The organism is Sorangium sp. So ce1153 (assembly GCF_051521595.1).
Classification (GTDB): Bacteria; Myxococcota_A; Polyangia; order Polyangiales; family Polyangiaceae; genus Sorangium.
Genome location: NZ_CP150361.1, coordinates 5,811,786 through 5,869,456, shown reverse-complemented (window position 1 = coordinate 5,869,456; position 57,671 = coordinate 5,811,786). Strand labels below are relative to the sequence as shown.

The following is a 57,671-nucleotide window of genomic DNA, read 5'->3' as shown; positions in this document are numbered from 1 at the left end:
CGAGCGCAAGCCGGCCAGCATCCTCCTGGTCCTCGATCGCTCCGCGTCGATGCTGGACGATCCGAACGGAGACGACGGTACGCCGTCGAAGTGGGACATCGTCGTGCCCGCCCTGCAGGAGGTGATCACGTCGACCAACGAGGCGGCCTCCTGGGGCCTCAAGGTGTTCCCGCAGGGACACAGGGCAGGCAGCTGCAGCGCGGAGAGCTTCCCGAGCGACATCCTGATCCCGATCGCGATGAACAACGCATCCACGGTGAACCAGGCGATCTCCGAAACGGAGGCAGAGGGCGACGGCACGCCGACCGGAGATGCCATCAACAAGGCGGTCGAGTACCTGAAGACGCTGCAGAACGACGATCCCAAGTATATCCTGCTGGCGACGGACGGAGACCCGTCGTGCCCCAAGAGCGCCTCGGACGAGTTCGCGGTGCAGGCGGTGACGAACGCGGCGGCCGCCGGCTTCCACACGTTCGTGGTCGGGATCGCATCGTCGGAGAGCAAGGTCAAGGCGCTCAACGGCCTCGCCGTCGCGGGGCTCGAGCCGCGCCAGGACCCGGATCCGCTCGCGCCCAAGTTCTACCTCGCGTCCACGAAGGACCAGCTCGTGACGTCGCTGCAAACGATCACGGGAGAGGTCTCGACCTGCCTGTTCCCGCTGAGCGCAGCGCCGCCGAACCCGGATCACGTCGGCGTGTTCATCGGGGACCAGGCGGTCATGCAGGACACCACGGGCACGGACGGCTGGGACTACACGGGGCCTGACATGATGACCATCAAGCTGTCCGGCGCCGCGTGCGAGCAGGTGGCGACCAGCGGGGCCGCCTCGGTCAAGGTGATCTTCGGCTGCAAGGACGACCCGATCTACTGAGCTGTCCCGATCGTGCCGGCCGGGCGCCGTGCTCTGCCGGCTCGCGCCTCCGCCGGCTCACGCCTCCGCCGGCTCACGCCTCCGCCGGCTCGCGCATCCAGATCGAGCGCTCTATCGACACGATCGTCGCCGCCAGCGCGGCGCCCCCCCGGGGCGTTCCGCGTCGCGGAGCGCCGCTCGCCGTTTCACCCGGGCCAGCGTGTGGCTACTTGGAGAACCACTTGTTGACCGAGCCGCACTCCCACTGAAAGCCGGCACCGAGATTCCAGCAGACACAGCCGCGGGCGCTGCCCGACTCGTTCCCGATACACGAGAACCCCTCCTCCGCCTCGGCGCAGGCCGTGTTCCGGATCGACGCCGCGCTGCCGTCGCCGCCGATGGTGCTGCAGTCCACCGCGGCCGGGTTGATGGGGTATTGCGCGGCGTCCGGGGGCAGGCACGACTCGCAGTCGGCCACGCCGCCGGTGCAGGCGCAGCTACGTGAGCCCAGCTCCTCGATGCCGCACGCCGAGGGGCACATCCCTGTAAAAGTACACGGGTCGTTGTCGTCGAACTCCAGCGGTCCCGGGCACGTGCCCGAGCCGCCGGCGCCGCTCGTCGCGCTCGTCGTGCTGCTGCCAGCGCCGCTCGTGCTGCTGGACGCGCTCGTGGCGCCGCCGCCGCTCGTGACGCCGCCGCCGCTCGTGACGCCGCCGCCGCTCGTGACGCCGCTGCCGCTGCCGCTCACGGTGCTCGTGCCGCTGCCGGTGGCGCTCGATCCACCGGCGCCGCCGCTGCCTCCGTCGCCGCCGTCATCACCGCACGCGGTCGTCGCCACCGCGATGGCGAGCAGCACGCCTGCGGTATAAAGAGAACTCGGTACGATCGATTTCATGGTTTGATCCTTGTTCATGGCGCGGAGCCCTCGTGCACGAACCCGGCCGATGCGCGCCACCGGCCCGCCTGGCGCAGCGCGATGCTCCCGCGTGGCGGAGCGCCAACTGCTCGCTTCGCGGGGCGCCCGCGCGCCGGCAGCGGCCGTCAACGCGGCCGTCAACCGGTGTCGACCTCGAGTTGACACGTCCGCCGCGGCCGGGGTCCGCGCGGCGGCCCGACGTCCTGCCGCGCGCCCTGGATCGTCCCTTGCACCAGTGCGCCAGCTGAACGGCGTGAGGCGTGGGTTCGTGGTTGCCCCTCGACGGGGTCGAGTCGAGGCTTCGAGGGGCGCTGGCCGGCGTCATCCAGGCGGGCCTGGGGCGCGGGTCGTCCCTCGTGAATCCAGAACAAGAGGTAGCGAGATGAGATTCGGAATGAAGTCAGCTTTCACTTTGTTGCTCGTGATCGGCGCCGCAGGGGTCGCCCAGATCGGCTGTTCAGGCGGCGACGCGACGGACGACGACGGCCAGGGGGGCAGCGCGAGCAGCAGCACGGCCAGCGGCGGCGTCACCAGCGGCGGCGTCACCAGCGGCGTCACCACCAGCAGCGCTACCACCAGCAGCGCTAGCACCAGCAGCGCCACCAGCGGCGGCACGGGCGGCGGCGCCACCAGCAGCACGACGGGCGTCGGCGGCGAGGGCGGCACGACCGCGAGCTCCACGACGAGCGGCGCCGGCGGCGCGGGCGGCGAGGAGCCGCTCGGCAACGAGATCCCGACGGCGATCCCGACCCCGACCAACGGCGACGGCGAGATCAGGACCGAGACGACGGTGCTGAGGAACGCCGCCAACGGCGGGCGGGACGTCTACGACTTCAACAACCAGAAGATCGGCGTGAACAACACCGAGGACTGCGACGACGGCGAGGGCCAGAAGACGGTCTTCGAGGTCGAGGACGGCGTGACGGTGAAGAACCTCATCATCGCGGGCGGCCTCCCCGGCGGCAACGGCATCGTGTGCAAGGGGGACTGCACCCTCGATCACGTCTACTGGGAGGACGTCTGCGAGGACGCGGCCACCAACAGCGCGGACGGGGCGACGATGCGGATCAACAGCTCCATCGCCCTGCACTCCGCCGACAAGATCTTCCAGCACAACGCCAAGGGCGGCTCCACGACCATCGTCACGAACTCGTACATCGCCGACTTCGGGAAGCTCTGGCGCTCCTGCGGCGACTGCACCGCCAACGGCGGCCCGCGCAACCTGGTCCTCGACAACGTCAGGGTGGATGGCGTCAAGACGACGATCGCCGGCGCGAACCAGAACTACGGGGACACGGTCACGATCACCAACCTCTACGTGAAGGGCGGGTACGACGAGGAGGACGACAAGCCGAAGATCTGCCAGGAGTACCGGGCCGTCACCGACCACATGGGCGAGTCGCAGAAGCTCCACGGCGGCGCGAGCCAGTGGAACACCGACACGTGCCACGTGAGCAAGAGCGACATCAAGAGCTGGTAATCGGCTGGTGATCGAGAGCCGCCAGGCGTCACCGCCCCGCTCGCTTGCCTCACGCGCTTTGCTGTACGCCATCCAACGCACGCTCGGCCCCTGGCCTCGACGCGCAGGTGAGCCGCCCTACCCGTGAACAGGAGAATCGCGTAATTGTGGTCGGATGACACGCTCGAGCGCGGTGCATCCCGACGTGCTGATCGTGACGGCGCTCCAGGACGAGCTGGAGGCGCTGCTGGCGGCGGGGGCCGCGCCGCGCGACGAGCAGGGGCCGAGCAGCGGGCTCGCGGGTCAGGGCGTGGAGCCGCGCGCCGGCTGGGAGGAGCGGCGCGACAGGCCCGGGTTCCGCTACCACGTGAGCAGGATCCCGAATGAGCGCGGGGAGGCGCTGATCGTCGCGGCCGCGTGGATCGGAGAGATGGGGCCGACCGCGGCGGCGGCGCGCATCCAGCAGCTCCTCGATGATCTGAAGCCAGAGACGCTGGCCATGTGCGGAATCTGCGCCGGCGACCGGAAGGAGGTGTCCCTGGGCGACGTGATCGTGGCCGATCGCGTGTACATCTACGATCACGGAAAGCTCGTCGCCGGCGCGGGCGGCGAGCGCTTCTGGAACGACATCACCACCTACAACCTCGAGGCCACGTGGCGGCACGACGCGGCGTTCTTCGCGCGCGAGTTCGCCCTGGGCGCGGCGCCGCTCCAGCGCGACCGCCCCGTCCCGAAGGCCGCGCAGCGGCGCTGGCTGCTGCGCGCGCTCGACGCGCACGAGCGGCGGGGCGGCCCCGCGCCGCTCGACCACCCGGAGCGCCAGGCCCGGTGCCCGCGGTGGAGCGAGATCGTGCAGGAGCTCGAGCAGGACGACCTGAACCCGCGCGGCCTCATCCGGCTCGACGAGGCGCGCGGCGCCTACACGCTGACCGACGCCGGGCGCGCCTGGGTGGTGCGCGACCGCAACGTCCACCCGGACGAGGCGCCCGCGGTCGAGCCGTTCCGCGTTCACGTCGGCCCGATCGCGACGGGCCACGCGGTGCAGGAACACCCCGGGCTCTTCGATCGCCTCCGGCGATCGGTGCGAAGGACGCTCGGGGTGGAGATGGAGGCCGCGGCGCTCGGCCTCGTGGCCCAGCGCGAGGGGCTGCGCTCGATCATCGCCAAGGCCGTGTCGGATCACGCCGATCACGAAAAAGACGATATATTTCGGACGTTTGCGTGCCGCGCCTCGGCGGAGCTCCTGCTGGCATTCCTGCGGCGGCAGCTCCGGCCGCGGCCGCAGCCGGTGAAGGCGCGCGAGGACGACGAGGGGAGCTCGGTGCACCGCGCGCCCGTCGACCGGCGCGAGCGGCCGCGGGGCGAGCTCGTCGGGCGGGTGGAGCGGGTCTGCCGGCTGCGCGAGGAGGGGGCGAGCATCGTCGAGCTGCAGCCGCCGCCGCCGCTCGCGGGCCTGCTGGAGGTCTCGCGGCCCAAGGAAGGGAGCCCGTGGCGCTTCCCGCTCGGGATCGCGGACAAGCCGCTCGACGACAAGGCGCTCGAGATCTTCGGCTGCGTCCTCCAGGGCTACCGCGCGGAGAACCCGTGGGTGCAGGGCCGGCTGGTCCACGTGGGCGAGCGCGCCCCGGAGGCGCTCGCCCACGCGGCGCGGTCGCGCGGCATCGAGCTCACGAGCCTCGGCGAGTACCAGCGCCTGCTCGACCTGTCGCGGTACGCCGAGCGGCAGCTCGCCCGCGTCGACGCGGACGAGCGCTACCCGTCGGCGCTCTACGTGGAGCAGCACGCGAAGCACCGGCTCGGCCGCGCGCCCTGGGAGGCGACGGAGGACGTGCTCCAGCAGATCCTGTCCGTGCTCGACTCCGAGCACGGCCGGCTCCTGCTCGTGCTCGGCGATTTCGGGACGGGCAAGACGTTCCTGATGCGGGAGCTGTGCCGCCGGCTGACCGCCGCCGGCGGGCGCACGCCGGTGCTGGTGGAGATGCGGGCGCTCGAGAAGCGGCGGTCGCTCAACGAGCTCCTCGCGCAGCACTTCGCCGCGGCGGGGCTCGGGAAGATCGACCTCGACGGCTTCCGGTACCTGCTCGCCGAGGGGCGCGTCGTCCTCCTTTTCGACGGCTTCGACGAGCTCGCGTTCCGGGTGAGCTACGACCGGGTGCTGGAGCACTTCGGTACGGTGCTGGAGGCCGCGTCGGAGCGGGCCAAGGTGGTGGTCACCAGCCGGACAGGGCACTTCCTGACCGATCGCGAGGCGAACAAGGAGCTGACGACCCGCGCCGAGCAGACCGGGCACGCGCGGCTGGTCAAGCTGGAGCCGTTCGGGGAGCGCCAGATCCGGCGCTTCCTCGTGAAGCGGCTCGGCAAGGAGGACAAGGCCGAGGCGCGCTTCGAGCTGCTGCGGGACGTGGAGGACCTCCTGGGGCTCTCGGCGAACCCGCGGATGCTGAGCTTCATCGCGGAGATCGATGAGCAAGAGCTCAAGGACGCGAGGGCGCAGGCGGGCCGGATCACGTCGGCGGCGCTGTACGAGCTCCTGCTGCGGCGCTGGCTCCTCGGCGAGGTGAAGCTGGCGACGGACACGGCGGAGGACCCGGCGCTGGGCGAGTCGCAGCTCTGGAAGGCGGTCACCGATCTGGCGCTGATGCTCTGGCCGAAGGTGGAGCGGGGCGTGGGCATCGAGGAGATCCCGCGCGAGCTCATCGCGGCGGCGCAGGCGCTGGACCCGAAGCGGAAGCCGGCGCAGGAGGGGGAGGTCGTGCACCAGCTCGGGTCGCGGTCGCTGCTGGTCCGGGACGAGGCGGGCAGCTTCTCGTTCCTGCACCAGTCGGTGATGGAGTGGCTCGTCGCGGACGCGGCGGCCGTGGAGGTGAAGGCGTCCGGCGACGCGCCGGTGCTCGCGCAGCGCGAGATGAGCGACCTGATGGCCGATTTCTTCATCGCGCGGGCCGGGCCCGAGGCGGCGGCGCGGTGGGCCGCGCGGAAGCTGAGGGCGCCCGGGCACGAGGTCTCCGGCAAGAACGCGCTGCGGGTGGAGCAGCGGCTGCACGTGGAGCGGCGGCTGCGGTCGGAGGCGCCGCAGGACGAGGTCTTCCAGGTCGACGCGGTGTGGGACTTCGAGGACGAGGATCTGCGCGGGCAGGACTTCTCCGAGCAGGACCTGCACGAGGTCAACTTCCAGCGGGCGAACCTCTCGGGCGCGACGCTGGTGCGGGCCGACCTGCGGGGCGCGCGGCTCGGCGGGGCGACGCTGCGGCGCGCGGACCTGCGCGGCGCGGTGCTCGCCGGGGCCGACCTGACCGGCGCGGACCTCTCGTGGGCGCGGCTCACGGACGCGGACCTGACGGGCGCGACGCTGACCGGGGCGCGGCTGCTCGGCGCGAAGCTCCTCGGGGCGAAGCTGCCCCCGCTGGCGGAGCGCGAGGCGGGGGGCGCGGCGCGGACGGTCGAGGGGGCGGCGCCCATGTGGATGCTCAGCGCCGGCGTGCTCGCCGTCGCGTTCAGCCCTGACGGCGACCTGCTCGCCTCCGGCCACACCGACGGCACCGTGTGGCTCTGGGACGCGGGCACGGGCGCCGCGCTGCGCGTCTTGCGCGGCCATACCCGGGAGATCAACAGCCTGGCGTGGAGCCCCGACGGGCAGACGCTGGCCTCGGGCTCGGACGACAGGACGGTGCGCCTGTGGCGGTCGACCGCCGGCGAGGTGGCCCGCGTGCTGTCGAGCCTCGACGGCGCGGTCCTCAGCGTCGCGTTTTGCCCTGACGGGAGCGCGATCGCGACCGGGCTGAGCCACGGGGTCGTGGCGGTGTTTCCGCTGGACGTCGCCGACGGGCCGTACCTGCTGCGAGGCCACGCGGGCGCGGTGAGGAGCGTGGCCTTCGGGCCCGATGGCCAGCTGCTCGCCTCGGGCTCGGACGACGGGACGGTGCGGCTGTGGAGCGTGCGCGACGGGACGGAGCTCGACGTGCTGAAGGGCCACAGGAACCGGGTCAGGAGCGTGGCCTGGAGCGCGAGCGGGATCCTCGCCTCGGGCTCGGACGACAGGACGGTGCGGCTCTGGCACGGAAGCGCGGGGGGGAGCGCGGGAGGGAACATGGCCGCGCCGCTGGCCGTGCTGGAGGGCCACGACGCGGGCGTCAGGAGCCTGGCCTGGAGCGCGGGCGGGATCCTCGCCTCGGGCTCGGCGGACAGCTCCGTGCAGCTGTGGCAGGGGAACACGGGCAAGGCGCTGGGCATCTTCGAGGGCCATTACCGCTGCGTCCGGGGCGTGGCGTGGAGCCCGGACGGGACGATCGTGGCCTCGGGCTCCGACGACAGGACCATCCGCCTGTGGCAAGGGAGCGTGGGCAGGACGCTGCGCGTGCTCAAGGGGCACGACCGGGGGTTCAGGAGCGTGGCCTGGAGCGCGGACGGGATGCTCGTGGCCTCGGCCTCGGACGACGAGACGGTGCGGCTCTGGCAAGGCAGGACGGGCAAGGAGCTGACCGTGCTCAAGGGGCACGCCGGGCGGGTCAACACCGTGGCGTGGAGCGTGGACGGGGTCACCGTGGCCTCGGGCTCGGACGACCACACCGTGCGGCTCTGGCAGGGCAAGACGGGCAAGGAGCTGGGCGCCCTCCTGGGGCACGCTGGGCGGGTCTGGAGCGTGGCGTGGAGCCCGGACGGGGTGACCCTCGCGTCGGGCGCCGACGACCTCACGGTGCGGCTCTGGAACGCGAGCACGGGCAGGCCGCTGGGCGTGCTCAAGGGGCACACCGCGGGGGTCGGGGGCGTGACGTGGAGCGCGAACGGCGTGACCGTGGCCTCGGGCTCCGACGACCATACGGTCCGGCTCTGGCACAGCAGGACGTGCGAGGAGATGGATGTGCTCAGGGGGCACGCCGCCGCGGTCAACAGCGTGGCGTGGAGCGCCGACGGGGTGACCGTGGCGTCGGGCTCGGACGACTACACCGTCCGGCTCTGGCACGGGATCACGGGCAAGACGCTGGGCGTGCTCCGGGCACACACAGCGGCCGTCAACAGCGTGACGTGGAGCGCCGACGGGGCGGTCGTCGCCTCGAGCTCGGACGACCACACCGTGCGGCTCTGGCAGGGGAGCACGGGCCATCTCCTGGGCGTGCTCCACGGGCACGTCCGCCGGGTCTGGGGGGTCGCGTTCCACCCCGACAGCCGCACCCTGGCGTCGGCCTCGGACGACGGCACCGTCCGCTTCTGGGACGTGAGCACCCAGCGCTGCCTCGCCATCTTCCTCGTGCTCGCCGAGGGCTGGGTCGCCTTCACGCCCGACGGGCGATACAAGTTCGGGGGCAACCTCGCCGGCAGCTTCTGGCACGCGATCCACCTCTGCCGCTTCGAGCCCGGCGAGCTCGACCCCCATGTGGTCGGCCTCCATCTCTCCGACGATGAGCTCCTCCTGAAGGCCGCGCCGCGCATCCCGCGCCCCCGCCCGAACCGCACCCCGCCGCCCTGAGGCGCCGGGCGGGCCCCCGGGCGGCGGCCGGCCCTGCCGATCTCACCGATCGGCGCGCGCCGCCCCGAGCCTCCGGCGCAGGTTGTCGCGCGCGCGCGCCTCGAGGCGGTCCCGGAAGTACGCGGAGAGGAAGAGGTGTTCGGCGGCGAGCAGCTTCTCGAAGAAGCGCCGCCGGCCCGCGGCGTAGAGCTCGGGCGGCACGGCGCTGTACTCCGCGGCGATCGCGCGGTCGTACGCGTCGAACGCCGCCGGGTCGCTGCCGAGGATCGCCATGTCGCAGTCGAGGAACAGGGCCTCCTCCTCGCCGACGTCCGCCGGCCCGAGCGCGCCGTGGCGCGCGGTGAGCAGGACGAGCCGCGCGACGGCGTCGGCGTCGAGCCCCTCGCCCGGCAGCCACCGCGCGATCGCGTGCCGCGCGAGCTCCGCGCTGCGCGCCTCGTTGTCGTGGCGGCCGGGCACGTACACGGCGTCGTGGAAGAGCGCGGCCAGGAACACCTCGCGCGGCCTCCGCCAGCCGACGTCGCGGCCTACCTCGCCCACCCGGCAGAGCACCTCGCGCACGTGGGCCAGGTCGTGGTAGGCGCGCCCGGGCTCGCCGTACGCGGCGCGCACGGCGCTCCACAGCGGCTCCGGCAGGACGAGCCCGCCCGGCCCCTCCGGCGGCGCGGAGGCGGTCACACGAGCACCAGGTCCTCGGGGCGGAACAGCTCGCCGTCGTACGCGGCGATGCGGCCCTTCTCCGTGGACTTCGCGTGGTTCTTGGCCAGGTTGGCGCGCCCCTGGATCTCGCGATCCGTCAGGAAGCAGTCGACGTCGGCGACGCACAGCCCGACGGAGATCGTCGGCGCCCGCTCGACGCGGCGGTAGCGGCGGCGCGCGAGGCGCTCCTGCAGCGCGCGCAGGAAGTCCACGGCCGACGCGCGGGTCGCGTTGGGCAGCGTGATCATGTACTCGTCGCCACCGAACCGGTACGCGTGCCCGTGCGCGAAGACGTGCGCCTCGATGCTCTCCATGAACGGCGGGAGCACGTGCAGGTCGACCGCCGTCTCGGTGTGCTGGACGTTGAACGCCTTGAAGTCGTCGATGTCGATGAACGCCACCGCGATCGAGGCGCCGCGCAGCGCGCAGCGCGCCCGGTAGTACGCGAGATCGGGGAGGAAGAGCCCCGGCGCCTCGAGGATGTGGAACTTCTCGTCGTACTCGCGCGGGCGGAGCGGCGGCGCCTCCGGGAGCACGGCCTCGGCGTGCCGGATCGACATGTAGTCCGTGAGCCGCGGCACCTGAAGGGCGCGCGTGGCCGCGAACCAGGGCGCGGCCATCAGCTGCTCCAGCCCGTGGACCTCGCGCCTGAGGTGCCGGATCGTGTCGGCGTTCACGGCCTTCTGCAGCGGCTCCTCGATCGCGGTGGCGCTGTCGCGCCGGAGGTCGATGAGGATGCGCTTGAGCAGCGGGCCCTGCGTGTCGTGGATCTGCACGTGCGGCTGGCGCAGCTCCAGCTGCCGCCCGAGGAGGCTCAGCTGCCCGATGAGCTCCGTCACCTCCGGCGGCTCGTAGCCGCGGAACTGCTCGCGGACCACGTCCGCCACGTCGCGGCGGAAGGCGTCCGTGAAGCGGGCGACGCAGTGGGACATGGCCTTGGCCTCCGACGGCGTGAGCTCGGGCATCGTCGCGAAGGATAGCCCGGGCGCGGAGCGATGGCGGAGCGATGGCGGGCGATGGCGGCGCGATGGCGGGCGATGGGGGGCGATCGAGGTGATCGCGCGCCCGGGCCGCGCCGCGCTGGAAATCCGCTCGGAATTCGGAGATGCTGGCCCTTCCTCTCCGCCGGATTCCCCTGCCCTTTCCATGCACGACGCCACCCGGACGATCACGACCCTCGGGAGCGACGCGATCGAGCTCCCGGATCTGCGCGTCATCGTCACGCCGCAGAAGAGCCCCCCGATCGAGGCGACCCTCGGCGTCGCGCCGCTCATCCTCGGCACGAGCGCCGATTGCGACGTCATCATCCCCGACGCGCGCGTGTCGCGCCGCCACGGCCAGCTCAAGCTCACGCCCCGCGGCGTCGTCCTCACCGACCTCGGCAGCAAGAACGGCACGTTCATCAACGACGTCCTCATCCACGAGGCCTTCCTCACGCCGAGCGCCGTCGCCTCGCTGGGCGGCGTCTCGCTCACGGTCCGCGTCGGCGGCGCTCCGGTCGTCGTCCCGCTCTCGACGTCGGCCAGCTTCGGCGAGGCGCTCGGCAGCAGCGTCCCGATGCGCGCGCTCTTCGCCCGCCTCGAGCGCGCCGCCGCCACGTCGGAGACCATCCTCTTGCTCGGCGAGTCCGGCACCGGGAAGGAGGTCCTCGCCCGCGCCATCCACGCGGCGAGCCCGCGCAACGGCGGCCCCTTCGTCGTCTTCGACTGCAGCGCCGTCGCGCCGAACCTCATCGAGGCGGAGCTCTTCGGCTACACGAAGGGCGCCTTCACCGGCGCCCAGGCCGCGCGCGCCGGCCTCCTCGAGGAGGCGAGCGGCGGCACGCTCTTCCTCGACGAGATCGGCGAGCTCCCCATCGACCTCCAGCCGAAGCTCCTGCGCGCCCTCGAGGCCCGCCAGGTCCGCCGCGTCGGCGCCGCGGCGTACACGTCCTTCGACGCCCGCGTCATTGCCGCCACGCACCGCGACCTCCAGGGCCGCATCGCCTCGGGCTCGTTCCGCGAGGATCTCTACTACCGGCTCGCCGTCGTCGAGGCCGTCGTGCCCCCGCTGCGCGAGCGCAAGGAGGACATCCCGCTGCTCGTCGAGCGCTTCCTCGCCGCGCAGGTGCCCCCGCGCTCGCTCGCCGATCTGCCGCCGAACGCGCTGGAGCTGCTCCGCGGGCACCACTGGCCGGGCAACGTGCGCGAGCTGCGCAACACCGTCGCGCGGCTCGTGCTCTTCCCGCACCTCGCCGAGGAGGCGATCGTCAAGGTGGCGCCGCGGCCCGCCGACATGGGCGTCGGCCAGTTCGCCGCGCTGCCGCTGCGCGAGGCGCGCGACATGGTCGTCGAGCAGTTCGAGCGGACCTTCATCGCCATGAAGCTCCGGGACCACGGGGGCAACGTCGCGCGGGCCGCCGCGTCGATGGGGGTGTCGCGGCAGCTCGTCCACCGGCTGATGGAGCGCTACGGCATCCGCAGCAAGGGGTGACGCCCCCTTGCGCCGCGCAGGAGGGCGCCGCGGCTGCGCAGGAGGGGCAAAGAGTTGCGCAGCTCACAGAAGGGGCTGCGCAGGAGGGCACCGCGGCTGCGCAGGAGGGCACCGCGGCTGCGCAGGAGGGGGGCAAGTGTAGCGCAGGACACTAACCGCGCTGCGCAGGAGAGAGGCCGGCGCCGCGCAGGAGGCGCACAAGTGTAGCGCAGGACACTTCGTGAGGTGCGCAGGAGCGGGCTGGTGCTGCGCAAGAGGGCCACCGATGCTGCGCAGGAGCAGGCTGGCGCTGCGCAGGAGCGGGCTGGCGCTGCGCAGGAGGGCCGCCGACGCTGCGCAGGAGCGGGCTGGCGCTGCGCAGGAGGGCCGCCAACGCTGCGCACCAGGACGGCAGGCCCGCGCAGGGACCCGGCGCTGCTCCGCAACAGCTGAGGAGTGGGCCGATGCAGGTGCGACGGGATGCCGCTACCGCGCCCATGCCGTTCGGGTATGGCGCAAGAGCGTGCCTTCCCAGCCGACGAGGAAGGAAGTGCCGTCCTGACCCCAGATGTCGCGAAAATCACTCGTCGTTGTCGAGTTGAGCATCAGCCACGAGTTGCCGTCGAAGTGAAAGAACGCGCCGTTGTGGCCGACCGCGAAGACATCCCGAGGACCGGTGCCCCACACGCCGGTCAGCAGCACCGATGTAACTGAGTCTCTCGCCTGCCAGACCCGGCCGTCGTAATGCATCATGGCGCCTCCCCAGCCGACGGCGAAGACGTCGTCAGGACCGCTCCCCCACACGCTGAACAGTGACACGTCTGCGCCTACAACCATCCGCTGCCAGCCCCGGCCGTCGTAGTGCAAGGTCGCGCCTCCCCAGCCGACGGCGAAGACATCGTGAGGACCGCTCCCCCACACGCCCTCCAGATCGTTCTGTGTACCCGAGTCCTGGCGCTGCCAGGCCCGGCCGTCGTAGTGCAAGATCACGCCTCCACTACCGACGACAAAGATATCGTCAGGACCGCTTCCCCACAGGCACCACAAGCTGACGTCGTCCAAGTCCGGTAGTCTCGGGTCTTGTCTCTGCCAGTCCCGGCCGTCGTAGTGCAAGATCACGCCTCCCTCGCCCACGGCAAAGACATCGTCATGACCGGTGCCCCACACGCCGAGCAACCTTGTCATTGTGGTCGAGTCCTGGCGTTGCCAGGCCCGGCCGTCGTAGTGCGCGACGGTGCCCATGTCGCCGACGGCAAAGACGTCGGCTGGACCGGTGCCCCACACGCCATAGAGCATCGTAGGTGAAAACGAGCTCTCGCTCTCCAAGCGCTGACCCTGGTAGTGCAAGATCGTGCCTCCCCAGCCGACGGCAAAGACGTCGTCAGGACCGCTTCCCCACACGCCATAGAACAATTTATCCGGCGACGCCATGGGCTGCCAGACCCGGCCGTCGTAGCGCAAGATCGTGCCTCCCCAGCCGACGGCAAAGACGTCGTCAGGACCGCTCCCCCACACGCCCTCCAGGTCATTCTGTGTGCCCGAGCTTTGTCTCTGCCAGGCCCGGCCGTCGTAGCGCAAGATCACGCCTCCCACACCTACGGCGAAGACATCGTCCGGACCGCTCCCCCATACGTCAAGCAACGTTGACATCGTGCCCGAGCTCTGGCCACGCCACGCCCGGCCGTCGTAGTGCACGATCACGCCTCCCTCACCCACGGCAAAGACATCGTGCGGCCCGCTGCCCCACACGCCCTTCAACTCTGCGGGTCTGGGCGAAGTCATGGGCTGCCAGCTCTGGCCGTCGTAGTGCACGATCACGCCTCCCTCACCCACGGCAAAGACATCGCCAGGACCGCTGCCCCACACCCCCTCCAGGTTATTCTGTGTGCCCGAGGCCATGCCCTGCCAGGCCCGGCCGTCGTAGCGCAAGATCGCGCCTCCCTCACCCACGGCAAAGACATCGCCAGGACCGCTGCCCCACACCCCCTCCAGGTTATCCTGTACGCCCGAGGTCATGGCCTGCCAGCTCTGGCCATCGTAGCGCGAGATCGTGCCTTCCTCACCTACGACAAAGACATCGCCAAGGCCGTTCAGCCACACATCTTTGATATGCGTGAATGACCTCGAGTCGACCGCGCCCCAGTTCCAGTCCCCGCAGGACTCAAGCAAGAAGCTGTCGCAAGCGCTCGAGCAACCCGCGCGGCCAAAATCATACCGCAGCTCCGCGCAGGACGTGGCGATCAGGCTCTCCGGGTCGCAGAGCTCTTCCTTCACCACCTCTCCATCGCCGCAATGCCTGCGGCAGTCCACGCGGCAGTAGCCGCCGGATGACGCGTTCTGCCGCTGAGCACACAGGCGTTCCTTCGGCGCGACATCGCCTGCGCCGCAATCGCATTCCTCGCCGCTGTCGACGATACCGTTGCCGCAGGCCTCGTTCGATCCGCAATCGGCGCTGCACCCATCGCCGCTCTCGGCGTTCCCGTCGTCGCAGGCCTCGCCGCGTTCGACGACGTCGTTGCCGCACAGGTCAAGCCTGGCGGGGTCCATGCATTGACGCTCGCCCCTGGTCGTCTGGACGCAGCGGTAATCGCCCAGACAGTACCCCTCGCCGCAGGGAGCCCCCACCTCACACGAACCGGCGACGACGACGAGCATGCCCACGAACATCATCGCGGCGGCAAACCTCCTGACGCCCCGCGTCAGGCGTCCGGCCACGCCGCGCCTCCTCGCGCGCCTCGGCGCATTCGTCCTTCTCATGCTCGCGCTCCTCGATTCATGCCCGGAGGCCCTCGCAACGGAGTTGTCGTGCCCGGTCCCGGGGAGCTCTTCAGGGGCCGTCCGGACCAGGAGGACCGACCGCCTTCGTGACCTGATGTCCAGCGTGGCGCTCCCCGTGCGGCCCCGCGCTCACCGGACAGGCGCCCGCCGCGGCGCTCTCCCTCAGAACGAGAGCCGCGCGGAAAGCGCGCCTCGCTCGCGCGACACCAGCGGCGAGAGCTGGAGCTCCAGGCCGCCCCGATCCTCGCTGCGGTAAGCCCTCGGCCTGTTGAGCCAGACCAGCACCAGGCCGGTCGCGACCGTCACCCCGCCTGCGACGAAGGCCCCCGCCGCGACGCGGCCCTCCCATGCACCGGCGTCCTGCGCGCTCGCCGGCGCGCAGGACACGCCGCATTGCTGCTGTAACTCGTCGCGGAGCTCACCGACCCTCCATTGCAGCGCGCCCCCCAGCGCGACCACGGCCGCGCCTGACCCCACCACCGCCCACGGCGCCCATCCAGCGGCCCACCTGCGCTCGGTGACGATGCCATCGACGCTCAGCTTCAAGGTGCCCGAGACACGCCTGCCCGCGAGCGCCGGCGCCGACTTCACCACGGGGAAGTACCCCTTTTTCCGGGCGACGATCACGTGCTCGCCGGGCAGCACCGTCCGGCGCTCATGGCCAGGGCCGACGAACCAGGGCTTGCCGTCGAGCTGCACCGAGGCCCCCGGCTCGTCGCAGCGGATCTCCACGGCCGAGAGCTCCTGCTCCTCCAGCCGTCGCATCAGATCGAGCGCCTGCTTCTCGCCCTCCGCCGCGAGCGCCCCCGGCCCCCACCGGAGCGACAGGCGCAGGTTCTCGTAGGCCGACAGCGGCTGCCCCATGCGCCACAGCGCCCTCGCCAGGTTGAACCGCAGCTCCGGATGCTCCCACGACCGCAGCGCCTCCTCGTAGCGGGCCCTCGCGTCGCCCAGCATCAGCTGCTGATGCAGCTCCCTGCCTTCGTGGAACAGAGCCCGCGCCCGCTGCTTGCGCTCCTCCGAGACGCCCCGATGCCAGGGCGGCAAGGCCTCTCCCGCCTGCGCCAGCGCGGGAACGGCGCGCGAGATCCACAACGCGACGAGCGCCGCGGACAGACACAGCGATCGAACAGAACGACTTCGCATGGCATGGGCCTCCTGCGGCTCGCATAACCTCCCGGCGCTGGCGAAGCTCGGGTGTGATTGTCGTGTGTACCGTCCTTGCCGGCGTCGTGCAATGTGCTTCCGCGATCGCACAAGGTCCGTCGCTTCAGCGGCCATCTGCCAATAACAGGCGCGCAGGCGCATACGCCCTCGACGCCGCCAGGGTGAGAGAGGCCGCAGCGACCGATCGCCATGACCTGATACGACATTGTTTGTACAAAACGGACGGATCATATCGACGTCTTCTGTCCACCTGGTGCATTCGCGCGGCTGGAGCTGGACATCGCTGAAACGTTCGGATTGTCATCGCTGCAAGGGATTCGCCCTGCACGCGGGGCGCCGCCGGTCCGCCGGCGCGCTGCGATCGCTGTACTGCGGGGACGAGGCTCGCTAGGATCGCGCCGGGCGCCGGTGCTCCTTCGATCGCGGCGACCAGCAGGGAACGCCCGCGCCGCGGCCATCATCTCTGATGCGATGCGCTCGGCTCATGGGGGTGGAAGGATGTCACGCGGATGGATCTCCGACACGCGGCTCGCGCCATCACCCCAGGGATCCGAGAACGACCCCGGCGCGCATGAGGTCCTGGGTCGGGGGACGCACGATGAAATGGGCCGGGCCGACACCACCCCTGTCAGCGAGACGCTGGAGGATCCCGCGCGGACCGTGACCGTGCGGGGCGAAGGCGCGCCGCACGAGGAAACGCACGTCGTGCAGGCCGAAGGACCGGTGAGAGCCCCACGAGCCCCGGCGATCCTTCCGCCGTCCCCGTCGCTGGGGAGGGACGGGCAACCGCTCGCCGCCGGGAGCAGCATTGGCCATTACGAGATCCTCCGCGAGCTCGGCCGGGGCGGCATGGGGATGGTCTTCCTGGCCCGCGATACCCGGCTCGCTCGCCTGGTCGCGGTCAAGCTCCTCACGAGGTTGAGCGGCGATGGGATGAAGCGCTTTCTCGTCGAGGCCCGGGCGACGGCGCGCTGCAATCACGAGAACATCGTGACGATCCACGAGGTCAACGAGCACGAGGGACATCCGTACATGGTGCTCGAGTATATCGAGGGGCAGAGTCTCCGCGCCTGGATGGAGCAGCGCCGGCCCCCCGACGGCGGCGACGAGATCTCGACGGCGCCGGCGCTGCCCGACGTGGCCGCCGAGATGATCGTGCCCGCCGTACGTGCGCTCTCGCGCGCGCACCGGGCCGGCATCATCCACCGCGACCTCAAGCCCGAGAACATCATGCTGGACGCGTCAGGCCCGATCAAGGTGGTGGACTTCGGTATCGCCAGGTTCTGCAAAGAGGACATGGACCGCGCGCCTGCTTCCGTGTGTCCCTCCCACGACGGCCACACGAGGCTGACCCGCGAGGGGACGATCCTCGGCACGCCGCCCTACATGTCCCCCGAGCATCTGACAGGCCAGGAGATCGACGCGTGCAGCGATGTCTGGGCCGTGGGCATCATCCTGCACGAGCTCGTGCTCGGCGCTCACCCGCTCGCGCCGCTCACCATGAAGAAGCTCAGGAGCGTGGCGCTCCCGGGGCCGATGACCGAGGTCCAGAAGCGCCACCCGGAGCTCGGCGCGATCGGCGCGATCATCGACCGCTGCCTGCAAAAAAGGAAGGAGGACAGGTTCGCCTCGGCAGAGGATCTCCTGGCCAGGCTCGCGCCCCTCGCGCCCGGGCGCGGGGAGGTGGTCCTCGGCGCTGACGAGAGCCCCTTCGCAGGGCTCTCCTCGTTTCAGGAGGTGGACGCCGCCCGCTTCTTCGGCCGCGACGAGGCGCTCGCGACGGTGATCAGCCGCCTGCGGAGCCAGCCGCTCGTCACGCTCGCCGGGCCGTCGGGCGCCGGCAAGTCATCGCTCGTCAGGGCCGGGGTGATCCCGAGGCTCAAGCGCTCCGGGGAGCCGTGGGAGGCGCTGGTTCTCAGGCCCGGGCGCGAGCCGATGGCCGCGCTCGCGGAGCTGCTCAACCATCCCGCGGTGGCGGCGCTCGCGGGCTCACCGGAGCTCGCGTCGCTCGCGTCGCGCACGTCGAATGAGGACGCTCCGGCGCGCGAGCGGCGGGCCGAGCGGCTCCGGGCCGAGCCAGGGTATCTCGGCGCCCTGCTGCGCGCGGCCGCGACGCGCCTGCAGCGCCGGTGGGTCGTGTTCGTCGACCAGTTCGAGGAGCTCTTCACGCTCGGCAGCCAGGGCCGCGAGCGCGTGGCGTTCCTCGCTTGCCTCGAGGGGCTCGCCGACGACGCCTCGTCGCCCCTCCGGGTCATCCTCGCCGTGCGCTCCGACTTCGTCGAGCGGATGGCCGAGCACACGCACTTCATGGGGAGTGTGCTGCGCGGCCTCCTGTTCCTTCCACCCATGGGGCGCGAGGGGCTGCGCGAGGCGCTGGTGAAGCCGCTCGAGGCGGCCCGGTACCGGATCGAGGAGCCAGCCATGATCGACGGGCTGCTCGACGCGCTCGAGGCCACGCGCGGCGCGCTGCCCCTCTTGCAGTTCACGGCGGCCGAGCTGTGGGACAGGCGCGATCGCGAGCGCCGGCTCGTGTCGCGAGCGAGCTACGACGCGCTCGGCGGCGTCGCCGGCGCGCTCTCCCGCCACGCGGACCGGGTGCTCGCGGGCATGAGCGCGCGCCAGGCGAGGCTCGCCCGCGGCGTCCTCGAGCGCCTGGTGACGCCGGAGCGCACCCGGGCGCTCGCCGGCGTCAGCGAGCTGTGCGAGCCGCCCGAGGACGGACAGGAGATAGCTCACGTCGTGAAGCTCCTCGCCGACGCGCGGCTCCTCTCCGTGATGCAGGCCAACGATGGCGCCGGCGACACGGCGGAGATCGTGCACGAGTCGCTGATCGAGGGCTGGCCGACGCTGCGGCGGTGGCTCGAGGAGAACCAGGACGACGCCGTGTTCCTCGACCGGTTGCGCGGCGCGGCGCGGCTGTGGGCGTCGAGCGATCGCGCCACGGCCACGCTGTGGCAGGGCAAGCTCGCCGAGGAGGCGCGCGCCTTTCGCGAGCGGTATCGGGGCGCGCTGGGCGAGCGCGAGCGGCGCTACCTGGAGGCGGTGCTGCGGCACGCCGGCAACGCGTTGCGCAGGAGACGCCGTATCGTCATCGCGACCATCTCGGCGCTGTCGCTCGTCTCCGTGGCCGCGACGGTGGGGGTCCTCAAGGTGACCGAGCAGAAGCGCACCATCGAGGCGCAGTTCGAGGAGATCCGGAGGAAGGAGGGGACGCTCCTGCATTCGCTCGCGAGCGAGGAGGCAGCACGGAACGCGGCGGAAGTTGCACGGGAGGAGAGCGAGGCGCAGCGGAGGCGGGCCGAGCAGCTGCGGCTGGAAGCAGAGGAGTCGAGGAGCCGCGCCGAGGCCGAGGCCGACAGGGCCCGCGCGGCGGCCGCGGAGGCGCGCTCGGCGCGAGACCAGGCGCAACGCTCCGACGAGAGGTCGCGTGGCGCCGAGGCCCTCGCCAGGCAGGAGGAGCAGACGGCGAAGGAGGCCGCCGCGAAGGAGCGCCAGTCGCGGCAAGAGCTGGGGCGGCTCGTCAAGCGCGCCGTGGGGACGATCCCGGATGAATTGCGCTGAGCCGTGCGCTCGGCAAGCGCGCCGGGGAGAGGGCGCGCTCGGTCGGAGGTCGCGAGCGCCGCTTACCCGGGGCCATCCGGAGCGCGCCGGCGCGCACGTGCCGCGGTGGCGGCGCTCCGTCGCGACGGCGACCCGCGGGGCTCGCGCAAAGGATGCACGGCCGTCAGAACGAGCCGCGCAGCGAGAGCGCGGCGCCGTCCGGGGACAGGGCGACGCCCGCTGCCGGCGCCGCGGGGGCGGCGGGATCGAGCTGGAAGTAGAGCAGCGCGCCCGTGCCGGCCGCGACGAGGCCCAGGCCGGCGGAGATCGCGCCGATCTTCCACGCGAGATCGATCGCCTCGACCTCGTCCACGGGACAGTCGGGCGCGCACCGGCTGCGGAGCTCGCCCCGGTCGACGTGGCCCTTGATGCCGAGGAACGCGCCCACGCCGAGCGCGACGACGCCGGCGCCGGCGAGCACGAGCGGCCAGCGCTGCCGCGCCGGCGCGGCGGAGCTCGCCGGGGCGCGCGGGGCGGCCGCCGGAAAGCGCACCGCGATCGGCAGCGCCTTGTCGCCCGGCGCCAGCGTGACGACGGCGACGACGCGCGTCCCGGCCGCGTCCTCGAAGGTCAGCGTGTGGCGCCCGGGGTCGACCTCGACCGGGCCCTTGGGGAGGGCGTCGACGAGCGGCGCGCCGTCGAGGAGCACCCGCACCCGGCCTGGCGCGCCGCCGCCAGCCGACGTGGCCGACAGCGCGACGCTGGGCATGTCGCGCTCGACCATCTCGCTCCAGCTCTGGCAGTCCTGGGCGAGCGTCGCCGGGCACGAGCTCGCGCAGAGGCGGAGCTCCGCGCGCGCGCGCTGGAGCGCCCGGTCGCGGACGAGCTGCTGCGCCTGCTCGTACGACGCCGCGCACGTCTCCCCGACGCCCTGCGCCCGGGCGCGCGAGCCGGCGAGGAGCGTGAAGGCCGCGCTGCAGGCGACGAGGAGGCCCCGGTTCATCGCGCGTACGCTACACGCTTCCGCCCGCTACAGACACTCGCGCTTGATCCGCCGGATGCCGTTGGCGTCCAGGTAGTAGGGGGGCACGCAGGGCGACCGCGGGCGCGCGCTGCGCGCGGGGGTCGCGGCGCGCACGCCCGCGGCGCGCGCCGCCGCGGTGGTTTGCGCGACCGACCCCGGCTCCGCGGCGGCGCTCGCGGAGGCCGCAGGCGCCGCCGCGGAGGCGCTCGTGGCGGGCGCCGCGAGCGCGGCCTCGGAGGCCCCTGGCGCCGCGAGCGCGGCCTCGGAGGCCCCTGGCGCCGCGAGCGCGGCCTCGGAGGCCCCCGCCGCGGCCTCGGAGGCCCCCGCCGCGGCCTCGGAGGCCCCCGCCGCGGCCTCGGAGGTCCCCGCCGCGGCGGCGCTCGCGACGGGCGCTGGCGCCGAGGGCGCGCCGGCGCTGGCAAGATCGGCCGGCGGCGCGTCGAGCTCCGGGGGCACGCTACAGCTCTTGCCGATGACCAGCGCGAGCACGAGCGCGCTCACCCCGAACGCGAGCGTGGTGGCCCGGACGAGCTGCGCGCTCGCCCGCCGCGACGGCGCCGTCGCGGAGATCGGCGTCGCGAGCGCGGAGGCGGGCCGCGCCATGTCCTCGACTGTCCTCGTCATCGTCGCGACCGTCACCGAGGGCCGCGGAGCGCGCGCGAGGCCGCCGGGGGGCCGCGAGGGGCGCGTGTCGAGCTCCCGCGGCGACGGCGGCGCCTCCACGACGGCGGGGCTCGACGGCGGCGGCGTCGGGACCGCGCTCCGCTGGGACGTCTCGATCTCGGCGAGGCTCCTCGCCCGCGCCTCGAGCAGCGACCCCGCCGTCGCCTCGACCCACGCCCCGACCGCGCGCGGGCTCGACGGCGGCAGCGCCTCCTCGAGCGCCGCCGCCATCTCCAGCGCGGTCGCGTAGCGCCGATCCGGGTCCTTCTCGAGGCCCCGCAGCACCACCGCGTCGAGCGCGGGGGGCACGTCGCCGAACGCGCTCGGCGGCTGGATCACGCCCTCGAGGATGCGCCCGAAGATCTCCGCGTCGCACTCGCCCGTGAACAGCCGGCGCCCGGTGAGCACTTCCCAGAGGACCACGGCGGCCGCGTAGATGTCGGCGCGGCGATCGACGGGCGCGCCGCGCAGCTGCTCTGGCGCCATGTAGCTGAGCTTGCCCTTGAGCTGCCCGACGCGGCTCACCTGGCTCCGCACCGCCGCGCGCGCGATGCCGAAGTCGAGCACGCGCGCGATCCCGTCGTCGCCGACGAGGATGTTCTGCGGCGAGACGTCGCGGTGTACGATCTGGAGCGGGGCGCCGTCCTCGGCGGTCGCCTCGTGCGCCGCGTGCAGCCCCGCGAGGGCGCCCGCGAGGATGGACGCGACGACCGGCTGCGGCACCCGGACCCCTCGCCTGCCCGTCTCGCGCAGCAGGCTCGAGAGCGACTCGCCCGCGATGTACTCCATGACCACGAAGAGCTCGCCGTCGGCCTGGATGCTGTCGAGCGTGGTGACGACGTTCGGGTGGCGGATGCGCACCGCGATCCGCGCCTCGTCGAGCAGCATCGACGAGAACTCGGGATCCCTGGCGAACTGCGGGTGCAGGCGCTTGATCGCGACCGTGCGAGCGAACCCGTGGGCGCCGACGAGCCGCCCGAAGTGGACGGACGCCATCCCCCCGGAGGCGATCACGCCGTGGAGCGTGTATCGGTCGAGGGTCCTCCGCTCGCGCTCCTGAGCAGTTGCCATCGTCGCCCTGTTCTACAACATCTCCGCAGCGTTGCTGGACTGTAACATGCGCTCGCTCGCGGAGGAGGCCGCGGAGGAGGCCGAGCAGAGCCAGCGAATCCGCGCTCGGCGTCATCGCCCCTGCGGGCCACTCGGGAGCTCGGCGCCATCGCGCCGCCATCGCCGCGACGGCCGGGGTCGTTCTCGCCGGCCACCGCGGCGGCTGGCCCGGCGGGGCGCGCCGGCGCGCGGCGAAGAGGCGCACGCCAGCGCGCGTCGAGCGGCGTCGGGCAGCGCGGCGGGCGCGCGGTGGCTACCCGCGGCGCTGCTGGCCGCGCGATGGATGGGCGGTCGAGCGGTCGGCCGTCGAGGAGCAACCGCGGGTGTCCACCGCGTCAACCCGCGGTTGACACACGTCCCGACCGGAAGCGCGCGGCACGTGAACCGGGCTCGCCGCGCCCGGCGCAGGCGCGGCGACATCGGCTCACAGCGGGACCTCGATCACGCTCTCGCAGGTGAAGTCGACGCTCAGCGTCGCCGCCACGTCCGCCTGGACGGTCGAGCACGAGCTCGCGCAGAGCACGATCTGCGTCGGGCTCGCGGGCTCGTCGTAGCGCCAGGCGTCCTCGGTCGCGCAGGTCTGGTCGTAGCGGAGCTCCGTGGTCGCGTTCGCGCCGCTCGAGTAGAGCACGCGGACCTTCTCCTTGTCGAAGCTGCTCCCGTCGGGCGGGAGCGGGATCGCCATCGTGCACGAGACCGAGGCGCTGCGGATCCGGTCGACGGCCGCCTTGAACGCGGCCGTCGTCTGCGAGGGATCGCCTGTGTCGATGAGCACGGCGGCCTCCGTGCCGCCCGCGGCGGCGATCTTGTGCAGGTCGTCGAGGGTGTCCGGCGCGCCGTCAATCGGCGGGTTCTCGACCCCGATCACGTAGGTCGGGGTGTTGCTCGCGAGCGACGCCCGGGCGTCGGCCACGACGGCGTCGATCGTGTCGGACGCCTCGTCACAGCCCTGCGGGTAGCCGTCCGTCACGAGCACGATCGCGTACTTCCCGGGGCTCTGCGGGCGCTGCGCCTCGATGAACGAGCTCGTGCCCCGCATCACCCACGCGGTCGGCGTGCCGCCGCGCCAGTCGCTCGAGGTCGTCGGCTCGATCGCGTCGATCGCCGCGCCGAACGCCGGCGAGGGCAGCGGCGTGAGCGGCACGTCGGGCGTCGCGTAGATCTCGGCCGTGCACTTGTCGTCGTCGGCGGGGAAGAACGTGAGCGACGCCGTGAGCCCCTCGGACCCGGGGTCCGCGAAGAACTGCTTGGTCGCCGCGACGACGGGATCCCACTTGAGCGACTTGTCGTGCCACTCCTTGTCGCCCTTGCCCATGCTGCCCGACACGTCGAAAGCGAACGCGAGGTACACGGGCTGAAGGGAGGCCTCCGCCGTCTGGGTGGCGCACGCGCCGCCCGTCGGGGAGCCGCTGCCCGCCGTGCCGCTCGCTCCGGGCCCGCCGGGTACGCCGCCGATGTCCGGCGAGCCCCCCTGGCCGGAGGAGCCGCCCGACGGGCTGCCGGAGCTCGCCCCTTCACCCTCGCCGCCGTCGCTCGGGCTGCTGCCGCACCCGACGAGCCCGACGACAGCCACGCTCAGCACCGACACGGCAACCGTAAGCAATCTCATGCTTCCACTCCTTGCACCACCGCGTGCCGGCGCCGCGCCGCTGGCGTCGAGTCACCGGGATTGCGCGTGGTCCCAGGCTCCTCAAGCACACGCGGTGCCAGCGCGCGCGCCGTGCGCCGTTGACCACGCGCTCGCGCGACACGGCATGTACGAGGTGCGATGGTCAGCGCGGGCCAGCGCACCGCGTGACGACGTCTTTGAGCGACGCGTCGGCCGCGTCGAGCGCGACGGTGTACGGCGGGGTGAACGCGCTCCCCTGCCCTGCTTCCTTCCGGGTGGTGTCCGACGCGCCGATGTAGGCATTTCCGCTCGCCACGATCTGCGCGGTCGGCTCGCCTTCGTAGAAGACGTGCGGATCCTTCACCCCGTCGAAGTAGTTGTTCTCGACCCGGAGCCTGGCCTGGAGGCCGCCTCCAACGGCGTAGTTGTTGCCGGTCGCAGAATAGTAATTGTTGAAGACGTGGACCTCGCCGAACCGGACGCGCGGCATCCGCTCCGTCACCCCGTCGGCCCACCAGTTATGGTGAAACGAGACGCGGAGCCGGCCCGTGTCCTCGTCGCTGTTGTTGTCGCTGTGGCCGACGAGGTTCGAGAAGCGGTGCGCGGGATCCGGCGCGTTGCTCGTGTAGTGGAACTTGCACCACGAGACGGTCACCAGGTCCGAGCCGTGGACCACGTCGAGGTTGCCGTCCAGCGCGTCCCAGATCTCCACGTGATCGACCCACACGTGGTGGGCGAAGTGGATCTGGATGCCGTCGTCGGTGGTCGAGCTCGCGTCGATCTTGAGGTTCTGGATGATGACGTTCTGGATCGGCGCGTCGATCGACTTCCCCCGGACCTGGAGGCGGCCCCGGAGCGTCGCGCCGGGGTCCGCGCCGACGAGCGTCTTGTTCGACGCGACGTCGATGTCCACGCCGCTGATGTCGATGTCCCCGGAGATCTGGATGATCAGCGGGTCGGGGCTCTCGGCGTACTCGACGAGCTGCTCGGTGGTGGTCGCCGTGACGGTCATCCCGCCGAGGCCGCCCGTCGTCGTCGCCACGCCGTGGCCGCTCTCGCCCGCCCAGCCGCTCGGCGCGCTGGTCGGGCAGCCGCCGGTCCCGCCGCCGGAGCCTGCGCCGGCGCCGGCGCCGCCCGCGCCCTGCTCGCCGCCGCCTCCGGCGCCCGCGCCGCCCGCCCCGGCGCCGCTGCCGGTCGCGCCGGCGCCGCTCGTCGCCGACCCGCTTCCCCCGGCGCCGCTGCCGGTCGTGCCGCTCGCGCCGGTCGTGCCGCTCGCTCCGGTCGTGCCGCTCGCTCCGGTCGTGCCGCTCGCGCCGGTGCTCTCGTTGTCGTCGGCTGCCGCGCCGCAGCCGCCAGCGCAGGCGAGCACGACGAGGGCTGCCATCGATGAATTGAACCGATTCGACTTCCCATGCCGCATGACGGTCTCCTGACTCCGGTGCTGGACGTGGCGCGTCCCCCGCGCGAGGGCGCCTGCGGTGAGCCTCACTCGACCTCGAAGGCGCCGAGGTCGGGCGCGGCGCCGGAATAGGGGAACGCGGGCCCCTCGGTCGATCCCGCGTCGACGAACTGGCTCGTCGGGGCGAGCCTCAGGAAATCGGTGGCGGGGAGGCTGCCGTCGGGGTTGCGCGGGGCCTTTGCCAGCGCGCGATCGAAGCTGAGGAAGTCGGCGTCGGTGGCGCCCTCGAAGGCGTTCGAGGTCAGCGTGCCGACCGGCTCGTCGCCGGACTTCCTCCGGTGCGAGATGTTGTTGATGAACGTGTGGTATCCGCCCTCCCCGAAGGCGAAGTTCATGGACCCGTTCAGCCACCCCGTGCAGTTCTTCACGGTGATGTTGCCGACGTTGTTGTTCTCGTCGAAGCCGCGGACCTTGTTGCCGAACGCGACCGAGCGCGTGATCACGTGGTCGGACGCGAGGCCGTTGCCCCCGCCCATCTTGAAGCCGTTCCCGTTGCCCATGTACGGCACCGGCGGGGGCGTGCTCATGTACCCCCCTTCCTGGTACCCGTTGTCGAAGGCCCAGCACTGGTCGAGGAGGACGGGCTTCAGCGGCTTGCCGTTGCGGTTGAACATGTCCCAGCCGTCATCGGAGTTGTTCCAGGCGCGACAGCCGTGGAACTCGTTCCCGTCGCCTACATTGAGCTTGGGGGCGAAGCCGTCGGCGTCGCCGCCGTCGGGCGGGTCGAAGTTGTTGTACGAGTCGCAGTTGATGATCTTGTTGTACGAGGGCCACTCCTCGACCGGGGTGTCCAGCTCACCCAGCCGGCCGCCGAGCTGCAGGCCCGAGTCCCGGTTGTTGTGAAAGACGCAGCGCTCGACGACGTTGTGGTGTCCGGAGATGAAGAGGCCGTTGTCGCCGGCGTTGGCGATCTCGAGGCCCTTCACGTGCCAGTAGCTGCCGTGCAGCTCGACGCCGCGGGGGCTGGCCGGGTCCCCCTTCTTGTAATACTGGTCCTTGAACTCGAGCACGGGCTTCTCGCCGGGGTAGGCGAACACGCGCTTCATCTGCTCCGGCGTCCCGTCGTTCCCGAAGGCGATCTCCACCGTCGGGACGTAGAGGTACTCGCCCCCTCGCAGGTAGATGGTCTGACCGGGCCGCACCAGGGTGACGGCCTTGTAGAGCGTCGTCGGCGCGTCGAGGGTTCCGGGGTTGTCGTCCGAGCCGTCGGGAGCGACGTAGAGGTCGTCCCCGGACGGCAGCGGATCCATGCCCCCGGCGCCCCCGGTCCCGGCGGCGCCGGACGAGGCGGCCGTCGAGCCGCCCGGCCCGGCGGTGCTGGTCGTCGCGCCGCCCGGCCCTGTGGTGGCCGCGGAGCCGCCCTGTCCTGCGGTGGTGGCCGGCTGGCCGCCCCCTACCCCGAAGCCGGCGCCCGCGCCCCCGGTCCCGCCGGCATGGCCATCGGGTTGGCCGTCGGGACCATCAGCGCCGCCGCAAGCGGCCGATGCGAGCAGGAGGCCGGCGCCGAGCGCGGCAAAGATGAAAGAGCGCATTTTGATGTCTCCGTGGCTGGGGTCAGCGCCGCACCTCCCAGGCTCGTTCCTGTTCCATGAAAAGAGAATGAATCGAACCACAGAGGCACAGAGGACACAGAGGAGAGGGAGGGAAAGAGAGAGAACGTTGATCTTTGCTCTCTCCCCTCTGTGCCCTCTGTGCCTCTGTGGTTCATTCTCTCATCCGATCAGGAACAAACCAGGGCAACACAGCACCAGCGAATTCGGGGCGAAGGCGGCCGTCGTGGGGCGCTCACTGCACGGGCGCGACGTGGGCGATCAGGACGCCCATGTTCTTGATGAAGCTCTCCACGGTGATGCCCGTCGGCGCCTCCTGGGGCGGGTACGTCGCCGGCGCCTTGCTCGGCTCGAAGGGCGAGGTGTCGTTGAAGTCGCCGACGTGCGTCGTGGCGTAGGTGTCCTCGAGATAAGGCTCGGCGGTGCCCGGCTCCGTGTAAGGGTTGGTGATGTACGTGAGCTTGACCGGCCAGTACCCCTCTTCGTTGAGCTCGCTGGCGACCTTCTGCGCGTCGGCCTCGGTCACCGCCGTGGTCGCCATCGTGCTGCCGACGTAGAGATCGTCGAGCGTCACCTCGCGCAGCGAGAAGTACTTCGGCAGCGCCGCCTGCCCGGTGACCGTGAGGGGCGAGCCCGCCGTCAGCTCCTCGGCCGACTTGGCCTTCAGCTCGTCGTAGCGCGCGCGCATGGCGGCGATATCGAGCTTGCGCGCCTGTCCGTAGTGGCCGATGGGCTTCGCGGGGTCCTTGTCGAAGTAATACTCGCCGTTGACGACGTTCGAGCCGCGCCGGTGGACGTAGAGCGGAATGTCGGTCCCGATCTCGATGTACGTGGGGTGCGTGCGATCCGGGAAGAGCTCGATGAGCTCCGGGGTGAACTTGACCTTCTCCAGCCAGTCCAGCGCCTCGGGCACGCGAGCGATGTATTTCTCGTCCCCGGTCAGCTTGTAGAAGTTGAGCAGCTGCTGGATGTTGTTGGCCGTCGTGTGCGTGGTCAGCGCCGTGGGCTCGTACGTGCGCGCGCCCACCGGCTCACCGTCGAGCGTGAACTGCAGGCCCCACGCGGGCTGCGGCGCGGGCTGCTGCAGGGCCACGAAGTTGTCCATGGCGCGCGTGATGTTATCGAGCAGATCGGTCTCGCCCAGCGCCATGCGGCACATGATCAGGAACTTGATGTTCTCCCCGGCCACGTCGTCGTTGAAGGTGATGAGGCTCGTGTAGTCGGGCACGCCCTCCTCCCTGCTCATCAGCGGGAAGCGCTGCGGCCAGCCGCCCCCCTCGTACTGGGCCGTGGTGACAAAGCTGATCGCCTTGTAGAGCGGCTCGCGGAACCGCTCGTCCTTCTTCTCGAGGTACATGCGCAGGAGGAGCTGCGAGGCCACGGCGGTGCCAGCGTCGTCGAACGTCGCGTTGCCGTAGTAGTGGTGGAACTCCTCGAGCCGCCAGCCGTTCTTGCCGATGGTGTCGTACCAGTCCTTGAGCGACTCCTCGCCGTCGAAGTCGTAGATGTAGTTCCAGCCGCCGGCCTCGTGCTGGGCCTTGATCAGGGCCAGGGCGACCTGCTCGGCGGCCTTGTAGAAGAGCTCGTCGCCGGTCGCGTGGTAGGCGTCCAGGTAGGCGTGGCCCATCGACGGCGTGCCGGGCGGCTGCACCCACAGCATCGTGCGCTTCGCCTCCATCTCGCCCCAGCTCCGCGAGAGATCGGGGAGGTAGCTCCACACGTAACCGCCCATGTACGCGACCTTCTCGCTCATGAAGGTGGCCGCGCGCTTCATCGCCTCGTGATACGGCACCATCTCGGGCGGCACGTCCGGGCCGGGGCCGGGACCGGGCCCCGGCTCGCTGTCCCCGCCGCAGGCGGCCAGAACGACGGGCAAGAGAATCGACATCGCGAACGTTCTGCGTTTCATAGGTTCCTCGGTCGCACGGGTCCGCTGCGTCGGTCGCAGGGACCGCCGATAAGAAGTCACATGTGGATGATGAAATGGAGAGGCTGGCGTTGCCCTGCGGTCAGGGCTTGTAGTCCTCGCGCGCCGGCGTGAACACGTCGAGCACGACGGACGGCTCGAACGCCCAGGCCTGGTGCTCGACGCCCCCGCGGACCACGAAGCTGTCCCCGGCGCGCGCCTCGAACTGCTCATCTCCGCACGAGAACTTGAGGTGTCCGGAGATGACGTAGACCAGCTGATCGTGCGGGTGGCTGTGGCGCGCGCCGGCCCAGCCGAGCTCCATGTGGTGCTCGACGAGCATCATGTTCGGGTTGTGGGCGAGGATGCGCCGCTTGAGCCCCGGCTCCGGCGAGAAGAACGCGGCCTCCTGGGGAGACACGCGCACGAGGCTCGGGACATCCTTCTTCTGTTCGTGGATCATGCTTCTTCTGGCTCCTCGGGACGACTACGCCTGTGCGCTCTTCTTGAGCCCTGCCCGCGCGGCCCTGATCACGGACAGGTACTCACGCGCGCGCTCCGTGAGGACCTCGTCCTGGCCTGCCTCGAGCGCGGCGGCGTCGACGAGCTCGCCGCCGACCCCGAGCGCCACGGCGCCGGCCTCGATGAAGTCCCGCGCCGTGGTGAGGTTGACCCCGCCGGTCGGCAGCATCTTCACGTGCGGGAGCGGCCCCCGCAGCGCGCGCAGGTACTTCGCGCCGCCCATCGCGGAGCACGGGAACACCTTCACCGCGTCGGCGCCGGCGTTCCACGCGGTGATCACCTCGGTCGGGGTGAGCGCCCCCGGGAAGACCGCCTTCCCGAGCTCTTGCGCGACGCGGATGACCTCGAGGTTCAGCCCCGGGCTCACGATGAACTGGGCGCCGGCCTCGATGCACCCGCGCGCCGCGTCCGCGGTGAGCACCGTGCCCGCGCCGACGAGGACGTGGCTCCCCATCTTCGAGGCGATCTCGTGCATGACGCCGAGCGCGTCCGGCACCGTCATCGTGATCTCGAGGACCTCGATCCCGCCGGCGCGCAGCGCGCGCCCGGCCCGCACGGCGAGCGCGCCGCTCGACGCGCGCACCACAGGGACGATGCCGATCTCCTCGATCCAGCGGACGACCTGCTCCCTGTTCATCGCTCGATCCTCGCGCTGGCCCCGCTCATCGCCCGCCGCACCTCGCCGAGCGACGCCATCGAGGTGTCGCCCGGCGTCGACATCGCCAGCGCCCCGTGCGCGACGCCGCACTCGAGCGCCCACTGCGGGCCCTGCTCCGAGAGGAGCCCATAGATGATCCCCGAGGCGAACGAGTCGCCCCCTCCGACGCGATCGAGGATCTCGACGTCCCGCTGCGCGACCTCGTAGAACTCGCCCTTGCAGTACAGGATGCCGCCCCAGCCGTTCACGCTCGCGCTCCTCGCCGTCCTGAGGCTCGTGGCCACGACCGAGATGTTGGGGTACGCCGAGACGACGTCGGAGATCATCCGGCGGAACCCGCTCGTGTCGAGCTTGCTGTAGCTGCTGTCCACGCCGGACACCTCGAAGCCGAGCGCCGCGACGAAGTCCTCCTCGTTGCCGAAGAGGCAGTCGACGTACGGCATGAGGGCGCGATTGACCTCGCGCGCCCGCTCTTGCCCGCCGAAGTTCTTCCACAGCGAGGGCCGGTAGTTGAGGTCGTAGGAGATCCGCACGTCGTGCTCGCGCGCGACCTCCATGGCCTCGCGCGCCACGCCGGCGGTGGTCTCCGACAGGGCGCAGAAGATGCCGCCGGTGTGGAACCAGCGCGCGCCCCGCTCGCCGAAGATGGCCTTCCACGGGACGTCGCCGGGCTTCAGCCGCGACGCCGCGCTGTGGCCGCGGTCAGAGCAGCCGACGGCCCCGCGGGGGCCGAAGCCGCGCTCGGTGAAGTTGAGGCCGTTGCGCGCCTCGCGGCCAACGCCGTCGTAATTGACCCAGCGCAGGTACGACGTGTCGACGCCGCCCTGGAGCATGAGGTCCTCGATCAGCCGCCCGACAGGGTTGTCCGCGAGCGCCGTGACGACGGCGGTCCGGAGCCCGAAGCAGCGGCGGAGCCCGCGCGCCACGTTGTACTCACCGCCGCCCTCGCTGGCGTCGAACGTCCGCGTCGTGTGGATGCGGCGCTCACCGGGGTCGAGGCGCAGCATCACCTCGCCGAGGCTCACCTGGTCCCACTGGCAGCCTTTTGCACTACGTATCTGCATGTTCAACTCCTCAACGACTCATCCATCCGCCGTCGACGACCAGCACGTGGCCGTGGATGTACTTGCTCGCGTCCGAGCTCAGGAACAGCGCCGCGCCCGCGATGTCGCTGGCCTCGCCCCAGCGCCCCGCCGGGATACGCTCCAGGATCTGCCGGCTCCGCGTCTCGTCCGCCCTGAGCGCGGCCGTGTTGTCCGTCGCGATGTAGCCTGGGGCGATCGCGTTCACGTTGACGCCCTTCGCCGCCCACTCGTTCGCGAGGGCCTTGGTCAGCTGCGCGATCCCGCCCTTGGACGCCGCGTACGCCGGCACCAGGATCCCGCCCTGGAAGGCGAGCAGCGACGCGATGTTGATGATCCTGCCCGACCCTTGATCGAGCATCTCCTTGCCGGCGAGCCGCGACAGGCGGAACGCTGAAGTCAGGTTGACCTCGATCAGGAGGTCCCAGTCCTCGTCCGAGTACTCGACGGCCGGCGCCCTCCGGATGAGCCCCGCGTTGTTCACCAGGATGTCGATGCGACCGAGCTCGGCCTTCGTCCTCCGGATGAGCTCCGGGTGCGCCGCGCGATCCGAGAGATCCGCGGTGATCCCGATGGCGCGCCGACCGAGCTTCTGGATCTCCGCGATCGTGGTCTCGCCCGGCCCGTCCTTGCCGTGACAGGCGATGTCTGCCCCGGCGGCCGCTAGCGCTGTCGCGATGGCGGCGCCGATGCCCCGCTCCGAGCCAGTGACGAGCGCGACCTTGCCGTCCAGGCGAAACGGATTGCTTGTCATTGTACTGCGCTCCCTCGATTCAACTTCGCGGCCTCGAGCCGCGGCACGAGCAGGTGGATGAAGGTGAGCGCCAGGAGGTAGGCCGACGCCGCCATGATGAACAGGATCGAGTAGCTCCCGGTGTACTGCAGGACGCGGCCGGCGATCTGCGCGATCAGCATGCCTCCGATGGCGCCGGCCATGCCGCCGAAGCCGACGGCCGAGCCCACCGCCTGCGACGGGAACATGTCCGTCGTGAGCGTGAACAGGTTCGCCGAGAAGCCCTGATGCGCGGCGGTGGCGAGGCCCAGGAGGAGCACGGCGACCCACAGCGAGTCGGTGCGCGTCGCGAGGAAGACGGGCGCCACGCCGAGCGCGCACACGAGCATGGCGGTCTTGCGCGCCGCGTTCGCCGTCCAGCCGCGACGCATCAGCATCGAGGAGAACCAGCCACCGGCGATGCTGCCCACGTCGGAGAGCAGGTAAATCGTGACGAGCGGAGGACCGATCTGGAGCAGGTTCAGGCCGTGCTTTCGGTTCAGGAAGTCGGGGACCCAGAACAGGTAGAGCCACCAGAACGGATCGGTCATGAACTTGCCGATCGCGAACGCCCAGGTCTGGCGGTGCGGGATGAGGGTCAGCCAGCCGATCTTGCCGGGCGCCGGCGACGGCTCGCTCGTGATGTAGGCCCGCTCCGCCGGCGTGACGCGCGGGTTCTCCGCGAGGGGGCGATAGAGGATCATCCAGGCGACGATCCACAGCGCGCCGATCGCGCCGGTCAGCGCGAAGGCCGCGCGCCAGCCCCAGGTCACCGCGATCCACGGCACCACGAGCGGGCACACGATCGCGCCGATGTTGGTGCCGGAGTTGAACAGCCCGGTCGCGAGCGCGCGCTCCTTCTTCGGGAACCACTCCGCGATCGTCTTGAGGGCGCCCGGGAACATCCCGGCCTCGCCGATGCCGAGCGCGAACCGCGCCGCGGAGAGCCCGCCGGCGCTGCCCACGAGCGCGTGCGCCGCCGCCGCCAGGCTCCAGAACCCGACGGCGAACGAGAACCCGCGCCGCGTCCCGATGCGATCCATGAGGCGGCCCATCGTCAGCATCCCGATGGCGTAGGCGGCCTGGAACGACGTGACGATGTTGCCGTAGTCGATGTCGTTGTACCCGAGGTCCTTCTGCAGCGTCGTCTTGAGGACGCCGAGAACCTGCCGGTCGACATAGTTGATCGTCGCGGCCGTGAACAAGAGGGCGCAGATCACCCAGCGATAACGCCCGATGCCGGCGGCGATCTGCGCCCCCTGCGGCGCGGCGTCGGCGCCCGCAGCGCGCGGCACCTCCGAGGGCATGTCCCCGATGCCCGTCGTGGACTCCGATTTCATCACCATGAAGCTATCCTCCTCACTTCGACCTGCGTGGAGCTGGCCCGCTCCCGCAATGGCTATCCGAGGCTCGGCGCTGGCCCGGAGCCGCGCTGGCCGAGCCCGGCATGTAGGTTGATCACCCCGAACGCTCGTTCTTCCCGCTCTTCCCGCGCGCGGCGCGCGGCCAGGCGCCAGACGCATCGAGTCGAGCGCCCGGGCGCCGCGACATTCGAGTGATGGCCGGCCGGCGTCAAGGCGCGCCTTCGCCTCCTGTGCGGCGCTGTTGCGCCGATCACGACATGTTGAGGATTGACTGGCTTCATCGCTTCGAGACCTTCTTTCTCCTGCTGGGAATCAACGAGTTTTCTGGAGTCTCACGCGCGTCCGCCGGCGCAGCCCGCCCGCAGCCTGTCCTGCGCGCGCGAGGGTGCCAGTCGCCCGGAGGGGGGCAGCGGCGCGCTCGCGCGGGGCTCGGAGCTGCGGTTCTCCGTCAGAAAGCCGGGCTCGCCTTGATGTTCCACTCGACGTTCAGGCCGATGAAATGCTCCCACGTGCGCTGGCTGAACACGTCGTCCTGCGGATAGAGCGCCCTCGCGCCCTCGTCGCGCCGGCTCACGAGCCAGATGAAGCGGAACTGCGGGCGCTTGAAGTCGCCCTTGCCCGCCGCGTTCAGGAACGGCACGAGCCCGAAGCGCACCATGCTCCCGCTGTGGTGGCTCGCGGCGGGGTGCGCGCCCGGCGCCGCGGGATCGGCCGGCGGCGGGACCCTCCCGCGCCGCTGCGCCTGGTACGAGCCCTCGACGGCGATGCCCCCCCAGTCGGCCAGGTAATAGTGTGGCCGCACGACGAGGATGCCCTCGTCCAGGTCGGCGAAATCGAAGGTCTCGCTGGCGTTGCGGAACGAGCGCACGTACCCCGAGGCCATCAGTCCGAGCGGCCCCGTCTCGTAGTTGGCGCTCATGGTGAACATGAGCTCGTGCGCGCCGGTCGCGGTGCCGTCCGGCGCCGGCTGGGAGGGCGAGCCGAACTCGCCGTGCGCCGCGAGGTCCCCCGCGTAGCGAAGGAAGAGGTGCAGGTGCCCGTTGTTCACGCCGGTGAACGGGCTGACCTGCGCGCCGATCACGTACCCGGAGTCGCGCGGCAGGCGCTCGTACACGCCGGCCTCCGCCGTCTCGCGCGTGCCCGACGGCATCTGGTGCACCTCGCCGTACAGCACGCCCTTCACGCCCCCTTTCTCCCCGACAGGGACGGTGTGGCTCGCCTTGAAGCTCGTGATGAGCCGCTGGCGGTCGAGGAGGTTGACGGTCGTCATGCCGGGCTGGTTGAGCGCCGGCGCGCGATCCACCGACTGCAGGTAATACGGCGTCAGCGGCCGGTTGACGCCGGCGTGCGCCGCGAAGTACGTGCGCTTCGAGGGCAGATCGTAGCGGACTCCGCCGCCCAGCGTGTTCAGCCAGTCGAGCGGCCAGAAGTCGAGCAGCTCGGAGTTGTCACCGCGGTACAGGCGCGAGCCGATCCACACGGACAGCCCCTTCGCGCCGAGATCGCGCTCCTCGACGAAGGCGTTGCGCAGCGACATGTTGATGTTCCACGGCCGCGCGTTGTTGTAATGGAGGACGGGGGCGTCCACGACGAGGCGAACGGCGACGCGCGTGGTGGCGCCGGTGGACTCCCAGTAATCCTGCCGCTCCAGGTCCAGCTGGACGAACGTGGACTCGTCGAGGCGCGAGCCTCTCCAGACGATATCGGCGTCGCGCCCCGGCCCCAGCTCTCCGTCCGTGGCCGCCACGGCGCGGCCGACGCCGCCGAAGAAGAACCCGCTCTCGGCCGGCGGCGGCGGCGTCGAGGGCTCTTCCTTCTGTACCGGCTGCTGGGAGGGGGCGACGGCCGCGGCCGGGATCTCGACGGTCCCCGCGTTCGCGGCGCCGACGTCCTGAGCCGCGTCCTTCGCGGGCTCCGCCGCGGCGGGCGTCGCCGGGGCCGCCGCGTCGGCGGGCGCCGGGCCCGGCGACGGCGTCGCGGGAGCGGGCTGCCCGTTCGCGATCGCTGGAGACGCGCAGAGGGCGGCGCCGAGCAGGGCACAGACCAGGTTGCGCGCGCTCGCCCAGCTTCTCTCGGCCGCGAAGCGGGTGGACGACACGGACGCGCCGCCTGTGGAGCACGCGCCGCGCCGCGGACCGCGGGGAACATCATGCCCAGGGTGGCAACAGGGATTGACGATGGAGTTCAAGGGTGAGCCGATCTCGTGGATGGTTGGAGCTGCGCCGGCGCGAGCAGCGGGGCTGTCGTCGAGGCGAGCGAGACGCGACAGCGCTGCCTGCGGCCCGCCCGGCCGTTCGCGCGCTTGCAGCGTCGACGCTCGACTCGCTGGATTGCGGCTGACTGCAAGCGACGAGCCAGGCACGCACGGAGCCATCGCGGGGCCACGCGCGACGCGGCGTGCCGGCGGCGCTATCTCGATCGTGCGTCGTTCACGGCCGAGATCGCCCTGGATCCGACCCGAGCGCACGACTTCCTCCGAGGGCGACCCGACGACGCCCTGGCGCGCTCACCGTGGACGAGTCGTAGTTTCGCCGGAGACGCCGTAAACCCCGGGTTGACACGGGCGACAACCGAAGTTTACGCGCGGGTGGCCCGGCGCCGTCGCGCGCGGGTGGCGCGGCCTCGATGAGCGGGTGAGCTGAGGAGGCGTGTAAAGGAGCGCCGGAGCGGGGCTCCTCCGGCGGCGCTCGGCGGGAGGCGCCAGCGTCGAGGGCGTCGTTCACGGCCTGACGATGGATGACGCACCTGAATCATCCCCTCAAATTTCTTCGGGAAATTCACAGGGAGGCGGGGAGGCGGGGAGGCGGGGAGAAAAAAATCTCAATACTCCCTGTCTCCCCGCCTCCCTGTTCAATTTCTCCGCTGAAAATGAATGCAAATGAGGGGATTTCTCAGCTGTTGCACGCCAGAAGCAGCGCGGCCGCCGAGATGTTCCCGGCGACCGCGGTATGGCTGATCAAGGAGCTTCTCAGGGGATCAACCGCCGACGATCGCCGACGTCGTGGTCGGGGTCACGCCGAAGCCTCTTCCGGTCCCCGGGCGCGCGCGGGCGGCGAGGGGCCTCGGGGCGCGCGCCGCCTTGTCGAGCAGAGGCCCTCCCCTGCGCGCCTGAAGGTCCGTCACTCGACCTGCTGGATGCGCTGGACGAGCTTGCTCATCTCGGTGCCCACGAGGCGGTCGTACATGGGCTGGACCTGCCTGCGAAATGACCCCTTGTCCGGCGCGTGGACGGCCACCCCGGCCTTCTTCAGCGCTCCGCGCCGGCGCTCGTCGTGCCGGCCGGTTGCCTCGCGCTCGCGCCCTCCGCGGGCGCGGGGCGGTACAGCAGGAAGAGGGCGCCGAAGGTGATGAGGGTCCCCAGCAGGCCAGCGAGCGCGATGAACGAGACGACCTTCCTGTCCATATCGGTCCCCCCTGGACATGTCATCGATGAGCGTGGAACGGCGCGGTGACGCCCCGGAGCGCGGGCGGCAGCCCACGGCGCGAGCACCGACGTCAGCCGCTCGGCCAATGAAGCAAGGTTCTGCAATCCGTGAGCCAGGCCGTGGGTGGTCCACACCCGCTCTCGCGAGGCGCCCTCCGCGGCCTCTCGCCCCGGCCGCTCGGCCTGGCTCGAGGTGTACCTCCAGAATCGGCAGCAGCGTGGCCCCGCGCCGTCGCCTGACGCCGGGGGGGCCCGCGGCGCGGCGGAGATCCCCAGACAGCGTGTGCCGGCGCTCGCGTGGCGCCGTCAACCCGGAGTTGACTGTGTGGACACCCGCTGGTTGCACGCGTGCCCCGGAGCGCGCCGCGGGTCGCGCCGAACTGGCCGAGTCCTCGGACGCGGACGGCCCGGCGCTCGTCGAGGGCGCGCCCGCCCCCGTCGCGCTCCGGACGTCCTGCACGCGCCCGCGCCGCGCGGGAGGTCACCGTCTTGCGTTGGCATGGCCCCTGAGGTAAGGGGGGCGGCAATGAGTGGTCCCGAACTCGGCCGCCTCATCGACGAGGTCGATCGCACGGTGGACGTCCAGTTCGCCGCCGTCGGCGATCTCGATGAGCTGAACCGCCTGTATGCCAGCCTGCTTGGGCGCCGCGGCTCGCTCAATGCGCTGATGAAGCAGCTGCCCGGCGCGGCCCCCGAGGAGCGCAAGCTGCTCGGCCAGCGGCTCAACGCCGTCAAGGGCCGCGTGGAGCGCGCCCGGGAGGTGGCCACCGCGCGGATCAAGCGCACCGCGCGCGACCTCGAGCTCGCGGCGCCGCCGCTCGATATCACCCTGCCCGGCCGCTGGCGCGCGCCCGGGCGCGCGCACCCGATCATGCGGACGCTCGACGAGATCGTCGATATCTTCGTCGGGCTCGGGTTCGACGTGGCCGAGGGGCCGCAGATCGAGCTCGCGCGCTACAACTTCGATCTCCTCGGGTTCCCGGCGGATCACCCGGCGATGGACATGCACGACACGTTCTACGTGGCGGGCGATCCGGGGCAGAACGTGCTGCTCCGCACGCACACGAGCCCGGTGCAGGTGCGCGAGATGCTCTCCCACCCTCCCCCGGTCATGATCGTCGCGCCCGGCGTCGTCTATCGCCGCGACGACGACGCGAGCCACAGCCCCATGTTCGTGCAGATCGAGGGGCTCGTCGTCGATCGCGACGTGTCGCTCGCCGACCTCAAGGGCCTGCTCGAGGTCTACAGCCGCCGGATGTTCGGTGAGAACACGCGGACGCGCTTCCGGCCGAGCTACTTCCCCTTCACCGAGCCGAGCGCCGAGCTCGACGTCTCCTGCCTCGTCTGCTTCGGCGAGAACCGCGCTTGCCCGCAGTGCAAGGGGACTGGCTGGCTGGAGGTGCTCGGGTGCGGCATGGTCCACCCGACGGTGCTCCGGAACGTCGGAATCGACCCGGAGCTCTACACCGGGCTGGCCTTCGGCATCGGCGTGGATCGCACGGCCAACATGAAGTTCGCCGTCGACGATATCCGCGCCTTCTACGAGAACGACGTCCGCTTCCTCGGAAGCCTCTAGGCACATCTCCGCTCGCCGCAGGCCCGACTCCCATGTTGATATCCTACAAGTGGCTTCAAGAGATCCTCGGCTCCGATCCCGGCGTCGACGCGGTGACGTCGGCGCTCGGCCGCGGCGGGCTCGAGGTGGATCGCGTCACGCACGTCGGCGCGGCGCTGCGCTCGGTGGTCCTCGCGAGCGTCGTCGCGACGCGGCCGCACCCGAGCAAGAAGGGCCTCACGCTGGTCCGCGTGGACGCGGCCGGCGCCGGCGAGGGCGTCGAGGTCGTGTGCGGCGCGCAGAACGTCCCGGCCCCCGGCGCCGGCGCGCTCGTCTGTTATGCGCCCGTGGGGGCGCAGGTCCTCGACCGCGCCGGCGCGCTCGTCACGCTGACCGAGAAGGCGGTCGCCGGCGTCACCTCCGCCGGCATGCTCTGCGCCGAGGACGAGCTCGGGCTCGGGTCGAGCCACGAGGGGCTGCTGCTCGTCGAGGGCGGCCGGCCCGGGCAATCGCTGCTCGACTGGGAGCCGCGCCTCGAGGACTGGATCATCGAGCTCAGCGTCACGCCCAACCGGCCCGACGCGCTGGGTCACCTGGGCGTGGCCCGGGACGTGGCCGCGGTGCTCGGCGTCCCCTTCGAGCCGCCGGCCGTCGCCGCGCCGTCGCGCGACATTGCGCGGGCCGCGCAAGCGTCGGTCGAGGTGCGCGACGGGGCGCGCTGCCCGCGGTATGCCGGCCAGGTGATCGAGGGCGTCCGCGTCGGCCCCTCGCCGCTCTGGGCGCGGGTGCGGCTCGGCCGCCTCGGCGTGCGACCGATCACCAACATCGTCGACGCGACCAACCTGGTGATGCTCGAGCGGGGGCAGCCGCTCCACGCCTTCGATCTGGACGCGCTGCGCCTGCCGGTCGAGATCCGGATGGCCCGGCCGGGCGAGGCGTTCGTCGCGCTCGACGGGCAGAAGCTGACCCTGAACGAGGACGACCTGGTGATCGCCGACGCGGAGCGCGTCGTCGCGCTGGCCGGCGTGATCGGCGGCGCGGACAGCGGGGTCACCGCGACGACGCGCCGGGTGTTCCTCGAGTCCGCGTACTTCGAGCCGCGCGGGATCCGCAGGTCCGCGCGCCGGTACGGCTTCCACACCGAGGCGTCGCACCGCTTCGAGCGGGAGGTCGACATCTCGGGGGTGCCGCTGTCGCGCGACCGCGGGAGCGCGCTCATCTGCGAGCTCGCCGGCGGCGGGGCGGCGGGCGAGCCGATCGACGCGTACGTGACCCCGCGCGACCCGCGCCGGCTGACGCTGCGCCTGCCGCGGTATCAGCGCATCATCGGCGCCGAGGCGCCGGCGCGGACGCGCGAGATCCTGGGGACGCTGGGCATCTCGATCGTGGCGCAGCTTTCGGACCAGCTCGTCGTCGAGGTGCCGGCGCACCGGCCGGACATCGTCGAGGAGATCGATCTCATCGAGGAGGTCGCGCGCGTCGCCGGCTACGACAAGATCCCGAGCCGGCTCCCGCACGTCGCGGCGGCGCCCGCGGGCGCGAAGGGCGACTACCGGCTGCGGCGCAGGGTGCGCCAGATCTGCACGGGGATCGGGCTGCACGAGGCGGTGACGTACTCGTTCCTCTCGCCGCAGGAGCTGAAGGCGGCGCGCTACGACAGCGCGTCGCTGCTCCGGCTGCTGAACCCGCTCTCCGAGGAGAAGTCGGTGATGCGGCCGTCGCTCGTGCCGGGGCTGCTCACGGTCGCGCAGCGCTCGCAGCGGTACAACGTGCCGCGGGTGCGCCTTTTCGAGGTGAGCCAGGTGTTCCTGCCGCGCCAGGGCGAGGCGGCGGGGGCTGCGGGTGGCGCGGGCGGTGCAACCACCGCGGACGGCGCGGGCCAGCCGGCGCGGGTCGAGCGGCCGCCGGTGGACGAGCCGACGCGGCTGACGGTCCTGCTCGCGGGGCCGCGCGACAGCTATCTCACGCGGCCCGAGGACGTCGATTTCTACGACGGCAAGGGCGTCGTCGAGGCGGTGCTGGCCGAGCTCGCGGGCAACGTGGCGCCGGCGTTCGATCTGGAGGGCGAGCCGCCGCCGTGGGCGCACCCGCGCAAGGGCGCGCGGGTCACGCTCGACGGCAGGCCGGTCGGGTACGTGGCGGAGCTGCACCCGGACGTGCGCGACGCGCTGGAGATCACGAGCGGGGCCGTGGTGGCGGAGCTCGACCTCGCGGCGGTGGCGGCGGCGTACAGGGCGCCGGTGGCCGCGAAGCCGAGCCGGTTCCCGGCGATGCGGCACGACGTGGCGCTCCTCTTGCCGCTCGACGTGCCGGCGGGCCAGGTGATCGAGGTGCTACGGACCACCGCCGGGGAGCGCTGCGAGAAGGTCGAGCTGTTCGACCGCTACCGCGGCAGCGAGCTCCCGGCGGGGACCCACTCGCTGGGTTTCGCGCTGTGGTTCCGGTCGCCGGAGCGGACGTTGACGGACGACGAGGTCGACAAGTGGACCAAGGCCGCGGTGGACGCGGCCAAGGCGCGGTTCGGGGCGCAGCAGCGCTGAGGCGGGCGGTCCCCGGGCCTTTCAGGAGGCCGAGGGCTCCCGCTCAGGGCTGAGCGCGGGCAAGGCCGAGCTCAACCTGGTCGACCTCCAGGCTGTGCTCACCGGCAGATGTCGATCGACGTCTTGCACTTGCCGTTCTGGCAGTAACCGCCGCTCCCGAGCGCCGGGTCCGGACACTCGACATCCGGGCAGTCGGCGTTCGTCGTGCACGCCTTGCCGGTCGAGGGCGTTGTCGCCATGTCCACGGCCCTCTCATAAAAGAAGGCGCACAGGGCTCCAGCGTCTGGCTCCTGACTCGGGACCCCCACCTCCTGCAAGGCCTTCTTGTAGCGCTCGTTCTCCTCGAAGCACGGGTGTTCTGCCGGGAGCTCGGCGACCTCCGCGGCGACGTCGCCCTCGCAGCCCTGCTGCTGCGCCGCGCAGGCCATGAGGCTCTGGAGCTGCTCGAACACCGGCGTGCAGGCCTTCATCTCGTTGATCGCCTGGAGGTGGAGCAAGCCCATGTTGTCCGCGCACCGATCGGCTGTCACGCCCGCGCTCAGCTTCCCGCACTCGGCCAGCTTACCGCAGAGGATCTCCTCGGACTCTGAATCCGGTGCGGACTCGTCCCAACAACCCGGCAGGGCCATCGCGACGAGGCCGAAGAAGGGCGCGCAGAGGAAGACGGTCTGGAGCGTTTTCATGGCTGTTACCTACCTTTCACGGTGATCGCCGGCGAGCCCGGCTGTCCGGGCGCCATCGCAACCCGCGTGCCCCACTCCGCGCGAAGGACCTTCCGAGCAGGAGCGGGCCGCGCGGCGCGCCCATCCAGCCACGCCGCGCGGGCGCCCCGCGGCCGCTCTCGCGCCCTGGGCCAGCCTGCGCGTGGCAAGCGTTGCCTTCATGGCAAAGATTGCCATCGCTGCGGGGCATGAGCGCGGCAAGAATTGCCATCGCGCCGACGCCGCGCCCCGGAGACGCCGAGGCGACTCTCCCGACGCCGCCGTGCGCCGCCGCGAGGACAGGAGTCGCGCCGCCATCGCACGATACAGGTGCACGCCTGCGTCCGGGTCCGGCGGCGCAACGTGGCACGCCGCTTGCTGCGCGACATGCGGCTTGCCTGGGTGCAGCGGATACTGAGGCTGAGGACATCGCACGATCCCGATTCGTGTCAGTGCCCGAGATCGCCTCGGGTGGTTGGTCCGGTCCGGCTGGACCTGGCCGCTGCTCGAACATCTCGCCCAGCATCGACGCGTCACACACGGTCGGCGGCGCTGCGAGGCCGGGAGCGAGCCGCCGGGCCGCCCGAGAAGAATGGCGAGGCGAAGATGAGGGTACGGCTGCGGATGCGGGGCATGAAGAGGAACGGGAACGTCACGGGCCCTTCGCGGGGCGGCTGGGCGGCTCGTCACCTCGTGGCGCTCGTGTTCGTGACGGCGCTGATCGCCGGCGCGGGTGCATGCCTCCAAGGCGGGAAACCTTGCGGCGGTAGCTTTTGCCCGAGCGGCCATGAGTGCGTCTCGCCCGCCATGGGCCAACACCTGTGTGTTGCCCCCGGCCACTTCCACATGTGCGGCAACGGGCTCGTCGAGGACCGCGAGCGCTGCGACGACGGGAACACGACCGACGGTGACAGGTGCAGCGCCGACTGCACGTCCGACGAGCGCTGCGGCAACGGCACCATCGACGCCGCGCGGCACGAGGTCTGCGACGACGGCAACGAGCGAGACGGTGACGGGTGCAGCGCCGACTGCATGTCCGACGAGCGCTGCGGCAACGGCGTCGTTGACGCGATACGCGGGGAGGAGTGCGACTGCGGCGCTGACGAGCTGGGCGCGGCCGACCCGCTGTGCCGCGGCGTCCCGAACGCGGATCTCCGCGGGTATTGCAGGGGCGATTGCAAAAAACACTGCGGCGACGGGGAGCTGGCAGAGGACGAGATCTGCGATACCAAACTGCAAGTCACGACATCCTGCGTCTCCCTGCGCTACGACTTCGGCCGCCCCGGGTGCGCCAACTCCTGCGATGAGCTGTCCGCCACGCCGTGCGGGATCTGGAACTGGCGCCGGCAGGAGCCCGTCACATCGGAGACGTTGACGGACGTATGGGGAAGCGGGCCGCAGGACGTCTTTGCGGTGGGTCAGAACGGCACGATCTCGCACTACAACGGCCATGACTGGCAGGCCATGACGCCACCCCTACAGGAAACGTATCTCGGCGTGTGGGGAAGCGGGCCGCAGAACGTGATTGCGGTGGGTCAGGGCGGCACGATCGTGCACTACCACGACCAGTACTGGCACCCCATGGACTCGACAACGTCGGCGACTCTGTCCGACGTGTGGGGGAACGGGCTGCAGGATGTCTTCGCCGTGGGCGCCGGCGGCACGATCCTGCACTACGACGGCCAGGACTGGCAGGCCATGACCTCACCCACATCCGAAGGGCTGTCTGGCGTGTGGGGCAGCGGGCCGCAGGACGTCTTCGCCGTGGGCGCCGGCGGCACGATCCTGCACTACGACGGCCAGGACTGGCAGGCCATGACCTCACCCACATCGGAAAGGCTGTCTGGCGTGTGGGGCAGCGGGCCGCAGGACGTCTTCGCCGTGGGTTCCAGCGGCACGATCCTGCACTACGACGGCCAGGACTGGCAGGCCATGACCTCACCCACGTCGGAAGGGCTGTCTGGCGTGTGGGGCAGCGGGCCGCAGAACGTGATTGCGGTGGGTGAGAACGGCACGATCCTGCACTACGACGGCCAGGACTTGCAGGCCATGACCTCACCCACATCGGACAGAGGGTTGAACGGCGTGTGGGGCAGCGGGCCGAGCGACGTCTTTGCCGTGGGTGCGATCGGCGTGACGCTGCACTACGACGGCCAGGACTTGCAGGCCATGACCTCGCCCACATCGAATGAATGGTTGAACGGCGTGTGGGGCAGCGGGCCGAACGACGTCTTTGCCGTGGGTGGGTTCGCCACGATCCTGCACTACGACGGCCGGGACTGGCAGACCACGACCTCGCCCGTGTTGAATGAATTGTCTGACGAATGGTTTTATGACGTGTGGGGCAGCGGGCCGCAGGATGTCTTCGCCGTGGGTTCCAGCGGCACGATCGTGCACTACGACGGCCGGGACTGGCAGGCCATGACCTCGCCCACATCGGAAGCGTTGCTCGGCGTGTGGGGCAGCGGGCCGCGGGATGTCTTCGCCGTGGGTCCCAGCGGCACGATCCTGCACTACGACGGCCAGGACTGGCAGGCCATGACCTCGCCCACGTCGGAACGGTTGTCCGGCGTGTGGGGCAGCGGGCCGAACGACGTCTTTGCCGTCGGTGATTTCGGCACGATGCTGCACTACGACGGCCACGGCTGGCGCGACATGATCTTGCCCGTACCGGTGGAATGGTTGTCCGGCGTGTGGGGCAGCGGGCGGAACGACGTCTTTGCCGTGGGTTCCAGCGGCACGATCCTGCACTACGACGGCCAGGAGTGGCAGGTCAGGAGCTCGACCACGCTGGCCGTGTTGTATGGCGTGTGGGGGAGCGGGCCGCGGGATGTCTTCGCCGTGGGTGAGTTCGGCACCCTCCTGCACTACGACGGGGTCTCCTGGCTCAAGCTCAACTCCACGACAGATCACATCCTCTTCGGAGCGTGGGCCGCCGGGAGATCTTCGTTTTTCGTCGGCGATGGCGGCGCCATCTACCGTCACACCCGGACCCTGTAGCCACGGTAGCCGCGCAACCTCGATCCCAGGCAGCTCTCCAGCGCAGCGCGCCGCACCTCGACGAGGCGCAAGGCGCCCTCTCCTCGCAGCGATGTTCGTCGCACTCTTCGCAAACTTCGCAGGGCCTGCGCCGACCTCGCGGCCGCGAAGCGGCGCGAGCGTCCTGACGAGGTCCGTCCCCCGCCTCCAGGCGCGCGCCCGCCGGCGCCCGCTACTTCAGCTTCTCCCCGATCTTCCCCACCGTCCGCTCGATCAGCTCCTCCTGCTCGCGCTTGCTCCGCAGCGCGGCCTCCGCCGCCGCTTTCGCCTTCCGCTCCTCCTCGGTGGCCTTCACCTCGGCCTCGCGCGCCTCGGCCTCGGACCGCTGCGCAGTATCCCGCGCCGCCTGCGCCACGCCCGCCGCCACGCGGGCGCGCTCTGCCTCGGCCTCGGCGCGCTTCCGGGCCTCCTCCGCCTCGCGCTTCATCTGCTCGGCCCACCGCCGCTCCGCCTCGCTGTCCTGCCGCGCCCGCTCCGCCGCGCTCCGCTGCGCCTCCTCGCTCGCGAGCGCCTCCTTCAGCGTGTCCTCCTTCCTCCGGATCTCGTCGAGCTGCGCCGTGATCACCCGGTTCTGGCGGGTCAGCTTCACGATCCCCGCCCCACCCGCGATCGCCACGAGCGACAGCCCCGCGATGACCCCGGAGACGAGCCGGCGCCGCCTCCGGTACGTCTGGTCGGCCAGCCGGAGCACCGCCTCCAGGAAGAGCCGCTCCCGCTCCGGCAGCGCGCCCCGGTAGCGCTCGCGAAAGCCGCGCGCCTCCCTCGCGACCTTGCCGGTCCAGAGCGTGTCCGCGGCACGGCCGCTCGCGTCCCAGAGCCGGGCCGCGGCGCGCAGCCGGTCCAGGAACACGGCGTCCTCCTGGCTCTCGTCGAGCCAGCGCGTGAGCGTCGGCCACCGCTCGATGAGCGACTCGTGGACCAGCTCCACCGTGCTGCCCGCGCGGTCGTTCCCCTTCTCGATCGCCAGGAGCCGCCCGTCGGCGAGCAGGCCCACCACCCGCTCGATCTCGCCCGGGTCCCCGGGCAGCTCGCAGAGCTCGCCCAGGCTGGCCACCGCCCGCGTCCGCTCCGGCGTCACCAGCCGCTCCAGCACCGCCCGCGACAGCCTCGCCTGTCGCTCGCTCATCCCGGCCAGCAGCGTGTCGGCGTGGCTCGCCAGGGCGCCGGCCACGCCGCCCATCGCCTCGTAGCTCGCCCGCGTGAGCAGCCGGCGCCCCCGGTCCCGCGTCTCCCAGAGCCTCGCCGCCGTGAACTGGAGCAGCGGCAGCGCGCCCCGCGTCGTCGAGAGCGCGTCGAGGATGCCCTCGACCATCGCCGGGTCCTCGATCTCGTGCCGCGCCGCCTCCACCGGCTTCACCAGCGCCTCGCGCAGCCCCTCGCGCCCCATCGGCCGGAGGAACACGAGGCCGCGCGTCATCGCCGCCATGAAGTGCTCGTGGTCGGTCATCCGCTCGAGGAAGTCGGACCGCACCGACAGGACCACCCGGAGCGGCGAGGAGGCGTCGTCGGCGATGCCCTCGATGCACGCGAGGAACGCGGCGCGCTCCTCGGCCGGGGCGCCGAGCGTGATGAGCTCCTCGAACTGATCGACGAACAGCAAGAGGCGCCGCTGCGCGCGGCCCGCCCACCCGCGCAGCGCGGCGCCGAGCAGGCCGGGCTCGGCGCGCAGCCGCTCGACCACGGCCGCGCGCCCCACCGCGCCGCCGTCGGCGGCGAGCGCCTGCGCGTCGGTGCTCAGCGTCATGGCGGGGTGGCTGAACAGGTCCGCGAGCGCCGCCAGCGGCTCGCGCCCGGGCCGCATGACCAGCGCCTCCCAGCCCTCGCCGGAGCGCTTGAGCGCCGGGATCACCCCGGCCCGCACGAGCGACGACTTGCCGACGCCCGACGCGCCCGCGAGCGCGAGCAGCGGCTGGCTGCGGAGGCGCGCGACGACGCCCGCGAGGTCCTGCGCGCGGCCGAAGAAGCGGTCGGCGTCGGCCTCCTGGAACGACGACAGGCCGGCGAACGGGCTCTCGTCCGCGCCGAGGTGGATCTCCCGGCGCCCGGGCAGGAGCGGCGCGAGCGCCGCCAGGAGCTCCTGCGCCGAGGCGAACCGCTCGGCTTTTCGTTTGCGCAGGCAGCGGTCGATGATCGCGCCGAGCGCGCCCAGCTCCGGGTGGCCCGCGCCGACCTCGGGCATCGGCTCGTCGAGGCGCGGCACCGCGACGAGGTCCTGCATCCTGCACGGCGCGAGCGGGTGCGCGCCGAGCACGAGCTCGTGGAGCAGGATGCCCACGGCCCAGACATCGCTGGAGGCGTCGATATCCTTCGCCGCCCACTGCTCGGGGGACATGTAAGGCAGCGTACCAACGAACGCTCCCGTGCGGGTCAGGCGCATGTCCTCGGCGGGGTGCTCGCCCGAGAGGCTCGCCTCGTCGTCGCGCAGCGAGGCGATGCCGAAATCGACCACCTTGATCGCGCCCGACGCGTCCAGCATGACGTTCTCCGGCTTGAGGTCGCGGTGGACGATGCCGGACGCGTGCGCGCTCGCGAGCGCGCGCACGATGGGGACCACCATCTCGACGGCCAGGCCGGGCGGGACCGGCGCCGTCGACACCCGGGCGGGGGCATCGGCGGGCCGGCGCTGCTTCATCCAGCCGCGGAAGCTCTGCCCCTCGATGTACTCGAGCACCATGTACGGGAACCCGTCGTGCTCGTTCACCTCGTGGATCGTCACGATGTGCTCGTGCTTGCAGCGCGCGGTCGCCTGCGCCTCGACGAGGAAGCGCTGGACCCCGATCCGGCTCAGCTTCGTGAGGAGCTTGATCGCGACGAGGCGAGCGAGCCGGAGGTCGCGCGCCAGGAAGACGACGCCCATCCCCCCCCGGCCGAGCTCGCGCAGGAGCTCGTAGTGGCCGACGCGGTCCCCGGCCGAAGGCGGCGGCCTGGTGGTCTGCGACGGCGAGGAAGGCGGCGGGGAGTCCGCCGTGTTCAAGGTTCGGGTCCTCATGTCGCGAGCGCCCGCGGCCAGGCCGCCGGCCCTGCTCGGTACTCTATCGGACAGCCCGGCCCTGGGGGGCGCTGCGCCGTTGCTCGTCATGCTCGCGTCGACCGTGTTCTCGGGCCCTGCGCGGTTCATTGCGGGACGCCTCCCGGGCTCGTGCTCGGCCGCGCCGAAGGGCGACCGCGCGGCCCCCCGGCGGCGAGCGCCGGGGGCCGCTTCGCTCTATCCGTACGCGGCGACGCGATGATCGATGTTTTGTGGAGCACGATGACGACGGCCGTCGCGATGACGGCAGGATATAACCTTTCCAATGAACGCCTGTACATCTCTTCCCATGGCGGATCCAGCCCGCTCCCCTGCTGCCACACCGCTTCTGGATGGCATCCCCGGGCTCCGAGGGTCGCAGGCCTTCAACGACACACCCACACACCAGCTTACTTTGCAGGAAGATATGCGCGTATGTAGCCTTCGCATTGACGTGCGCTCGTCGTGTCGGTCGCGGCACGCGCTCACGCGCCCGGCGAGCCTCGGCGGGTGCGCGGTCGGAAGTCCCGCGGACGCCGCGGTCGCGAGGCGCCCGGCGATCAGGACGGCGATCGGCAGACGACTCGGCCGAGTCGCCCTCTCCACGGCGCGGCTCCTCCTGCCGATCGCTCTCGTGGCCCTGTGCGCCGGGCCCGCGCGAGCCCAGGGCTCGCCGCCTCCATGGCACCAGGGGGTCTCCGAGGAGCGCAAGCAGAGGGCGCAGGCGCTCTTCGAGGAGGCGCGGGAGCTGCACCGGCGCGTGATGCTCGCGGAGGCGCGGACCAAGTATGAAGAAGCGCTGGCTTCCTGGGAGCACCCGGAGCTCCGGATCTACCTGGGACGGGTGCTCGCGAGCATGGGACTGCCGCTCCTCGCCTACGAGAGCCTGAGCCTCTCCTTGCGCTGGGGGCCCGGCCGGCTCGCGCCCGAGATGGAGCAGCAGGCGCGCGCGGCGATGCGATCGCTCGTGGAGCAGGAGCTCGCCGCCGTCGAGATCCATTGTGATGAGCCGGGCGCCGCCGTGCTGCTCGACGGCAAACCCTGGTTCGTCGCGCCCGGCACCGGGCGGCGGATGGTCATGCCCGGAGAGCATGTCGTCGTCGCGAGGAAGAGCGGTTATTTCACGGTCGTCAGGCCCATCGTCGTCTCCGCCGGCAAGGAGGCGTCGGGCCAGCTCGCCCTGGGCGTCGATGCCGTCGTCACCAGGCAGCGGTGGCCCGCCTGGGTCCCCTGGGCCACGATCGGGGCCGGCGCTGTCCTGGGCGCCGTGGGTGGTGGGCTCATGTGGCACTCGGGCAAGAGCCATGCGTCGATAGACGAGCGCCTCCAGAAGGAGTGCGTTCCTTACTGCGCGCCGTCCGACAACGATGAGTACGGTGCCAGCGTCCTCGAGAACCAGCTGGGCCTCGGCGCCCTGATCGCCGGCGGAGCGACGGTGGTCACGGGGACGGTCCTGCTCTTCATGAACAGGCCACAGTCCTACCGCGCCGAGGATCGCGGCGGCGTGAAGATCGAGCTCCGGCCCGCCGCGTCGCTCGGCGGTGCAGGCCTGTCGGGCCGGCTTGTTTTCTGATCCCGCGGCGTCGCCGCGGCCTTCGTCAGGCCGACGACGCGGCGATCGCCGCGTCGGCCGGCGCCGGGTCGGCCGCCTGCGCGGCGTCGTAGGCTTCGAGCGCGCTTGCCGCGCGGCGGAGCAAGAGGGCGTGAGCGAGCGAGACCGCCACGTAGCCGTAGCAGACCTGGAGCAGCACGACGTGCTCGGAGTGCCAGCCAGGATCGAGGAACGGCACGACGGCCAGCCCGGCGCTCAGCGCCAGGTTGTGCGAGATGGCCCAGCGCGCGGCCGAGCGCGTGGACGTGATCGCGCCGGGTTCGCGACGCGCCATGGCCCGGCCGGCGATCAGGAGCTTGACGGCCACGACGAGGCCGGTCGGCGCCGACAGGACGAGCACCCCGAGCAGCATCAGCACCGGCGGCCCTCCCCGTTTATCGAGGCTCTCGAGGAGGAGGAGCAAGCCGAGGGGCGCGGCCAGGCCTCCTGGTACAACCATCTGGCCGAGGAGAAAGCTGCTGAACGACGCGGCGCGGACCACGAAGGGCGGTGAGCCGCGCTTCCACGTCGGCACCGTCACGCTCCGGTAGACGCCCGCGCCCTGCGACACATGGCCGTCGTGCACGACGCCCCACGCCCGGCGCCCGCTGACGCGCAGGGCGATGTAAGCACACAGCGGAGCGAACAATGCGAGGGCGGCCAGAGTCAGGGTCATCAGGAGGGCTCCGGATCCTGAAGCATAGACGAAACTCGCCCTGACGGTGCCCGATCGCTCGTTCCCGACGAGCTCCCGTTACCCGGGCGCACCCGGGTTGATGTCTCCTGAACGCCCTCTCACGCGACCCCGATGCTGGAGGGCCCCCGGGGAGCGGGACGTGCGCCTCACGGGCTCCGCTTCGCCTCCCGCGGCAGGATGCCGTACTGCTTGAGCTTGAAGGTGAAGGTGCGGACAGGCATCCCGAGGAGCGCCGCCGCCCGCTTCTGGACCCCGTCCGCGGCGTCGAGCGCCTGACGCATGCGCGCGCACTCGATCTCCCGGAGCTCCTCGGCGATCGGCTTGAAGCGGGCGGGCTCCGAGGCGGGCGGCGCCGAGGTGTCCGCGGCCAGCCGCGGCGGGACGTCGAGCCCGACGATGCGCTCGGGCAGGCTCCACGGCTCGATCACGGGGCCGTCCGTCGTCGCGGCGGCGTACTCCATGGCGTTCTTGAGCTCGCGCACGTTGCCGGGGAACGGGTGCGCGAAGAGCGCGGCGAGCGCTGCCTCCGAGAGATCGAGCGCGGGCCGCCCGGTCCGCGCGCACGCCTCGGCGAGGAACAGCCGGGCCAGGATCGGCAGCTCACGCCGCCTGTGCCGGAGCGGGGGCAGCTCGACCACCGCGGCGCTCAGGCGGAAGAGCAGGTCCTGACGGAAGCGGCCGGCGAGGACCTCGGCCTCGAGGTCGCGGTTCGTGGCGGCGACGATGCGGATGTCCACCTCGCGATCGCGCACGTCGCCGAGGCGCGTGATCCGCTTCGCCTCGAGCGCGCGGAGCAGCTTGGCCTGCACGCCGAGCGGCAGCTCGCCGATCTCGTCGAGGAAGACGGTGCCGCCGTGCGCCCGCTCCAGCAGGCCGGGCTTCGGCGCCCGCGCCTCCGAGAAGGCGCCCTTCTCGTAGCCGAAGAGCTCGCTCTCCACGAGCGTCTCGGGGAGCGCCGCGCAGTTGAGCGTGATCAGCGGCTTCTGGGCCCGCGCGGACCAGTGGTGCACGGCGGTGGCGGCGTTCTCCTTGCCGGCCCCCGTCTCGCCGAGGACGAGGACAGGCAGATCGCTCGCCGCGAGGCGCCGGATCAGCTCGAAGAGCCGGATCATGGCCGCGTCGGCGACCACGATGGTGCGCTCGCCGATGACGTGCTGGACGGCGGTCTCCGAGGCGGAGGCGATCGACCCGGGAGCGGCGATCGACGCGGCGGTCCGCGCGCCGGCGAGGAGCGTCTCGGTGTCGCCGCCGTCGAACGGGTAGGAGGCCAGGCCGGCGCGCGCCTCGGGGGCCAGCGGCGCGATCGCCTCGAGCAGCTGGAGCACGGCCGCGCGCGCCGCCTCTCCGCCGAGCTCGGGGAACCCGACGGCCAGGTGCGAGCCGCCGTCCCAGGCGACGATGTCCATGAGCCGGAGCGCCGAGAGCGCCCGCTGCGCGAGGGTCGTGCGCATCTGCACGGCGCCGACCGACACCACCGCCAGGCCAAAAGGCCGCGCCGAGTCGGCGGCGCGCTCGATCTCCTCCTCGACGCGCCGGCGCAGCTGGCCCATGTCGATCAGCGCGCTGCCGCTCGACGGCCGCTCGCGCCGGAGCATCAGCGTCGTGTCGCCGATGGCGACGATGTCGCCGGAGCCGAGCGTGCGCGAGCCTTCGATGCGCTCGCCGTTCACGACGGTCCCGTTGTGGCTGCCGAGATCGGTGATCCGGATCTCGCCCCCGGAGACGACGATCTTGGCGTGCCGCCGGGAGACCGCGGCGGTGTCGAGCTTCACGTCGGCGTCGTCGCTGCGGCCCACAATGAGCGCGCCTTCCTCGGGGAGGGCGCGCCTGTACGACGAAGAAGCGCCGATGACGAGCAGGTAGGAGCTGATCCCGCGGCTGTCCAGGGACGCCCGCAGGTCGAAGGTCTGAGTCGTCAACGGCGATGGCGGGGAGCCGCTCATGCATCCGAGGCTAACCCTGAACCGCTCGCGCATGCAAGCTGCGCGCCTCTCGCCTCACGGTAGGGTTACAGCGGTTTCAGCAGCACGGAGGTCGCTTTCCCCTCCCCCGGAACCTTCGACTCGCGCGCCTGTCAAGAGCCCAATCCAAGGAGGTATTTGTCATGGCTGAAGCTTTTCACATGGGCGGCTGGGGCATGTATCCGACGCTCGTCTTCGGGCTCTTGCTCCTCGCTGCGTCCGTCCGTTACGCCATCTCCCCCGAGCGGCGGTTCGTGCCGCTCCAGATCAGCCTCGGGATCCTGACGCTGGTATCCGGCGGTCTCGGCTTCGTCAGCGGCACCATCAAGTCGCTCACGCTCGTCGGCGCGGTGCCGCCCGACGAGCGCTGGCTCTGGATCGTCGGCCTCGGCGAGTCGCTCCACAACGTCGGCCTGGCGCTCGCGCTCCTCGTCCTCTCGTCCCTCGCCGCCACCGTGGGGGCTTATCGCTTCTCGCAGGCGAACCCTGCCTCCTGAAGGCCGCGCCGGCCGCGCGCTCAGGCCACGCGCTTCGACGCGATGATGTGGCGGAGCGCGTCGCGCAGGTTCCTCCGCGTGCTCAGCGCGCTCGGGTCGAAGTCCATCTCCACCAGCGCGTCGGCGACGAGCGGCTTGATCCCGGTGATCACGCACTCGGCGCCGAGGAGCCGGAGGGCGCTCGCCGCGGCGACCAGAGAGCCGAGCGCCTGGCCGTCCATCGCGTGGATCCCGGTGACGTCGATGATGACGTGGTCCGCCGCTCGCTCGGCCACCGCCTGGAGCAGCTCGCTCATCATCTGGGCGCTGCGCTCGCTGTCCATGACGCCGACCACCGGGAAACAGAGCACGCCGCGCCAGACCTCGATGACCGGCGTCGACAGCTCGCGCAGCGCGGCGCGCTGGAGCTCGATGGTGGCGCGCTGGTCCTCGACCCGCTCCACGTAATCGAGGCTCCGCCGCCGCTCCACCGCGAGCGCCTCGATGAGCGCGTTGATGTCCTGCCGGAGCCCCGAGAGCGGGTGTCCCTCCGGAAGCGCCTCGTCCCACCGGACGTCGAGCGCGCCCTCGCGGGCGTCCGCGAGGACCTTGCGGAGATCATCGACGAGGGCGCGGAGCTCGCTCTCGCGAGGATCTCCCGGCGACACCCCGGGACGCTCGCTCATGGCGCTCTGGCCAGGCGGCGCGCGGCCCCGTCAGCCTCTCCCGGCGGCCCGCTCCAGGGGTCTGCCCGGCGATCACGTCGGGCGTCACGTCGGGGGCGGCTCGCGCGCACGCGATCGGGTGTACCTCGTTTGTGGAATGGGTGGCAATAAGGAAATACAACTTACTAATAGGCGAGAAAGCGCGCCGGCAGGGCTAGGGCCGCTGGGCGGCGGCGGCAGCTACGGCGACGCGGCGCTCGATCCCGAAGAACAGGACCGGGAACACGAGCGTGAAGGCGATCGACAGCGCGGCCACCGTCGGCATGCCGTCGAGGCGCCGGTCCGGGAGCTCGTGGAGCATCCGCGCCGACGCGAACGAGGCGAGCGCGGACGAAAGGTGCTGCACGGCCGACTGGATCGAGGTGAAGCGCGCGCGCTCGGCGGGGCGCGGCACCTTCGACGTGAGCGTGTTGTACGAGACGTTCCGGAACGTCATGCCCAGCATGAACACGATGAAGATCCAGAGCACGGGCAGCCCGGGCACGTACGAGAAGAACCCCGCGTAGAGGACGGCCGCGAGCACCGCCGCCCCCACCGTGCCCGTCTGGAACGAGCCGAACCGGTCGACGAGCGGGCCCACGGCGCGCATCGCCGCGAAGCTGACGAGGCCCCCGACGAAGTAGAGCAGCCCGAGCCGCTCGCGCGGGTACCCGAGGTTGTACTGCACGTACGCGGAGATGTTGGGGATCACGAGGAACGACGCGACGGTCACGATCGCGGTCGTCGCGAACGAGAGCATCACGATCGGCCGGGCGACCAGCGCGCTGAGCTCGCGCAGCGCGCCGCCCGACGGCCGCGCGCCGGCGAGGTGGCCTCGCATCGAGGGCAGGAGGAAGATCGCGAGCCCGGCGACGAGCAGCCCGAGCGCCGCGACGGCGAAGAACGGCAGCGGAAAGCCGCCGCGCCGGGCGAGCTCCAGCCCGGCGGGGATGCCGAGCACCGAGGCGACGGAGAACGCGCCCATCACGACGCCCATGGCCTTGCCGCGCCGCTCGGGCGGGATGACGTCGGCGACGATGGAGAACGAGACGGACGTCGCGGGCCCGCCGAACGCCCCGGCGAGCACGCGCGCCGCCATGAGGCTCGGCAGGCCTGTCGCGAGGCCGCCGGCCGCGGTGCCGACGACGAGCCCGAGCATCGACACCGCGAGCGCGCTGCGCCGGTCGAACCTGTCGAGGAAGAACGCGCCCGCGAGGCCCGAGACCGCGGCCGCCGCCGTGTAGCTGCCGCCGATGAGGCCGATCTCGGACATCGAGATGCCGAGGGCGACGGCGAAGTCGGGCCCGAGCGGCATCACCATCACGAAGTCGAGGATGTTGATGAACTGGACCGCGGCGACAAGGAAGATGATGCTGCGTTCGGATCGCTGGCTGGGCACGATCGCCGACTCTACCACCGACCGCCGCGCCTCGATGGTTGCTTCCGGCGCAACACCACGTTGCGCGGTTGCGCGGTTGTCCATCTCGCAATCAAACCTTACGATGGCCGCCATGGATCGCCGCACCGCCCTCGGAATCCTCGCTGCCGCGCCCGCGGCGCCCGTCGTCGCCGCGTGCGCCCGCACCGAGCCCTCGCCCACCAGCACCGAGGAAGCAGCGCTCGCCGCGCAGGATGTCGTCCGCGACGTCGCGCCGCTCGGGTCCCCGTGGGAGACGCTCGACCCGTTCCTCTTCTGCGTCCACCACGACGACGCGTACCCGGCCGGCAACGAGCGAATGGGGCCGGCCGCCTCGCTCGCCGGCCGCGCCATCGGGCGCGATTTCGCGGGCAAGGACGGGTGGCGCATGTACCACGGCGACGTGGTCCCCGGCTTCCCGCAGCACCCGCACCGCGGCTTCGAGACGGTGACCGTGGTGCGGCGCGGGCTCATCGATCACGCGGACTCCCTCGGCGCTGCGGCGCGCTACGGCCGCGGCGACGTCCAGTGGCTCACGGCGGGGAGCGGCATCGTCCACGCGGAGATGTTCCCGCTGGTGGAGCGCGACGCGCCCAATCCGCTCGAGCTCTTCCAGATCTGGCTCAACCTCCCGCGCGCGGACAAGCTCGCCGACCCGCACTTCGTGATGATGTGGGGCGACACGATCCCGCGGCAGGTCGTGCGCGACGCCGCGGGCCGGTCGACCGAGATCACGGTCGTGGCCGGCCGCTTCGGCGAGCTCCGCCCGCCGGCGCCGCCGCCGCGGTCGTGGGCGGCGCGCGCGGACGCCGACGTCGCGATCTGGACGCTCAAGATGGCGCCCGGCGCGCGGTTCGCGCTGCCGGCCGCCTCGCCCGGCACGAACCGCGCGCTCTACTTCTTCCGCGGCAGCGAGCTGCGCGTCGGCGCCCGCCGCGTCCCCGCGGGCCAGCGGATCACGCTGCGCGACGGCGCCGCGGCGCTCCTCGAGAACGGCCCTGACGAGGCCGAGATCCTGCTCCTCCAGGGCCGGCCCATCGGCGAGCCCGTCGCGCAGCACGGCCCGTTCGTCATGACCTCGATGGCGGAGGTCCAGCAGGCCTTCCTCGATTACCGGCGGACCGGCTTCGGCGGGTGGCCGTGGCCGAGCGACGACCCCGTCCACGCTCGCGCGGAGGGCCGCTTCGCGCGCTACCCCGACGGGCGCATCGAGACAGCAGGCTGACGCGCGGCGACAGGCGGCGAGGGACGGCGACGGCGGCGCGCAAGTCGCCGAGACGACCACAGCGGCGCTGACGGGCATACGGCGTGCATTGCTGTCCGCGATGCCGTTCCAGGTCGCCACGTTCAACGCCGGGCTTGCCGTGGGGGTGCTGCCGTATGCGACGGAGCGGGTGCCGCGCGTCATCGAGGCGCTCGCCGGGCTCGACGTGGATCTCCTGTTCGTGCAGGAGTTCTGGCTCGACGCCCACTGGGATCTGCTGCGCCGAGCGCTGGAGTCGCGGCTGCCGCACGCGTTCCGGCCGGAGCCCGCGCACCCGGCGGCGCACGGGGCGTGCAGCGCCTCGCAGGTGAGGCCGCTCGTCGCGTGCGCTGAGGCGAAATGCGACGGGCTCACGGACGAAGCGCTCGCGCGCTGTGTCGTCCAGAGCTGCGCGAGCACCGCGCTCGCCCTCCCCACCCCGTGCCTCAACTGCATCGCGAGCCGCCCTGTCGGCACGATCCACGAGATCGTCGACCGGTGCGTCGGGGAGCCCACCGCGTCGCAGGCGTCGCCGGCGGGCCGGTCGTCGCGCTATGGCGGGCTCATCGCCTACGGGGGCTCGTTCGGCACGGGGATCCTCGCGCGCGCGTCGCTCGAGGCGCGCGACATCCTCGTGTTCGAGTCGACCGTGAACGCCCGCGGCGCCCTGTACGCGCGCGTCGCGGCGCCCGGGCTCGGGGCTCTCCACGTCTTCGCGGCGCACCTGTCGCCGGGCGGCGCGGAGCAGCCGCCCCAGGTCGAGCGCCTGCTCGCCTGGGTCGACGAGAAGGCCGGCGGCGCGCCGGCGCTGCTCCTCGGCGACCTCAACACGACGCCCGGCTCGTCGCTTTTCCGCCGGCTGGAGGGCGCCGGCTTCCGCGACGCGGACGTGCCCGACCGCCGCGGGACCTTCTCGCACGACGGGCTCGGCACGGGCGACGTGGGGGACTCGGGCTGGCGGCTCGACCACGTGCTCCTGCGCGGCCTCGACGCGCGCCTGCGCGTGGGCCGCATTCTCGACGCGCCGGTCACGATCAGCGCCGAGGGGCGTCCGGTCCGGACGACCCTGTCGGATCACTTCGGCGTCCTGGCCACGATCGGCGAGCGCTGACGCCCGGCGCTCGCGAGCGGCCCTCGGCGGCGTCCGCTGAGCTGCCGAGGGAGATCGAGATGTTGAGCGGAGAGGAAGATGGAGAAGGAGAGATTAACAGGGAGGCGGGGAGGCGGGGAGGCGAGAGAGAGAAAGAGAGAGTACACAGGGAGACGGGGAGGCGAGAGCCGGGATCAGTCGTTCGAACCGGCCGTCGCTGCGCCGGCTGGGTTGGATTGCATCGATGCGGGGCGGCCGGTGGTGCCGGAGTGATCCCCTTCGATGCGAAACCGGGCGAGCCCGACAGCTTCCGCACCGCGGCGTACCAGGCGGCGGATCCCGCGGCGGAGCACCGGCGTGTTGAAGTTGACGAGCAGTCCGACGTCCAGGTCCGTCAACTTGAGGTACGTGAGCACCTGAGCTTCATGGACTGGCAGCAGGTGATCGACGGCCTTGAGTTCCAGCACGAGCTTCTCCTCGACGACAACGTCGAGTCGATAACCGCAGGCGAGCATGACTCCCTTGTAGGTCACCGGCAGCGGCCTTTGTCTGTCGAAGCTCAGACCGGTGCGCGACAGTTCATGGCACAAGCATTGTTCGTAGGCGGATTCCAGAAGCCCGGGACCGAGGTGGCGATGCACCTCGATGCACGCTCCAAGGACTCGCTCGGACAGGTCCCACAATCTCCCCATCTCCAACTCTGTGTTCATGCCCGTATATCGACTCGGGACCAGACCCAGTTGCGCAGATTTGACGTCCCCGGCACCCGCCCCGCGAACGAGCGACATCGAGACAGCTGGCCCCGAGCGTTCTCGAACGATGGTCCCCTCTCTCTCCTCCCCTCGTCTGTACTCTCTCCCCTCCCCGCCTCCCTGTGTACTCTCTCTTTCTCTCTCTCCCCTCCCCGCCTCCCTGTGTACTCTCTCTTTCTCTCTCTCTCCCCTCCCCGCCTCCCCGCCTCCCTGTGTACTCTCTCTTTCTCTCTCCCGCCCAGCAAGCCGCTGCTGCCGGCGGCTGCGCTGCGCGCGCCGCTCCCCTCCTCAGAGCTTCCGCGGGCACCTGCCCGCCTGCGGCGCCGCCTCGAGCTCGAGCTCGCGGACACGGCCGGGCTCGCCTGCATCCAGATCGAGCTTCATCACCATGTTCCCCCCGCGCTCGCACGCGAGCCGGAAGGCGTGCTCCT

At 71.6% G+C, this 57,671-nt stretch carries 38 protein-coding genes and 1 pseudogene (2 of these 39 cut by a window edge); 13 read left to right on the top strand and 26 right to left on the bottom strand.

Translation table 11 applies throughout. The annotated features are described in order from the left end of the window. On the top strand, positions 1–871 hold the 3' portion of the coding sequence (locus WME85_RS20845) for a vWA domain-containing protein (protein ID WP_437840453.1). It extends 110 nt beyond the left edge of the window; only the last 871 of its 981 coding nucleotides appear in the window; the start codon falls outside the window, past its left edge; its stop codon occupies positions 869–871. A gap of 205 nt (positions 872–1,076) precedes the next feature. On the opposite strand, the gene WME85_RS20840 is transcribed toward WME85_RS20845, so the two are convergent. Beyond that, positions 1,077–1,745: a hypothetical protein gene (locus tag WME85_RS20840; protein WP_437840452.1), complete on the bottom strand. Its 669-nt coding sequence runs from the start codon at positions 1,743–1,745 to the stop codon at positions 1,077–1,079. 415 nt (positions 1,746–2,160) lie between these two features. On the opposite strand from WME85_RS20840, the gene WME85_RS20835 reads away from it, so the two are divergent. From WME85_RS20835 to WME85_RS20825, 3 genes and pseudogenes are all read left to right on the top strand, one after another. Beyond that, the gene (locus WME85_RS20835; protein ID WP_437840451.1) at positions 2,161–3,246 is read left to right on the top strand and encodes a pectate lyase; all 1,086 of its coding nucleotides are present in this window, start codon (positions 2,161–2,163) and stop codon (positions 3,244–3,246) included. Between the two features lie 154 nt (positions 3,247–3,400). After that, a pseudogene (locus WME85_RS20830) lies at positions 3,401–4,423 on the top strand (phosphorylase family protein); the annotation flags it as partial. A gap of 90 nt (positions 4,424–4,513) precedes the next feature. After that, positions 4,514–8,689 (top strand): pentapeptide repeat-containing protein, encoded by a 4,176-nt coding sequence (locus WME85_RS20825; protein WP_437842337.1) that lies wholly within the window; start codon positions 4,514–4,516, stop codon positions 8,687–8,689. A 42-nt stretch (positions 8,690–8,731) separates the two neighbouring features. Here the strand turns inward: WME85_RS20825 and WME85_RS20820 are convergent, their stop codons facing one another. Both WME85_RS20820 and WME85_RS20815 read right to left on the bottom strand, forming a co-directional pair. Beyond that, positions 8,732–9,367, bottom strand: a complete 636-nt coding sequence (locus tag WME85_RS20820; RefSeq protein WP_437840450.1) for an HD domain-containing protein — start codon at positions 9,365–9,367, stop codon at positions 8,732–8,734. After that, positions 9,364–10,353 carry a diguanylate cyclase gene (locus WME85_RS20815; RefSeq protein WP_437840449.1) on the bottom strand — a complete coding sequence of 330 codons (990 nt, stop codon included), beginning with the start codon at positions 10,351–10,353 and terminating at the stop codon, positions 9,364–9,366. The genes WME85_RS20820 and WME85_RS20815 overlap by 4 nt, the downstream gene beginning before the upstream one ends. 181 nt (positions 10,354–10,534) lie before the next feature. Between WME85_RS20815 and WME85_RS20810 the strand changes: the two genes are divergently transcribed. Then, the gene (locus tag WME85_RS20810) at positions 10,535–11,860 is read left to right on the top strand and encodes a sigma 54-interacting transcriptional regulator (RefSeq protein WP_437840448.1); all 1,326 of its coding nucleotides are present in this window, start codon (positions 10,535–10,537) and stop codon (positions 11,858–11,860) included. A gap of 465 nt (positions 11,861–12,325) precedes the next feature. Here WME85_RS20810 and WME85_RS20805 read toward each other — a convergent pair whose 3' ends face one another. Then, complete coding sequence (locus WME85_RS20805) at positions 12,326–14,554, bottom strand: glucosyltransferase-I (RefSeq protein ID WP_437840447.1); 2,229 nt, start codon at positions 14,552–14,554, stop codon at positions 12,326–12,328. Between the two features lie 225 nt (positions 14,555–14,779). Further along, on the bottom strand, positions 14,780–15,763 hold the full coding sequence (locus tag WME85_RS20800; RefSeq protein ID WP_437840446.1) for a hypothetical protein: 984 nt from the start codon (positions 15,761–15,763) through the stop codon (positions 14,780–14,782). A 624-nt stretch (positions 15,764–16,387) separates the two neighbouring features. Here WME85_RS20800 and WME85_RS20795 point away from each other — a divergent pair. Further along, positions 16,388–19,345 carry an nSTAND1 domain-containing NTPase gene (locus WME85_RS20795; RefSeq protein WP_437840445.1) on the top strand — a complete coding sequence of 986 codons (2,958 nt, stop codon included), beginning with the start codon at positions 16,388–16,390 and terminating at the stop codon, positions 19,343–19,345. Positions 19,346–19,508: 163 nt separating this feature from the next. Here WME85_RS20795 and WME85_RS20790 read toward each other — a convergent pair whose 3' ends face one another. From WME85_RS20790 to WME85_RS20730, 13 genes are all read right to left on the bottom strand, one after another. Continuing rightward, the gene (locus tag WME85_RS20790) at positions 19,509–20,327 is read right to left on the bottom strand and encodes a hypothetical protein (protein WP_437840444.1); all 819 of its coding nucleotides are present in this window, start codon (positions 20,325–20,327) and stop codon (positions 19,509–19,511) included. A 27-nt stretch (positions 20,328–20,354) separates the two neighbouring features. Beyond that, positions 20,355–22,082: a protein kinase domain-containing protein gene (locus WME85_RS20785; RefSeq protein ID WP_437840443.1), complete on the bottom strand. Its 1,728-nt coding sequence runs from the start codon at positions 22,080–22,082 to the stop codon at positions 20,355–20,357. A gap of 463 nt (positions 22,083–22,545) precedes the next feature. Continuing rightward, positions 22,546–23,730: a vWA domain-containing protein gene (locus tag WME85_RS20780; protein WP_437840442.1), complete on the bottom strand. Its 1,185-nt coding sequence runs from the start codon at positions 23,728–23,730 to the stop codon at positions 22,546–22,548. A gap of 163 nt (positions 23,731–23,893) precedes the next feature. Then, positions 23,894–25,114: a pectate lyase family protein gene (locus WME85_RS20775; RefSeq protein WP_437840441.1), complete on the bottom strand. Its 1,221-nt coding sequence runs from the start codon at positions 25,112–25,114 to the stop codon at positions 23,894–23,896. Positions 25,115–25,215: 101 nt separating this feature from the next. Then, the gene (locus WME85_RS20770) at positions 25,216–26,721 is read right to left on the bottom strand and encodes a right-handed parallel beta-helix repeat-containing protein (RefSeq protein WP_437840440.1); all 1,506 of its coding nucleotides are present in this window, start codon (positions 26,719–26,721) and stop codon (positions 25,216–25,218) included. Positions 26,722–26,974: 253 nt separating this feature from the next. After that, entirely contained in the window at positions 26,975–28,648 is a 1,674-nt protein-coding gene (locus WME85_RS20765) for a pectate lyase (RefSeq protein WP_437840439.1), read from the bottom strand. A 100-nt stretch (positions 28,649–28,748) separates the two neighbouring features. After that, positions 28,749–29,108 carry a cupin domain-containing protein gene (locus tag WME85_RS20760; protein WP_437840438.1) on the bottom strand — a complete coding sequence of 120 codons (360 nt, stop codon included), beginning with the start codon at positions 29,106–29,108 and terminating at the stop codon, positions 28,749–28,751. A 24-nt stretch (positions 29,109–29,132) separates the two neighbouring features. Then, positions 29,133–29,804 (bottom strand): bifunctional 4-hydroxy-2-oxoglutarate aldolase/2-dehydro-3-deoxy-phosphogluconate aldolase, encoded by a 672-nt coding sequence (locus tag WME85_RS20755; RefSeq protein WP_437840437.1) that lies wholly within the window; start codon positions 29,802–29,804, stop codon positions 29,133–29,135. After that, the gene (locus WME85_RS20750) at positions 29,801–30,889 is read right to left on the bottom strand and encodes a PfkB family carbohydrate kinase (protein ID WP_437840436.1); all 1,089 of its coding nucleotides are present in this window, start codon (positions 30,887–30,889) and stop codon (positions 29,801–29,803) included. Before WME85_RS20750 ends, WME85_RS20755 begins: the two co-directional genes overlap by 4 nt. 10 nt (positions 30,890–30,899) lie before the next feature. Then, positions 30,900–31,661, bottom strand: coding sequence for a 2-dehydro-3-deoxy-D-gluconate 5-dehydrogenase KduD (gene kduD / locus WME85_RS20745; RefSeq protein WP_437840435.1), 762 nt, complete (start codon positions 31,659–31,661; stop codon positions 30,900–30,902). Beyond that, complete coding sequence (locus WME85_RS20740) at positions 31,658–32,986, bottom strand: MFS transporter (RefSeq protein ID WP_437842336.1); 1,329 nt, start codon at positions 32,984–32,986, stop codon at positions 31,658–31,660. The genes kduD and WME85_RS20740 overlap by 4 nt, the downstream gene beginning before the upstream one ends. Positions 32,987–33,491: 505 nt before the next feature. Then, entirely contained in the window at positions 33,492–35,141 is a 1,650-nt protein-coding gene (locus WME85_RS20735) for a carbohydrate porin (protein WP_437840434.1), read from the bottom strand. Positions 35,142–36,290: 1,149 nt separating this feature from the next. Next, on the bottom strand, positions 36,291–36,446 hold the full coding sequence (locus WME85_RS20730) for a hypothetical protein (RefSeq protein WP_437840433.1): 156 nt from the start codon (positions 36,444–36,446) through the stop codon (positions 36,291–36,293). Positions 36,447–36,993: 547 nt separating this feature from the next. Here WME85_RS20730 and pheS point away from each other — a divergent pair. Next, positions 36,994–38,043 (top strand): phenylalanine--tRNA ligase subunit alpha, encoded by a 1,050-nt coding sequence (pheS, locus tag WME85_RS20725; RefSeq protein ID WP_437840432.1) that lies wholly within the window; start codon positions 36,994–36,996, stop codon positions 38,041–38,043. Positions 38,044–38,075: 32 nt separating this feature from the next. Beyond that, positions 38,076–40,562 carry a phenylalanine--tRNA ligase subunit beta gene (pheT, locus tag WME85_RS20720; protein ID WP_437840431.1) on the top strand — a complete coding sequence of 829 codons (2,487 nt, stop codon included), beginning with the start codon at positions 38,076–38,078 and terminating at the stop codon, positions 40,560–40,562. Between the two features lie 98 nt (positions 40,563–40,660). On the opposite strand, the gene WME85_RS20715 is transcribed toward pheT, so the two are convergent. After that, a complete protein-coding gene (locus WME85_RS20715; protein WP_437840430.1) occupies positions 40,661–41,245 on the bottom strand; it encodes a hypothetical protein in 585 nt (194 codons plus the stop codon). A 711-nt stretch (positions 41,246–41,956) separates the two neighbouring features. On the opposite strand from WME85_RS20715, the gene WME85_RS20710 reads away from it, so the two are divergent. Beyond that, complete coding sequence (locus WME85_RS20710) at positions 41,957–44,263, top strand: glucosyltransferase-I (RefSeq protein WP_437840429.1); 2,307 nt, start codon at positions 41,957–41,959, stop codon at positions 44,261–44,263. Between the two features lie 211 nt (positions 44,264–44,474). On the opposite strand, the gene WME85_RS20705 is transcribed toward WME85_RS20710, so the two are convergent. Then, entirely contained in the window at positions 44,475–47,276 is a 2,802-nt protein-coding gene (locus WME85_RS20705) for a serine/threonine-protein kinase (protein ID WP_437840428.1), read from the bottom strand. A gap of 667 nt (positions 47,277–47,943) precedes the next feature. On the opposite strand from WME85_RS20705, the gene WME85_RS20700 reads away from it, so the two are divergent. Then, positions 47,944–48,882 carry a hypothetical protein gene (locus tag WME85_RS20700; protein WP_437840427.1) on the top strand — a complete coding sequence of 313 codons (939 nt, stop codon included), beginning with the start codon at positions 47,944–47,946 and terminating at the stop codon, positions 48,880–48,882. 25 nt (positions 48,883–48,907) lie between these two features. On the opposite strand, the gene WME85_RS20695 is transcribed toward WME85_RS20700, so the two are convergent. Together WME85_RS20695 and WME85_RS20690 are read right to left on the bottom strand one after the other, a co-directional pair. Beyond that, positions 48,908–49,576, bottom strand: coding sequence for a hypothetical protein (locus tag WME85_RS20695; RefSeq protein ID WP_437840426.1), 669 nt, complete (start codon positions 49,574–49,576; stop codon positions 48,908–48,910). Between the two features lie 167 nt (positions 49,577–49,743). After that, positions 49,744–51,540 (bottom strand): sigma 54-interacting transcriptional regulator, encoded by a 1,797-nt coding sequence (locus tag WME85_RS20690; RefSeq protein ID WP_437840425.1) that lies wholly within the window; start codon positions 51,538–51,540, stop codon positions 49,744–49,746. Between the two features lie 161 nt (positions 51,541–51,701). Between WME85_RS20690 and WME85_RS20685 the strand changes: the two genes are divergently transcribed. Further along, positions 51,702–52,055, top strand: a complete 354-nt coding sequence (locus tag WME85_RS20685; protein WP_437840424.1) for a hypothetical protein — start codon at positions 51,702–51,704, stop codon at positions 52,053–52,055. A 20-nt stretch (positions 52,056–52,075) separates the two neighbouring features. Here WME85_RS20685 and WME85_RS20680 read toward each other — a convergent pair whose 3' ends face one another. Next, positions 52,076–52,720 carry an STAS domain-containing protein gene (locus WME85_RS20680; protein ID WP_437840423.1) on the bottom strand — a complete coding sequence of 215 codons (645 nt, stop codon included), beginning with the start codon at positions 52,718–52,720 and terminating at the stop codon, positions 52,076–52,078. Positions 52,721–52,913: 193 nt separating this feature from the next. After that, entirely contained in the window at positions 52,914–54,221 is a 1,308-nt protein-coding gene (locus WME85_RS20675; protein WP_437840422.1) for an MFS transporter, read from the bottom strand. Between the two features lie 19 nt (positions 54,222–54,240). Between WME85_RS20675 and WME85_RS20670 the strand changes: the two genes are divergently transcribed. Together WME85_RS20670 and WME85_RS20665 are read left to right on the top strand one after the other, a co-directional pair. Then, complete coding sequence (locus WME85_RS20670; RefSeq protein ID WP_437840421.1) at positions 54,241–55,380, top strand: pirin family protein; 1,140 nt, start codon at positions 54,241–54,243, stop codon at positions 55,378–55,380. Positions 55,381–55,480: 100 nt separating this feature from the next. Beyond that, a complete protein-coding gene (locus WME85_RS20665; RefSeq protein ID WP_437840420.1) occupies positions 55,481–56,509 on the top strand; it encodes an endonuclease/exonuclease/phosphatase family protein in 1,029 nt (342 codons plus the stop codon). 173 nt (positions 56,510–56,682) lie between these two features. Here the strand turns inward: WME85_RS20665 and WME85_RS20660 are convergent, their stop codons facing one another. Both WME85_RS20660 and WME85_RS20655 read right to left on the bottom strand, forming a co-directional pair. Next, positions 56,683–57,198: a GxxExxY protein gene (locus tag WME85_RS20660; protein WP_437840419.1), complete on the bottom strand. Its 516-nt coding sequence runs from the start codon at positions 57,196–57,198 to the stop codon at positions 56,683–56,685. Positions 57,199–57,528: 330 nt separating this feature from the next. Then, positions 57,529–57,671: the 3' portion of a serine hydrolase domain-containing protein gene (locus tag WME85_RS20655; RefSeq protein ID WP_437840418.1), read on the bottom strand. 1,855 nt of this gene lie beyond the right edge of the window; 143 of the gene's 1,998 nt are visible here — the last part of the coding sequence; its start codon lies off the right edge, out of view — the gene reads right to left on this strand; the stop codon is at positions 57,529–57,531.

Excerpts from the sequence above, each read along its gene's own strand:
- WME85_RS20670 (WP_437840421.1), top strand. The coding sequence starts at position 54,241 with ATGGCCGCCATGGATCGCCGCACCGCCCTCGGAATCCTCGCTGCCGCG.
- pheS (WP_437840432.1), top strand. The coding sequence starts at position 36,994 with ATGAGTGGTCCCGAACTCGGCCGCCTCATCGACGAGGTCGATCGCACG.
- WME85_RS20695 (WP_437840426.1), bottom strand. The coding sequence starts at position 49,576 with ATGACCCTGACTCTGGCCGCCCTCGCATTGTTCGCTCCGCTGTGTGCT.
- WME85_RS20760 (WP_437840438.1), bottom strand. The coding sequence starts at position 29,108 with ATGATCCACGAACAGAAGAAGGATGTCCCGAGCCTCGTGCGCGTGTCT.
- WME85_RS20665 (WP_437840420.1), top strand. The coding sequence starts at position 55,481 with ATGCCGTTCCAGGTCGCCACGTTCAACGCCGGGCTTGCCGTGGGGGTG.
- WME85_RS20840 (WP_437840452.1), bottom strand. The coding sequence starts at position 1,745 with ATGAAATCGATCGTACCGAGTTCTCTTTATACCGCAGGCGTGCTGCTC.
- WME85_RS20795 (WP_437840445.1), top strand. The coding sequence starts at position 16,388 with ATGGGCCGGGCCGACACCACCCCTGTCAGCGAGACGCTGGAGGATCCC.
- WME85_RS20770 (WP_437840440.1), bottom strand. The coding sequence starts at position 26,721 with ATGCGCTCTTTCATCTTTGCCGCGCTCGGCGCCGGCCTCCTGCTCGCA.
- WME85_RS20780 (WP_437840442.1), bottom strand. The coding sequence starts at position 23,730 with ATGAGATTGCTTACGGTTGCCGTGTCGGTGCTGAGCGTGGCTGTCGTC.
- WME85_RS20730 (WP_437840433.1), bottom strand. The coding sequence starts at position 36,446 with ATGGACAGGAAGGTCGTCTCGTTCATCGCGCTCGCTGGCCTGCTGGGG.
- WME85_RS20660 (WP_437840419.1), bottom strand. The coding sequence starts at position 57,198 with ATGAACACAGAGTTGGAGATGGGGAGATTGTGGGACCTGTCCGAGCGA.
- WME85_RS20715 (WP_437840430.1), bottom strand. The coding sequence starts at position 41,245 with ATGAAAACGCTCCAGACCGTCTTCCTCTGCGCGCCCTTCTTCGGCCTC.
- WME85_RS20750 (WP_437840436.1), bottom strand. The coding sequence starts at position 30,889 with ATGCAGATACGTAGTGCAAAAGGCTGCCAGTGGGACCAGGTGAGCCTC.
- WME85_RS20810 (WP_437840448.1), top strand. The coding sequence starts at position 10,535 with ATGCACGACGCCACCCGGACGATCACGACCCTCGGGAGCGACGCGATC.
- WME85_RS20680 (WP_437840423.1), bottom strand. The coding sequence starts at position 52,720 with ATGAGCGAGCGTCCCGGGGTGTCGCCGGGAGATCCTCGCGAGAGCGAG.
- WME85_RS20675 (WP_437840422.1), bottom strand. The coding sequence starts at position 54,221 with ATGGACAACCGCGCAACCGCGCAACGTGGTGTTGCGCCGGAAGCAACC.
- WME85_RS20740 (WP_437842336.1), bottom strand. The coding sequence starts at position 32,986 with ATGCCCTCGGAGGTGCCGCGCGCTGCGGGCGCCGACGCCGCGCCGCAG.
- kduD (WP_437840435.1), bottom strand. The coding sequence starts at position 31,661 with ATGACAAGCAATCCGTTTCGCCTGGACGGCAAGGTCGCGCTCGTCACT.
- WME85_RS20685 (WP_437840424.1), top strand. The coding sequence starts at position 51,702 with ATGGCTGAAGCTTTTCACATGGGCGGCTGGGGCATGTATCCGACGCTC.
- WME85_RS20775 (WP_437840441.1), bottom strand. The coding sequence starts at position 25,114 with ATGGCAGCCCTCGTCGTGCTCGCCTGCGCTGGCGGCTGCGGCGCGGCA.
- pheT (WP_437840431.1), top strand. The coding sequence starts at position 38,076 with ATGTTGATATCCTACAAGTGGCTTCAAGAGATCCTCGGCTCCGATCCC.
- WME85_RS20790 (WP_437840444.1), bottom strand. The coding sequence starts at position 20,327 with ATGAACCGGGGCCTCCTCGTCGCCTGCAGCGCGGCCTTCACGCTCCTC.
- WME85_RS20765 (WP_437840439.1), bottom strand. The coding sequence starts at position 28,648 with ATGAAACGCAGAACGTTCGCGATGTCGATTCTCTTGCCCGTCGTTCTG.
- WME85_RS20785 (WP_437840443.1), bottom strand. The coding sequence starts at position 22,082 with ATGGCAACTGCTCAGGAGCGCGAGCGGAGGACCCTCGACCGATACACG.
- WME85_RS20835 (WP_437840451.1), top strand. The coding sequence starts at position 2,161 with ATGAAGTCAGCTTTCACTTTGTTGCTCGTGATCGGCGCCGCAGGGGTC.
- WME85_RS20815 (WP_437840449.1), bottom strand. The coding sequence starts at position 10,353 with ATGCCCGAGCTCACGCCGTCGGAGGCCAAGGCCATGTCCCACTGCGTC.
- WME85_RS20690 (WP_437840425.1), bottom strand. The coding sequence starts at position 51,540 with ATGAGCGGCTCCCCGCCATCGCCGTTGACGACTCAGACCTTCGACCTG.
- WME85_RS20755 (WP_437840437.1), bottom strand. The coding sequence starts at position 29,804 with ATGAACAGGGAGCAGGTCGTCCGCTGGATCGAGGAGATCGGCATCGTC.
- WME85_RS20800 (WP_437840446.1), bottom strand. The coding sequence starts at position 15,763 with ATGCGAAGTCGTTCTGTTCGATCGCTGTGTCTGTCCGCGGCGCTCGTC.